The 51290-nt window shown below is 65.0% G+C and carries 70 protein-coding genes, 1 tRNA gene and 1 pseudogene; 35 read left to right on the top strand and 37 right to left on the bottom strand.

What is annotated here, in order from left to right; translation table 11 throughout:
• Positions 1-22: 22 nt before the first annotated feature.
• From AC5P8J_RS14865 to AC5P8J_RS14800, 14 genes are all read right to left on the bottom strand, one after another.
• Positions 23-1990 carry a hypothetical protein gene (locus tag AC5P8J_RS14865; protein WP_495216924.1) on the bottom strand — a complete coding sequence of 656 codons (1968 nt, stop codon included), beginning with the start codon at positions 1988-1990 and terminating at the stop codon, positions 23-25.
• Positions 1991-1992: 2 nt separating this feature from the next.
• On the bottom strand, positions 1993-2229 hold the full coding sequence (locus tag AC5P8J_RS14860; RefSeq protein ID WP_238379404.1) for a hypothetical protein: 237 nt from the start codon (positions 2227-2229) through the stop codon (positions 1993-1995).
• 56 nt (positions 2230-2285) lie between these two features.
• Positions 2286-2660 (bottom strand): hypothetical protein, encoded by a 375-nt coding sequence (locus tag AC5P8J_RS14855; RefSeq protein WP_005408966.1) that lies wholly within the window; start codon positions 2658-2660, stop codon positions 2286-2288.
• Between the two features lie 125 nt (positions 2661-2785).
• Positions 2786-3259 (bottom strand): phage tail tube protein, encoded by a 474-nt coding sequence (locus AC5P8J_RS14850; protein ID WP_021203809.1) that lies wholly within the window; start codon positions 3257-3259, stop codon positions 2786-2788.
• Positions 3260-3337: 78 nt separating this feature from the next.
• Positions 3338-3700, bottom strand: a complete 363-nt coding sequence (gp17, locus tag AC5P8J_RS14845; protein WP_495216923.1) for a tail completion protein gp17 — start codon at positions 3698-3700, stop codon at positions 3338-3340.
• The gene (locus tag AC5P8J_RS14840; protein ID WP_495216922.1) at positions 3697-4200 is read right to left on the bottom strand and encodes an HK97-gp10 family putative phage morphogenesis protein; all 504 of its coding nucleotides are present in this window, start codon (positions 4198-4200) and stop codon (positions 3697-3699) included. Before AC5P8J_RS14840 ends, gp17 begins: the two co-directional genes overlap by 4 nt.
• Positions 4193-4528, bottom strand: a complete 336-nt coding sequence (locus AC5P8J_RS14835; RefSeq protein ID WP_495216921.1) for a phage head completion protein — start codon at positions 4526-4528, stop codon at positions 4193-4195. The genes AC5P8J_RS14840 and AC5P8J_RS14835 overlap by 8 nt, the downstream gene beginning before the upstream one ends.
• The gene (locus AC5P8J_RS14830; protein WP_495216920.1) at positions 4528-4830 is read right to left on the bottom strand and encodes a head-tail connector protein; all 303 of its coding nucleotides are present in this window, start codon (positions 4828-4830) and stop codon (positions 4528-4530) included. Before AC5P8J_RS14830 ends, AC5P8J_RS14835 begins: the two co-directional genes overlap by 1 nt.
• Positions 4830-5315, bottom strand: a complete 486-nt coding sequence (locus AC5P8J_RS14825) for a hypothetical protein (protein ID WP_495216918.1) — start codon at positions 5313-5315, stop codon at positions 4830-4832. The genes AC5P8J_RS14830 and AC5P8J_RS14825 overlap by 1 nt, the downstream gene beginning before the upstream one ends.
• Before the next feature lie 66 nt (positions 5316-5381).
• On the bottom strand, positions 5382-6593 hold the full coding sequence (locus tag AC5P8J_RS14820) for a phage major capsid protein (RefSeq protein WP_495216917.1): 1212 nt from the start codon (positions 6591-6593) through the stop codon (positions 5382-5384).
• On the bottom strand, positions 6590-7237 hold the full coding sequence (locus AC5P8J_RS14815; RefSeq protein WP_134945719.1) for an HK97 family phage prohead protease: 648 nt from the start codon (positions 7235-7237) through the stop codon (positions 6590-6592). The genes AC5P8J_RS14820 and AC5P8J_RS14815 overlap by 4 nt, the downstream gene beginning before the upstream one ends.
• Positions 7230-8489, bottom strand: a complete 1260-nt coding sequence (locus AC5P8J_RS14810; RefSeq protein WP_065179721.1) for a phage portal protein — start codon at positions 8487-8489, stop codon at positions 7230-7232. The genes AC5P8J_RS14815 and AC5P8J_RS14810 overlap by 8 nt, the downstream gene beginning before the upstream one ends.
• Entirely contained in the window at positions 8486-10393 is a 1908-nt protein-coding gene (locus AC5P8J_RS14805) for a terminase large subunit (protein WP_495216916.1), read from the bottom strand. The genes AC5P8J_RS14810 and AC5P8J_RS14805 overlap by 4 nt, the downstream gene beginning before the upstream one ends.
• Positions 10394-11237: 844 nt before the next feature.
• Positions 11238-11447: a hypothetical protein gene (locus AC5P8J_RS14800; RefSeq protein WP_329839180.1), complete on the bottom strand. Its 210-nt coding sequence runs from the start codon at positions 11445-11447 to the stop codon at positions 11238-11240.
• Between the two features lie 153 nt (positions 11448-11600).
• Here AC5P8J_RS14800 and AC5P8J_RS14795 point away from each other — a divergent pair, with 153 nt between their 5' ends.
• The gene (locus AC5P8J_RS14795) at positions 11601-11822 is read left to right on the top strand and encodes a hypothetical protein (RefSeq protein WP_109813945.1); all 222 of its coding nucleotides are present in this window, start codon (positions 11601-11603) and stop codon (positions 11820-11822) included.
• Between the two features lie 46 nt (positions 11823-11868).
• Here the strand turns inward: AC5P8J_RS14795 and AC5P8J_RS14790 are convergent, their stop codons facing one another.
• The 14 genes from AC5P8J_RS14790 to AC5P8J_RS14725 all read right to left on the bottom strand — a co-directional run bounded on the left by AC5P8J_RS14790 (position 11869) and on the right by AC5P8J_RS14725 (position 18590).
• On the bottom strand, positions 11869-12213 hold the full coding sequence (locus tag AC5P8J_RS14790; protein ID WP_495216915.1) for a DUF1064 domain-containing protein: 345 nt from the start codon (positions 12211-12213) through the stop codon (positions 11869-11871).
• A complete protein-coding gene (locus tag AC5P8J_RS14785) occupies positions 12210-12686 on the bottom strand; it encodes a lysis system spanin subunit (protein ID WP_495216914.1) in 477 nt (158 codons plus the stop codon). The genes AC5P8J_RS14790 and AC5P8J_RS14785 overlap by 4 nt, the downstream gene beginning before the upstream one ends.
• Positions 12683-12997 (bottom strand): hypothetical protein, encoded by a 315-nt coding sequence (locus AC5P8J_RS14780; RefSeq protein WP_495216912.1) that lies wholly within the window; start codon positions 12995-12997, stop codon positions 12683-12685. Before AC5P8J_RS14780 ends, AC5P8J_RS14785 begins: the two co-directional genes overlap by 4 nt.
• Positions 12994-13482 carry a glycoside hydrolase family 24 protein gene (locus AC5P8J_RS14775; RefSeq protein WP_495216911.1) on the bottom strand — a complete coding sequence of 163 codons (489 nt, stop codon included), beginning with the start codon at positions 13480-13482 and terminating at the stop codon, positions 12994-12996. The genes AC5P8J_RS14780 and AC5P8J_RS14775 overlap by 4 nt, the downstream gene beginning before the upstream one ends.
• Positions 13483-13563: 81 nt before the next feature.
• Positions 13564-13854 carry a hypothetical protein gene (locus tag AC5P8J_RS14770; protein WP_138969648.1) on the bottom strand — a complete coding sequence of 97 codons (291 nt, stop codon included), beginning with the start codon at positions 13852-13854 and terminating at the stop codon, positions 13564-13566.
• Positions 13855-14066: 212 nt separating this feature from the next.
• A complete protein-coding gene (locus AC5P8J_RS14765; protein WP_495216910.1) occupies positions 14067-14765 on the bottom strand; it encodes a hypothetical protein in 699 nt (232 codons plus the stop codon).
• 76 nt (positions 14766-14841) lie between these two features.
• A complete protein-coding gene (locus AC5P8J_RS14760) occupies positions 14842-15045 on the bottom strand; it encodes a hypothetical protein (RefSeq protein WP_414487138.1) in 204 nt (67 codons plus the stop codon).
• On the bottom strand, positions 15042-15410 hold the full coding sequence (locus AC5P8J_RS14755; protein WP_495216909.1) for a Ref family recombination enhancement nuclease: 369 nt from the start codon (positions 15408-15410) through the stop codon (positions 15042-15044). Before AC5P8J_RS14755 ends, AC5P8J_RS14760 begins: the two co-directional genes overlap by 4 nt.
• A complete protein-coding gene (locus tag AC5P8J_RS14750) occupies positions 15410-15607 on the bottom strand; it encodes a hypothetical protein (RefSeq protein WP_495216908.1) in 198 nt (65 codons plus the stop codon). The genes AC5P8J_RS14755 and AC5P8J_RS14750 overlap by 1 nt, the downstream gene beginning before the upstream one ends.
• On the bottom strand, positions 15604-16266 hold the full coding sequence (locus AC5P8J_RS14745) for a hypothetical protein (RefSeq protein WP_495216907.1): 663 nt from the start codon (positions 16264-16266) through the stop codon (positions 15604-15606). Before AC5P8J_RS14745 ends, AC5P8J_RS14750 begins: the two co-directional genes overlap by 4 nt.
• Entirely contained in the window at positions 16256-17149 is an 894-nt protein-coding gene (locus AC5P8J_RS14740) for a helix-turn-helix domain-containing protein (protein ID WP_495216906.1), read from the bottom strand. Before AC5P8J_RS14740 ends, AC5P8J_RS14745 begins: the two co-directional genes overlap by 11 nt.
• Position 17150: 1 nt before the next feature.
• Positions 17151-17462 (bottom strand): winged helix-turn-helix domain-containing protein, encoded by a 312-nt coding sequence (locus AC5P8J_RS14735; protein WP_495216905.1) that lies wholly within the window; start codon positions 17460-17462, stop codon positions 17151-17153.
• A complete protein-coding gene (locus tag AC5P8J_RS14730) occupies positions 17459-17989 on the bottom strand; it encodes a phage regulatory CII family protein (protein ID WP_495216904.1) in 531 nt (176 codons plus the stop codon). The genes AC5P8J_RS14735 and AC5P8J_RS14730 overlap by 4 nt, the downstream gene beginning before the upstream one ends.
• A 109-nt stretch (positions 17990-18098) precedes the next feature.
• Positions 18099-18590, bottom strand: coding sequence for a transcriptional regulator (locus tag AC5P8J_RS14725; RefSeq protein WP_495216903.1), 492 nt, complete (start codon positions 18588-18590; stop codon positions 18099-18101).
• An 82-nt stretch (positions 18591-18672) separates the two neighbouring features.
• Here AC5P8J_RS14725 and AC5P8J_RS14720 point away from each other — a divergent pair, with 82 nt between their 5' ends.
• From AC5P8J_RS14720 to AC5P8J_RS14640, 17 genes are all read left to right on the top strand, one after another.
• Positions 18673-19335, top strand: a complete 663-nt coding sequence (locus AC5P8J_RS14720) for a LexA family transcriptional regulator (protein WP_279914494.1) — start codon at positions 18673-18675, stop codon at positions 19333-19335.
• Between the two features lie 1041 nt (positions 19336-20376).
• Complete coding sequence (locus tag AC5P8J_RS14715) at positions 20377-20568, top strand: hypothetical protein (RefSeq protein ID WP_227853586.1); 192 nt, start codon at positions 20377-20379, stop codon at positions 20566-20568.
• The gene (locus AC5P8J_RS14710; RefSeq protein ID WP_495216902.1) at positions 20565-20780 is read left to right on the top strand and encodes a hypothetical protein; all 216 of its coding nucleotides are present in this window, start codon (positions 20565-20567) and stop codon (positions 20778-20780) included. The genes AC5P8J_RS14715 and AC5P8J_RS14710 overlap by 4 nt, the downstream gene beginning before the upstream one ends.
• Entirely contained in the window at positions 20777-21490 is a 714-nt protein-coding gene (locus AC5P8J_RS14705; RefSeq protein ID WP_495216901.1) for a hypothetical protein, read from the top strand. The genes AC5P8J_RS14710 and AC5P8J_RS14705 overlap by 4 nt, the downstream gene beginning before the upstream one ends.
• A 109-nt stretch (positions 21491-21599) precedes the next feature.
• Entirely contained in the window at positions 21600-21842 is a 243-nt protein-coding gene (locus tag AC5P8J_RS14700; RefSeq protein ID WP_180832848.1) for a hypothetical protein, read from the top strand.
• Positions 21843-21929: 87 nt separating this feature from the next.
• Positions 21930-22139: a hypothetical protein gene (locus AC5P8J_RS14695; RefSeq protein WP_329839213.1), complete on the top strand. Its 210-nt coding sequence runs from the start codon at positions 21930-21932 to the stop codon at positions 22137-22139.
• Positions 22136-22714, top strand: a complete 579-nt coding sequence (locus AC5P8J_RS14690) for a hypothetical protein (RefSeq protein WP_495216900.1) — start codon at positions 22136-22138, stop codon at positions 22712-22714. The genes AC5P8J_RS14695 and AC5P8J_RS14690 overlap by 4 nt, the downstream gene beginning before the upstream one ends.
• Positions 22711-22962, top strand: coding sequence for a hypothetical protein (locus AC5P8J_RS14685; protein WP_495216899.1), 252 nt, complete (start codon positions 22711-22713; stop codon positions 22960-22962). The genes AC5P8J_RS14690 and AC5P8J_RS14685 overlap by 4 nt, the downstream gene beginning before the upstream one ends.
• Positions 22955-23317 carry a hypothetical protein gene (locus AC5P8J_RS14680; protein WP_495216898.1) on the top strand — a complete coding sequence of 121 codons (363 nt, stop codon included), beginning with the start codon at positions 22955-22957 and terminating at the stop codon, positions 23315-23317. The genes AC5P8J_RS14685 and AC5P8J_RS14680 overlap by 8 nt, the downstream gene beginning before the upstream one ends.
• Positions 23314-23508 carry a hypothetical protein gene (locus AC5P8J_RS14675; RefSeq protein ID WP_495216897.1) on the top strand — a complete coding sequence of 65 codons (195 nt, stop codon included), beginning with the start codon at positions 23314-23316 and terminating at the stop codon, positions 23506-23508. Before AC5P8J_RS14680 ends, AC5P8J_RS14675 begins: the two co-directional genes overlap by 4 nt.
• On the top strand, positions 23501-24004 hold the full coding sequence (locus AC5P8J_RS14670) for a hypothetical protein (protein ID WP_329859404.1): 504 nt from the start codon (positions 23501-23503) through the stop codon (positions 24002-24004). The genes AC5P8J_RS14675 and AC5P8J_RS14670 overlap by 8 nt, the downstream gene beginning before the upstream one ends.
• The gene (locus AC5P8J_RS14665; RefSeq protein ID WP_495216896.1) at positions 24001-24249 is read left to right on the top strand and encodes a hypothetical protein; all 249 of its coding nucleotides are present in this window, start codon (positions 24001-24003) and stop codon (positions 24247-24249) included. The genes AC5P8J_RS14670 and AC5P8J_RS14665 overlap by 4 nt, the downstream gene beginning before the upstream one ends.
• Positions 24246-24830: a hypothetical protein gene (locus AC5P8J_RS14660; protein WP_495216895.1), complete on the top strand. Its 585-nt coding sequence runs from the start codon at positions 24246-24248 to the stop codon at positions 24828-24830. The genes AC5P8J_RS14665 and AC5P8J_RS14660 overlap by 4 nt, the downstream gene beginning before the upstream one ends.
• A complete protein-coding gene (locus tag AC5P8J_RS14655; RefSeq protein ID WP_495216894.1) occupies positions 24827-25144 on the top strand; it encodes a hypothetical protein in 318 nt (105 codons plus the stop codon). The genes AC5P8J_RS14660 and AC5P8J_RS14655 overlap by 4 nt, the downstream gene beginning before the upstream one ends.
• Positions 25131-25466, top strand: a complete 336-nt coding sequence (locus AC5P8J_RS14650; RefSeq protein WP_495216893.1) for a hypothetical protein — start codon at positions 25131-25133, stop codon at positions 25464-25466. Before AC5P8J_RS14655 ends, AC5P8J_RS14650 begins: the two co-directional genes overlap by 14 nt.
• 17 nt (positions 25467-25483) lie before the next feature.
• Positions 25484-26314 (top strand): tyrosine-type recombinase/integrase, encoded by an 831-nt coding sequence (locus tag AC5P8J_RS14645; RefSeq protein WP_495216891.1) that lies wholly within the window; start codon positions 25484-25486, stop codon positions 26312-26314.
• 17 nt (positions 26315-26331) lie between these two features.
• Positions 26332-26967: a DUF8453 domain-containing protein gene (locus AC5P8J_RS14640; protein WP_494533618.1), complete on the top strand. Its 636-nt coding sequence runs from the start codon at positions 26332-26334 to the stop codon at positions 26965-26967.
• A gap of 57 nt (positions 26968-27024) precedes the next feature.
• Here AC5P8J_RS14640 and AC5P8J_RS14635 read toward each other — a convergent pair.
• Positions 27025-27101, bottom strand: a tRNA-Arg gene (locus AC5P8J_RS14635).
• A 116-nt stretch (positions 27102-27217) separates the two neighbouring features.
• On the opposite strand from AC5P8J_RS14635, the gene AC5P8J_RS14630 reads away from it, so the two are divergent.
• The 6 genes from AC5P8J_RS14630 (at position 27218) to AC5P8J_RS14605 (ending at position 33099) form a co-directional block, all read left to right on the top strand.
• Positions 27218-27877: a phosphatase PAP2 family protein gene (locus tag AC5P8J_RS14630; RefSeq protein WP_494540106.1), complete on the top strand. Its 660-nt coding sequence runs from the start codon at positions 27218-27220 to the stop codon at positions 27875-27877.
• A gap of 60 nt (positions 27878-27937) precedes the next feature.
• On the top strand, positions 27938-28288 hold the full coding sequence (locus AC5P8J_RS14625; protein ID WP_167649925.1) for a hypothetical protein: 351 nt from the start codon (positions 27938-27940) through the stop codon (positions 28286-28288).
• An 80-nt stretch (positions 28289-28368) separates the two neighbouring features.
• Positions 28369-29478, top strand: a complete 1110-nt coding sequence (locus AC5P8J_RS14620; protein WP_058982655.1) for a polysaccharide biosynthesis/export family protein — start codon at positions 28369-28371, stop codon at positions 29476-29478.
• Position 29479: 1 nt separating this feature from the next.
• Positions 29480-30154 carry a YjbF family lipoprotein gene (locus AC5P8J_RS14615; protein ID WP_494540107.1) on the top strand — a complete coding sequence of 225 codons (675 nt, stop codon included), beginning with the start codon at positions 29480-29482 and terminating at the stop codon, positions 30152-30154.
• 3 nt (positions 30155-30157) lie between these two features.
• Positions 30158-30910, top strand: coding sequence for a capsule biosynthesis GfcC family protein (locus tag AC5P8J_RS14610; RefSeq protein WP_494540108.1), 753 nt, complete (start codon positions 30158-30160; stop codon positions 30908-30910).
• A complete protein-coding gene (locus AC5P8J_RS14605; protein ID WP_134731492.1) occupies positions 30910-33099 on the top strand; it encodes a YjbH domain-containing protein in 2190 nt (729 codons plus the stop codon). The genes AC5P8J_RS14610 and AC5P8J_RS14605 overlap by 1 nt, the downstream gene beginning before the upstream one ends.
• Positions 33100-33165: 66 nt before the next feature.
• Here AC5P8J_RS14605 and AC5P8J_RS14600 read toward each other — a convergent pair whose 3' ends face one another.
• Together AC5P8J_RS14600 and AC5P8J_RS14595 are read right to left on the bottom strand one after the other, a co-directional pair.
• Entirely contained in the window at positions 33166-33600 is a 435-nt protein-coding gene (locus tag AC5P8J_RS14600) for a low molecular weight protein-tyrosine-phosphatase (protein WP_058982710.1), read from the bottom strand.
• A 107-nt stretch (positions 33601-33707) separates the two neighbouring features.
• Complete coding sequence (locus AC5P8J_RS14595) at positions 33708-35060, bottom strand: undecaprenyl-phosphate glucose phosphotransferase (protein ID WP_227844668.1); 1353 nt, start codon at positions 35058-35060, stop codon at positions 33708-33710.
• A gap of 526 nt (positions 35061-35586) precedes the next feature.
• Here AC5P8J_RS14595 and amaB point away from each other — a divergent pair.
• From amaB to AC5P8J_RS14560, 7 genes are all read left to right on the top strand, one after another.
• Entirely contained in the window at positions 35587-37119 is a 1533-nt protein-coding gene (gene amaB, locus AC5P8J_RS14590; protein ID WP_058982648.1) for an L-piperidine-6-carboxylate dehydrogenase, read from the top strand.
• 40 nt (positions 37120-37159) lie between these two features.
• On the top strand, positions 37160-37969 hold the full coding sequence (locus tag AC5P8J_RS14585; protein WP_494540109.1) for an SDR family NAD(P)-dependent oxidoreductase: 810 nt from the start codon (positions 37160-37162) through the stop codon (positions 37967-37969).
• A 161-nt stretch (positions 37970-38130) separates the two neighbouring features.
• On the top strand, positions 38131-38415 hold the full coding sequence (locus AC5P8J_RS14580) for a DUF4190 domain-containing protein (protein WP_495216890.1): 285 nt from the start codon (positions 38131-38133) through the stop codon (positions 38413-38415).
• 5 nt (positions 38416-38420) lie between these two features.
• Positions 38421-39191, top strand: a complete 771-nt coding sequence (locus AC5P8J_RS14575) for a class I SAM-dependent methyltransferase (protein WP_494540110.1) — start codon at positions 38421-38423, stop codon at positions 39189-39191.
• 8 nt (positions 39192-39199) lie between these two features.
• Entirely contained in the window at positions 39200-40255 is a 1056-nt protein-coding gene (locus tag AC5P8J_RS14570) for a quinone-dependent dihydroorotate dehydrogenase (protein WP_495216888.1), read from the top strand.
• Positions 40256-40263: 8 nt separating this feature from the next.
• Positions 40264-41325 (top strand): UDP-N-acetylmuramate dehydrogenase, encoded by a 1062-nt coding sequence (gene murB, locus AC5P8J_RS14565; RefSeq protein ID WP_419965768.1) that lies wholly within the window; start codon positions 40264-40266, stop codon positions 41323-41325.
• Between the two features lie 32 nt (positions 41326-41357).
• Positions 41358-42245 (top strand): DMT family transporter, encoded by an 888-nt coding sequence (locus AC5P8J_RS14560; RefSeq protein ID WP_459390243.1) that lies wholly within the window; start codon positions 41358-41360, stop codon positions 42243-42245.
• 132 nt (positions 42246-42377) lie between these two features.
• On the opposite strand, the gene AC5P8J_RS14555 is transcribed toward AC5P8J_RS14560, so the two are convergent.
• From AC5P8J_RS14555 to AC5P8J_RS14545, 3 genes are all read right to left on the bottom strand, one after another.
• Positions 42378-43418 carry an aminoglycoside phosphotransferase family protein gene (locus AC5P8J_RS14555; protein WP_207048996.1) on the bottom strand — a complete coding sequence of 347 codons (1041 nt, stop codon included), beginning with the start codon at positions 43416-43418 and terminating at the stop codon, positions 42378-42380.
• A gap of 99 nt (positions 43419-43517) precedes the next feature.
• Positions 43518-44552 (bottom strand): DUF418 domain-containing protein, encoded by a 1035-nt coding sequence (locus AC5P8J_RS14550; RefSeq protein WP_111103731.1) that lies wholly within the window; start codon positions 44550-44552, stop codon positions 43518-43520.
• Positions 44549-45139, bottom strand: coding sequence for a TetR/AcrR family transcriptional regulator (locus AC5P8J_RS14545; protein WP_111103734.1), 591 nt, complete (start codon positions 45137-45139; stop codon positions 44549-44551). Before AC5P8J_RS14545 ends, AC5P8J_RS14550 begins: the two co-directional genes overlap by 4 nt.
• Before the next feature lie 142 nt (positions 45140-45281).
• Between AC5P8J_RS14545 and AC5P8J_RS14540 the strand changes: the two genes are divergently transcribed.
• Positions 45282-45707, top strand: coding sequence for a DoxX family protein (locus AC5P8J_RS14540; protein ID WP_188249773.1), 426 nt, complete (start codon positions 45282-45284; stop codon positions 45705-45707).
• On the opposite strand, the gene AC5P8J_RS14535 is transcribed toward AC5P8J_RS14540, so the two are convergent.
• A complete protein-coding gene (locus AC5P8J_RS14535) occupies positions 45680-46483 on the bottom strand; it encodes an APH(3')-II family aminoglycoside O-phosphotransferase (RefSeq protein WP_495216887.1) in 804 nt (267 codons plus the stop codon). The two genes, AC5P8J_RS14540 and AC5P8J_RS14535, sit on opposite strands and share 28 nt — an antisense overlap.
• A gap of 90 nt (positions 46484-46573) precedes the next feature.
• Between AC5P8J_RS14535 and AC5P8J_RS14530 the strand changes: the two genes are divergently transcribed.
• The gene (locus AC5P8J_RS14530) at positions 46574-47290 is read left to right on the top strand and encodes an SDR family NAD(P)-dependent oxidoreductase (RefSeq protein WP_495216886.1); all 717 of its coding nucleotides are present in this window, start codon (positions 46574-46576) and stop codon (positions 47288-47290) included.
• 91 nt (positions 47291-47381) lie between these two features.
• The gene (locus AC5P8J_RS14525; protein ID WP_495216885.1) at positions 47382-49328 is read left to right on the top strand and encodes an EAL domain-containing protein; all 1947 of its coding nucleotides are present in this window, start codon (positions 47382-47384) and stop codon (positions 49326-49328) included.
• Here AC5P8J_RS14525 and AC5P8J_RS14520 read toward each other — a convergent pair.
• Positions 49325-49936, bottom strand: a complete 612-nt coding sequence (locus AC5P8J_RS14520; protein ID WP_021202877.1) for a TetR/AcrR family transcriptional regulator — start codon at positions 49934-49936, stop codon at positions 49325-49327. The two genes, AC5P8J_RS14525 and AC5P8J_RS14520, sit on opposite strands and share 4 nt — an antisense overlap.
• A gap of 104 nt (positions 49937-50040) precedes the next feature.
• Between AC5P8J_RS14520 and AC5P8J_RS14515 the strand changes: the two genes are divergently transcribed.
• Entirely contained in the window at positions 50041-51117 is a 1077-nt protein-coding gene (locus AC5P8J_RS14515) for an MBL fold metallo-hydrolase (RefSeq protein ID WP_478405778.1), read from the top strand.
• A 61-nt stretch (positions 51118-51178) separates the two neighbouring features.
• On the opposite strand, the pseudogene AC5P8J_RS14510 reads toward AC5P8J_RS14515, so the two are convergent.
• Positions 51179-51290, bottom strand: a pseudogene (locus tag AC5P8J_RS14510) (IS110 family transposase); the annotation flags it as partial.

The following is a 51290-nucleotide window of genomic DNA, read 5'->3' as shown; positions in this document are numbered from 1 at the left end:
GCCATATCCAATCAACACGTCATCATCCCCACACCGTCAGCACCACGTCCCCCGTGGCAGGATTGCGCTCTACACGGCGCACCAGCACCGGCTTGCCGTCGTCGAGACCGTAACGTCCGTAGGTGATCCGGCCGATCTGCCCCGGCAGCGGCGCCAAGTCCTGATCACCACGCACCGCCAGCTGGTAGAAGTGGCGCTGCACCCGGTACAGGCCGAGGACGCGATCAATCTCCTGCTGCGCGTCGGCCGCATGCCAGAACAAGGAGATCACCGGGTCAGCCGCCTCTGCCCGCTGGTAGTGGGCGTGCAGCGGACCAGCGCCATAGACCTGCCCCCGGTAGAGGCCGGTCAGCTCATCGCGCCGGGATTGCGGCACGTCGACAACGTCGGTGACCAGGTCCGATGCGCCCAGCGCCTGGCCGTTGGGACGGTAGGCCATGCGTCGAGTCAGGTTCGGAGCATCATCGGGCACCATGACCAGGTCAGCGTCCAGATCATCCTCCGACAGATCGAAGGCGAACGCGCCGACATAGTTCTCGGGCGCGGTCACGCGGGCGAAGCGCAGCACCCCGGATGGATCCTGGTAGCAGCCGGCGCCGTAGCTGGGTAGGAGCGCATTCAGCGCAGCGCGGCCGGTGATGGCTGTTCCTGCGTAGTAGCCGATGCCCATATACCCCGTGGCTTGGTCGATACTCGCACAGTCGCTGGCTGACCACGCCGCTCGCCCCAACCTGGCCATCACGTCCGCCACCGCCTGCTCCAACCGCGCCGGCAGCATGCCCGCTCCGATGCTGGAGGCGTCCGCCACCACCGGCGTTACCGGCGGCGATTTCATCAGCAGCTGCTGCCCATCCGGCGCTTGGCTGTAGGTTCCTGCCTCCATCAGGTCGCCGCGGTCCATCACGGCATCCACGTAGACCCGCCCGTCAGCAACGAACATCGAGGTCGCATCCGCGTTGGCGCCCATTGCCGGGACGCTGGCCACTGCCCCGATCACTACCGGCTGCGGCTTCCAAGCCAGCGAAGGGACGTTCGGCAGGAACACGCCCCGGTTGATGGTTTCATCCAGGTAGTCGTGCGCGTCACGCAGGTGCAGCGTCTTGGTGCCGTCGTCGTTGATCTCGATCTGCTCGATCGCGCAACGGAAGGCCGGGACCGCGTCGGCCCGCATCCCATTTTCGGGCGCCAGCAGGATCTGCACCGAGCTGCCAGAGGCACCAGTGCCCGCCATCCCGTCCAGCAAACCCTCCGCATCGAGCACGACGCACTCGGCGGCCGCGGCCTGGGACACCGGGTCACCACCCCACGGCCAGAACGCCAGCTCTTGGATCAGGTTGACGCCCTCGGCCACCACCCCCTCGTAGCGAACGTTCGCCGGGCTATCGCCGGGCGCAGACAGCCAGTCCACGTCGGCCAGCCGGGTCGGGCTGACGGATGCAGCGGGCAACCGCCAGCCAGCGGCCGCCGCCTCGCTTCGCGGCCCCCACTGCCCTGCGTTGACCGCGAGGCACAGCCCGCCCGCCTTGGTTGCGGCCAGTGACGCGGCGAAGAACAGCGGCCCAGACAGCTGCAGCTCGCGCACCAGGATCTGCGCGCCGTTGAGGTAGAGCCGCAGCTGGCGAGGGGTCGAGAACACGACCTGCAGCCCGACAATGTCGCCGTGGGTCACCGCCGGCAGGCCAGTGGCGATCGCTCCTCCAGCCTGCAGCAGGCGCCCGCCGGCGAGGTCCCAGCCGATGCTGGCGAGATCCGCACCCAGCGCCTTGTTCAGCGCTGCCGAGCCCGTGGCGAAGCCTACGAGGGCTGCAAGGGCGTCATCACCCCACACCGCAAACTCCACGCCCACCGTCCCGGCATCAAGGCCGAAGTCGGAGCGCGCGTGGCTGGCCAGCGTGGTGGCGCCGGTGGTGGCCAGGGTAAGCCCGCCATCTCGCGCAGCGAGTAACGGGCCAATGGGCGTGGCGGCGAACCGCCCGAAAGTGTCGGTCATGGCTATCCCAGTCGATCGAACCAGTCCTGTGCCTCGTCCTCCTCGGAACGTGGAACAAGCGTGTCCAGGTACTCCTGAAAGGAGCGCTTGGTGCCGCCTTGGCTGTGTGAGGCAGTGATGTATGCGGCGAAGGCAGCGGGCTTGATGTGCAGGCTTACAGGGTCGATGGGGTTCCGCTTGTGGAACTCCCACCATTCCAGGAACTCCCGGCGCGACATGCTCGCCTGCAGCTCCGCCACCGTGCGATGCAGGTGGCCGGCGAGGACCTTCCAGAACCAGTCCTCGCCGCGCTGCCTTAGCCGTTTCCCGCGTCAGCCTGGGCTTGCGCAGCATCCTCGCCGAAGCCGGAATGCTTCATGGCCACGCGCTGCAGCTCAGCGGCAACCAGTGGTTTGAGCTGGGCGGCCTGCTCCACGTTCATTACCGGCTTGCCGTCCTCGTCGCAGATGGTCGCTGCGATCAGCTTGGCGCGGTCGCCTTCACCCCACAGCTTGCGGAACTCCGCATCCGGCAGCTCGCGGACATGGAACTGCGCCTTGGCTCCGTTGGGCAGGGTGATCGTGTCGGCGTGCACGTCCTTGGACGCGAACATGCCCAGGTTGGTGAACGACTGCAGGACGCTCAGGGGCTGCTGCGGCTGGGTTTGGGGGGTGTCGTTGGTCTTGCTCATTGGCCGTTTCCTTGAATGGCGACAGGGCGCGCGGGCCGCGCACGGCTAACACGCGGAGGATCCGCGCGCCCTGTCAGAGAGATGGCCCGCCGGAGCGGGCCTGGGTGGGCGCCGTTGGCGCGGCCTTACGGCGTCGGGCGGTGCGTGGTGACGGCGCCGGAGCCGCGGATGGTGATCGTCGCCTTCCAGACGTCGTTGTCCTGGCTGGTCACCGCGAAGTTCTGCACGAAGCCGTCGAACTGCTTGGACAGCACGGTGTCCGGCGGGGTGATCTTGCCGGCAACGGCGGTCGGCTTGGCCACGCCTTCGGTTTCCGACAGCGGCGCGGTCACCAGCCAGTTCACGACGGCACCGGTCTCATGCAGCTCTTCCAGCTTCTCGTGGTCGACGCTGTCGTAGATGATCTCGATGCTGGTGCTGCCGGTCTGCTTGCGCCCGGCGACGAATTGGTCCCAGTCGTCGTCGTAGTCGGAGATATCGATCTCCGATGCCTGGCCATCGGGGAAGCCGACCGAACGCAGGCGGGTCACCTTGATGACCTCGGCCGCGCCGATGGCGACGAACAGCTGGGAGTGCTTCGACTTGATTACCTGTCCCATAGGGATTTCCTTGTGTTGCGCCCGTCGCCGGGCATGAAAAAGGCCCCTCGCGGGGCCAGTGGGTTGCCGTTGTGTGGATCAGCGCAGTTGCAGGAGCCGCACGTCGAATGAAATGCCTACCGAATCCGTGCCGTCGCTGTCGGGCGTCGGGTTGTACGACTCGATGCTGCCCACGCGCTCCACCACGTCGCGGATAGCGACGCCAACGGCGTTGGCTTGGCTGAGGTCCTCGCCCCATACGGTCATGCGGACCCGCCAGCCGTCAGCCGGCGGCGGTTCGGACAGCATCGCCGTTGGCGATCCGTTAACCACCTCCCACGTCGCGTAAGGGAGCGGCGTATTCTGGGGCGCACTACCCAGGAATAGGCGGACAGGGTCGCCGAGCGCCTGCCGGACGGCCGCATCGTTTTCCAGCAGGGATTGGATCAAAGGAACCATCATCGCCAGCCATCCTTTTTTAGCTGCTTGTCGAGCGCCGCCCAGGTCTCATTGATGATCACCTGTGCCGCTTCCGGTCCTTTCGTCTCACCGGCGGGTGTGAGGAAGGGAGACGCCCGCATGTTCTTGGTCCCGAACTCCAGGAACCGCCAGTAATAAGCCCACCCAGACTCCTCGTAGACCTTCCCAAAGCGGCCACGGCGCCGGTTGCGCTTCGTGTTGGCGTACTTGCGGCGGCGACCCGTCTTAACGCCTACGGTGAAGTACTCGCCGCCTTGGCCTACACCTGCGCGCTGTCGGCTCTTGGAGTTGGCCCGGCGGGTGACGATCTGAGACGCCATGAAGCCCGTTGCTTTCGGCGCCCGGCGTCTGGCATCGTCCCGAATGACATTGCCGCCCTTGCGCATGCCAGCCTGGACCGCCCTGCTCTGGATGGCCTTGGGGACCTCCCGCAGCGAGCGCAACAGGCCATCCAGCCCGTGAATTGACACTTGCTCAGCCATTGCCCAACCCCGCTACGGCGATGATCGCCATCTCACTACCGTCGTTGCTCGGTGCAATGCTCTTGATCGCATAAGGCTTGCCCCGCTCGACAATGCGCCAAGTGGGCTCGACATGTCGCGGGAGCATGTCCCACCGGACCTGCTCGCGGTATCGCTCCGCCCCCGCTGCGACCGCCTCGGCCGTCGCGCTGAGTTGATTCGTCTTCTTTGCCCACGCCTCGGCGACGAACTGCCATTCCTTCTTGCGCGCCCCGCCTAGCGGATCGCGGACGTCGACCACGCGCTCGAAGCGGATCAGGTGACGGCGCTGGCCTGCTGAAGTAGCCATCAGAATCGCTTCCTGTACCAAAGAAGTCGTGACACCCCGAGGGCAATCTCCGAGGTCAGCTCACCCAGGGCACTGCGGTTCTCCGCCCAGCTACCGACCATCAATAGAACTGCCTGGTGCACGTCCGCCGTGAGTGCCATCTCTTCTTCGCTGGACGGCTCACCCTCAACCAGACGGCGATCACAGTGCATCTGCACGTGCACGAGGGCCGCGTCGATGTACGTCTGCAGGAGCGCGTCGCTGACCTCATCGACAATGCGGCACTGTTCGCGCACGAGCGCGAGGTCGAGGGTGATTGCCATTACTCGTGATCCTTGTTCTGGGCTTCGGCCAGCACCGCTGCCAGGCGATCAGCTTTCCATCGGCGGTCGAACTCGACGCCGGCGGCCTCGAGCTGCTGGATCAGGAGCGCCTTCTTGTCGGCGCCGCTCTGGTCGGAATTGGTCGGAGTACCTGCGGCGGACTCGGGAGCGCCTGACGGCGCTGCAGCACCGTCAGGCGCACCAGCACCGGTGACCTGCGCTCCCGCGGTGCCTGTCGCTTCGTCGGTACTCGTGGATCCAACCGCGCCGTCGCCCTCGCCCGCCTTCAGTTCGCTGGGCTTGGCCGGCTTCGTCTCCTGGGGTACGGCACCTTCGTGGACCTGTACCACCAAGCCCTTGCCAACCAGCGCGTGTCCGTATTCCGGATCCACGTCGTCGAACACGTCGCCAGCCTTCACATCGGCGGACTCGGCGTTGAGCTTCGGGGCGTCGCCGCGGAAGCCCCATTGAGCTTTGATCTTCATGTTCCTGCTCCGTATCGAAAGAGAGAGGCCGGCGCGTGGCCGGCCTCGTTAGGGATCAGCTCGCTATCACGCCTGAGGCTTGAAGCGGCCCTTCACGAATGCCTCGACCCGGCGCTTGGCCAGGCCCAGGCGCTCTTCGACCAGCAGCACGCGCTGGTTCTTCACGAAGTCGTCGTTGATCAGGCCGACTTTGAACAGGAAGCTCATGCGGTCGTAGATCGTGGCGCCGCGCTGGAAGTTGGCGACCAGGAACTCGCCACCGGTGGTGGTGCCGTCGCCTTCGTCCATGCTGTCCGAGGCGACCACCGGCCGGCCCCACAGGATCGGGGTCACGAAGCCCTGCAGGTTGGCGAACAGGTAGCGGTTCTGGCTGTCCTTCTCCAGCTCGATGTTCATCCAGTCCAGCTCGGTCATCACCGTGGCGTCGGCCGACAGCTTCGACTGCTTGCGCACCTGGTAGATCGCGCGACGGACAGTGTCGATCGAGGTGTCGCTCGCCTTCGACAGGTCGTCATCGAACACCGTGGCGTCAGTCATCAGGCCGGGCAGGTTGTTGCCCAGGCCGTCGCCCTTCAGGATCTGGGCTTCTTCTTCCAGCTTCAGGTCGTAGCGCAGCAGCTGCTGCAGGTAGCCGTACATCTGCGGCACGTCGTCCAGTGCCTCGTCGGTGACCGGAATCCAGACGGCCAGCTTCTTCACCAGGTCGGTCTTCTGCTCGAAGGTGACGTTGCTCTGCGGCTTGGCCGTGCCTTCGCCGACCGGCCCGGCGCCGCGGGTGTGCAGCTTCTCGCGGAAGTAGGTGTAGCTCTGGCCAGTGACGGAGATCGACGGGATCAGGTCGCGGATGCGCAGCTCCTGGCGGATGCCCGGCTGGATCGTCGGGTCGAAGTTCGGCACGACGATGCCTGCGCTGGTGACCGCCTTGGTCTCCTGCATGGACGCCAGATCGTCCTTCTTGACCTCGATCTCGGCAGCCGACTTCTCACGGCCCTGCAGCGCCTTGTACTCGTCGTTGCCCTTGATGAAGTCGATGAAGCCCTTCTTCGTGCCGGGCTGATTGCCCAGGCCAATGCCCTTCTCTTCCAGCTTCAGCACCTTGTCGACGACCTTCTGGATCTCGTCGGTGGCGGACTGGATCTGCTTCTTCAGGTCAGTGGTGACCTGGTTGCCCTTCTGGATCTCTTCGGAGGCGGCGTCGTACTTCTTCTGCAGGCCGGCGAAGCCGTCCTTCAGCTGCTTTTCCAGACCCTCACGGATATCGCTGATGTTCTCGCTCATTGGTTCATACCTTTGAAAATGGATTCGATGGATGTGCCGAGTTGCTTCAGCTGCTTCACGGTCTCCGTGTCCCCAATGCCACCGTCACGGTGGATCGCGGGAAAGCCGAGCGAGGCGACGGCCGCCGCCTCTTTCTGGGACAGCCCCATGCGTTCGCGCAGGGCCGATTCGAAGGCGCGAACGTCGGACTTGACGCTCATCACCTGTGCTTCGGGGTTCATACCGAACGGGACGACCGACGCCTCCCACAGTTCGGCCTTCTTGATGACGCGCACGCGCCGCCCCTCGCGGTTCTCGATCGCGTCCTCCAACGTGTTGAAGCCGACTGACATTTCGTCCAAGGTGCCGGCCTTCATCAGCTCGTAGGCGTCCTTGGCGTAGCTGACGTTGAGGTTGACCTTGCCCTTCAAGTGCAGGCCGTTGCCGTCCTGTTTGAACTCGGCATCGCCGATCAGCCGTGTCAGGTTGTGGTACAGCGCCAGGCGTAGTCGGCCAGTCCGAGTCGTCTTCACCTTGACGAAGGCACCCGGGAGGATCAGGTCCTCGCCGAGATCCACGTTGTTGAACACCGAGGCATAGCCCTCGAAGTTGCCGGCATCGTCTGCCGCCTTGACCTCGAACGGGCAGGAATACTTGCTAAGCATTGGCGGGATCTCCCGTTGGGTCGTCGTTACTGGAATCGGGCTTGTTGCTGGTCCACCGTGTGACCTGGTTGTATTGCTCGCCTTCCAGCACAGGCAGGTTCTCCTTCACCCGAACCTCATTGATCGTCATCCAGCCAGAGCCGCCGGAGCCGCCAAGCGCCGTCTTGTAGTAGGTAGAACGGGCGCCGCTGTCGGCCCGCAGGAGGCCCTCCACGACAGCCTCCACGAACATGTCGCCATCAGCGAACAACTTGTCGTTGATCTCGCTCTCGATGGCATCGAGGTAAGGCTTCAGGCCGAAGGTGACGAAGCCGCTGGTTTGCTGCTCCAGATTGGAGCCCAGCACCGACGTGGAGCGAGCGCGGTTCGTCAGGTACAGCGGAACGCCCCAGATGCCAGCGAGCGCCTCTTCCTGGAACTGCTGCGATTCGATGAACTGGCTGTCTTTCTGGGTCAGTCCGGCCGGCGTGATCGTCGGCCCGCCCTGCAGGATTGCCATCTTGCCGAGGTCGTCCACATCGCCCTGGCGGATATCCGGCAGCTTCGCCTTGATTTGCGCCTGCTGCTCCTTTGTCAGGAAGCCGGGATAGATGATGTATCCGCCAGTGAAGCCCCCCTTGCGCATGAAGCGCGCTGACCAGTCCTGCGCAGCGCGCGCCAAGCCGATGGTTTCCGCTTGGTACTCGACTGGCGACAAGCCAGCGATGCCGTCTGGACTGAACAGCTTGAAGTGCAGCATGTTCTGTGGCGAGACCGGCGTTTCGCTGCCGTTGATCGTCGCCCAGTAGATCAGGCCGTCGTCGGTGTCGATGCGGACGCTATCCACCGGCACGGGAATCAGGCCGATCCATCCACCATCGTCGTCACGTTGGATGATGGCGAAGGCATTGCCGCGCAGCGCCATGTTCACTACGACCGCCTTGATCAGGTCCAGCCACTTGATGAACGGATTCGGCTTACTCAGCAGGCGAAGCAGACGGCGCCTCTGTGGGCTGCTCCCCCTGACCAACTGGCGGAGGCCGCCCGCGTCCTCATACAGCTTCCAAGGCAGCCCCGCGGCGGACTCGGACAGCACCTTCACGCACGACCAGACGATGCTGACTGTCAGCGCCTTCTTGGGCGTCACCCGAACGCCCGCCTTGGTGCCTCGGCCACCGGTTGATAGGTCGACCTCCACGTAGTTGCCGGTGGCGGGGTCGTCGTATCCAAAGAACCGCCAGCTCAGCGGGTTGTACCAGCGAAAGGTAGTCATCCGATCAGTCCAAAGAAGCCGTTTTCCAGGTAGTCGTCTATGCCGCCGGCATCCGGTGGCATGGCGTGTGCCGCGCCGATGGCCATGCAAAGGGCCACCGCGGCGTCGATCTTGTTTGCCGACCTGACCTTCGACAGCCAGCTGTTGCCCCAGCGGTCCGATTCGATGACGGCGGACATGATTGCGGAGACCAGAACCGGGTTGCGGCGCAGGCGCAGGCGCCCTTCCAGCAGCGCCTCTTCCAGCAGGCGCAGCGATCCGGGCATCCACATGCCTTCAGGTATTGGCTGTCCCGACTGCTCGGCGGCTTCCACCGCCGCTTCCAGTGGCTTGCCCTTCTTGCAGCCACCTTGCGGGTGCTCGGCGAAGGTCACAGACAATCCAATGTCGTTAACCTCTTCCTCGAACCGGCGGAACGCGTAGCGGTCGTACGCGACCAACTGCACGTCATAACGGTTGTCGTACTCGGCCATGACCTGGGCCACGTGCCGGAAGTTAATCGCCTGCCCTTGAGGCGCGTGCAGGTGTCCACCGTTGACCCACGTGCGATAGGGCAGCTTGTCCTGCAATTGCCGCTGATCCAGCGTGTCGCCGGGCGTCCAAGCCTCGATCCAGGCGTCGAACGTCGGCTTCTCGATGATCAGCTTCTCGCCCTCGACCTCGACCTCCACCGGTACAGTGCCGGTCTCCACGACCGCAGCCATCGCGGTGATATCGCGAACCTGCGACAGGTCGAGGCCCAGATAGACCTTGCGCCCCTCATGCATGCGCGGGTCGAAGTCGGCCAGCGCCGGTTCCAGCGTTGGGCGCGTCATCCAGGCGGTCTCCGCATCGGTCCACACGCAGAAGTGCAGACGAAGAATGCCGTTCAGTGACCCAGGGATCGCTTTGGCTTGCGCCACCACGTCCGCCAGGTACTGCTCGGTGATAGTTACCCCCAGCAGGGGATTGGCCTTTGCCCAGCAGCTCGGGTCCTCAAGCGGGTCGTCCCCGTCGTCCAGGCTGCACACGTAGCTGAAGGTGCGGTCATCGATCACGTCGCCGACGAAGGTCGGATCGTTCACCGCCTCGGTATGGCCGGCGGCGACCTTGACGGCATGCTCATGCTCCTCCCAACACACCGAGGTCCGGTCGCTGCCCGAGTTGGTGATCATGAAGAGCAGCGGCTCGCGGCGGAACTTGAAGCCGCGCTCCAGCATTTCGATGATTCGCCGGTCGGGAAGCTCGTGCACCTCATCGACCAGCACGAAGAACGGTCGAGGACCGGAGCCGGTACGGCCGGTATCGCGCGACACCGGCCGGAAGAAGCTCGCGCTGGCGTGGTGCGCCATGCTGAACTCCCGACCCTCACCGCCAGCGAACTCGATGCGCTTGGCCAGGAGCGGCGATTTCTTGACCATCTTCACCGCGTCGGCGAACAGGATGCCGGCCTGGTCCTTCTTCGCCGCCGCCGAGTAGATCTGTGCGCCCGCCTCGCCTGCGGCCGTCATCCCCAGCAGGCCCAGCCCACCGGCCAGCGGGCTCTTTCCGTTGCCCTTTCCCTGCTCGATGTACGCGCGGCGGAACCTGCGAAGCCCGTCGGCGCCCTTCCAGCCGAAGAGCGAGCCGATGATGAACGCCTGCGAGGGGTGCAGTTCGAACTTCCGCCCCTCGAACTGCCCCTCGGAGAGCATCAGGACGTTCTCGAAGTAGCGGAACGCGTACTCGGCAGCCTCGTGGTCAAAGTAAAGGCCCCGTTCGGGGCCTTCGATCAAGTCCTGCAGGTGGCGCCGGCAGGCGTTTCGGACATGGGGGCCGGCAACGATCCGGCCAGCCACCACATCCAGCGCATACGCCTTAGTGCGGTCGGCCGGAGCTGGGGCCACCGAAGAATTCTTCGCCCTGGTCGTCTTCGTCACCTCCATGCGAGACCTTCGATTCATCCACAGGTGTGGCGCCCAGCTTTGAAAGGATCGAGCTGAGCGCCTGGGTTGCTGACACGCCGAATTCGGCTTTCGGGTCATCCATCCGAGCCGTCCAGAGGCAGGCAAGGCGGAGCAGTACTCGGTGGCTCGCGTTGAGCCAGGGCATTTCCGTCGCGAATTCCTTCCATGCCCGTTTCTCCGCCGCAGTCATGGCCTTGTACGGCTCGCCCAAGCTTCGTGTGCCCGCCGGCTTCTTCCGGCCAGCGTGCCGGCCGGGATTCTTGATGGCGGCGCCGCTTGTCGCAGCCTTTGCGACGGGCAATCGGGGCCTTGGCATGAATTCCTCGGGAAAATGCGGGATTTCTTGACTGGGAGTGCCCGTTCGAGGGTCGTCCCGTGAATTGTGGATACGCGTGTTTGGGGTGGCGCTCGGTCTAGGAGCCGGCCATCGCCATAAATTCGCCCCCCACTACCCCGTTGGCGTGGAACGATGGACCGTGGAACCGTCAGTGACCGATCGGCCAACCGTCGGTGTCACACCCACGGACCTGCGCAGCGCCTCGCTCGAGTCGGGCTTGGTCACTGCTATGGCAGTTGGCACATTGGCTGTCGAAGGGGCCTGTCCAGAACATTTCCTCTGTCTCGCCGGCAGGGTGGCCGTTGGTGTGGTTGCACACCGTGGCGACCGTGACGTGGCCTCTGGCCTTGCACCTGCTGCACAGCGGCTCACGCTCCAACTGCGCCTTGCGCGTGCGTTGCCAGCGCGCGGTGCCATACAGGTGTGCGAAGGCGCTGCCGCCTGTCTGCCGGGTCCTGCCGCGTCGCGGGGTCGGGCCTGCCGCCATCAGTAGGGCTTCCCGTCCAAGTCGACTCGCTCGGACTCGGCACCTTCGTCGTGCACCGGTGCGCCGGCCTCCTCGCCCAGCAGCTGCGCGACAGCCTGCACCAGCAGTCCGACGTGCATCGCGAGTTCGGCGATATGCCGTCCCTGCTCCACGATGGCAGCGTGCTGCTGTTCGGCCAGAGCAAGCAGGCGATCAATTCGTCCGTCCATTGCATTACCTCTTAAGAGCTGCGCCCCTTATCGGCCAGGGATATCCCTACGGTCGATTCAGACTTTTCCTATTGCCGGCAACGTTCTTGACTGACAGTTTCTTCATGCTCAGCGTCGCTGAGCATCCATTTGCCATTACCAATAGGAGTGATCATGAAGATCCACAGTGTCCTGTTTGGTTGTATCGCTGCCGCTACCGGGCTTGGCGCGACGATGGGCGTAGTTCCTCAGGCGCAAGCGGCGTCATACAGCACGAGCTGCTATCCGACGGGAGGCGGCTGGTACTCCTGCACGCAGAAGTTCTGCCATGAGGGTCAATGCGTGGTAACCGATAGCTGGAGCGAGTTCAGGAAGGAAGCAATCGTCTTCGACTGACTGTCTGGCGCAGGGGCTTCGGCCCCTGCTCTTTACTGCGCTGCAACTAGAACTCCTCCACTGCCCAGCCGCCGCCATCCCGCTTGGGCTTGGCCTTCACCGCGATGAAGCGGAATGGGTACATGGCCGCGGCAATCTTGATCGTGGCCCTGGCATCGTCCTGCCAGTGCCCTTTCACCTCGTGGCACTCCATGACACCGTCGGCAGCCATGACGGCAAAGTCCGGCGTGTAGAAGGTGTTGTCTGCCAGCCGCAGCTTCAGGCCCTCGAACCGGTGCCATTGGACCTCGCCCGCAGCCTGCAGAGCGCGCAGCCGTTCGGCATACGCAGCCTCGGTCTTGTTCATCTCGCCGGTCTTCAGCCGACCCAGCGCGAGCACTCGGCGGTTCATTGCGTCACCGGTTGCCGGTCAGCCACGATCACTTCTTGGCTGGCGCGGACGTGGTCGTCGGCGTCCCGGCCGATTTGAACAGCAGCTCCCGCAACCTCTGCTCGTAGTTCGGCGTGCGCATCACGTTCGACGGTGCCGGCGACGGCTTGGGACAGGAGGCTGGTGCTACAGGTGGCGAGGTCGTCGCGCAACTGGAGACGACCAGCGCGCAGGTCAGCCACAACAGCAGCGGGGACGGTCTCGGCCGCAGCGCGGTCTTCTTCATGCTTCGCTCCAATGGCGGCCAGTGTCTCGGCCTGGGCATGCTCGGTGGCACGGGCCTGGTTGACCTGCGCGGCGACCGCCTCGGCGTCGGCGGCGCGCTGGGTGGCCTCCCTGCCATCTGCCCGATCACTGCGCCAGGTCCAGCCAACGCCGACCATGGCACCGGACCACAGGATGAAGGCAGCGCCTGCGATGGCTAAGCGGTTCACTCTGATCCTCCTGCCCTGATCGTGTCGCTGTCCGGATCGAACGGCGGTGGCTCCAGCCCCGCCGCACGCATCAGCCCTTCAAGGCGGTAGATGTGGCGAATGAGTCGAAGCTCCCTGGCTTCCATGCGGCCAACCCGTTCGCCCAGCCGGGTCACTTCCTCGCGCATCAGCTGGATCACGTTGACCTCGGCCCCTTCCCTCGCTGTCTCTACGAACTGCTTGCGCCACCACAGCGCTACGCCGCCGGCACCCAACATCAGGCCGCCAACTGCCGTGCCAATGGCCTGCCAGTCCACGTCGACCCCGATCATGGCGCCACCGTCCCGCCGGCCTTGCGGTACACAGCCAGCAAGTCGGCAAGCTCCTGTTCGTGCTGGTCGTAGCCTGCGCCGGGCAGGCTCGCCCAGATGTTGCTGACCGCCTTGATTGCCTCCGGGATCTTGCCCGCCTGGATCAGCGGCAGCGCGCGACGCTCCCGGATCTGCTGCAGCGCGATCAGGTCCTGGCTCAGGGGAGTGAAGTCCTTCAGGCCAAGCGTCTTCTTATAGGCGTCGTAGTAGCGGCGCAGCAGCTGGTAGCGGCCTGCCGCAGTGGACTGGATCTTGAGCTTCGGAAGGTCCACCAGCACGCGCGGATGGTCGGCGTAGCTCTTGAACAATTGCCCGCCGACGATCACGTCGTAGCCACGGTCTTTGGTCGGCTGCTTGCCGTTGTCAGTCCCTTCGGACCACGCCAGCATGTCGAGGAAGGCAACAACGTTCTTGCCACCCCCTTGCAGTGCGCTGATCTGAGCCATGGAATTCCCCCAATAAAAAGCCCCGGCAATGCCGGGGCGGAGATAGGTCTACGGGCTTGGCAATTAGCCAGGCTGAAGCAACTACTCTTCTTCTTCCGCGAAGGCCTTTGGATCCAACTTCCGCGCAACCGCATACAGCTGCTGCTTCGGGAAGTTGCCAACCGAAGGCACCTGATTTTCGCGAAGGGTCTCTTCGACACCCGTCACGTCGTGCTCTGCATGGTCGGCGGCGGCGAAGCGCTCAGCCGCCACGCTCAATGCATCCCCCTGGAACCCGCCAAGCTTCATGGCTGCGGCATGCAGAGCAATCTGCTGCCGGTTGCTTCTCTCTACCTTTGCCGCCTCGCGCGCAAGGTGAACATCGCTACCCATTCCGAACTCCCTCTTCTGAAGACGGCGAAATGCCGTCCCTCACAGATTGGGGCGTACGGTGGGACAACAAGGGCGTTTCAGAAGAGAATCAATCGCCTTACCGGCGCAAATCAAGCACTTACGACTTGGCGCCCCAAGCCCCGGCTGGGCCGGGGCTTGCGATTGGATGTTGGCAAGATTGCCGTCTTTTTCGATGACCTAGGAAGTCATCGCTATGCCGCCTGCGTGAGTGCCTTGCTGAACTGCCTTGCAGCGCGCGCCTCGGCAGCGCGGAAGTTGAAGAGCATCCACTCATAGACCGGTCGCCAGAACCGGCTGTAGGCGGACCAGTCGGCACCGATGGCGGCCGCACGCTTCCGCCCGCTGAGCGGATCGAAACCACTCCCACTGCAGCTGTCGCAGTTCACGATTCCCGCAATCACCGGGTCCAAGAGGACCTTCTTACCTCCGCAGCGGGAACACTCGTACGCCCCGGCCATCTCTTCGATCACCGCCCCGGCCAGTACTCCAAGTTGCTCCATGGTGTTGTTCGGCCAAGCTGCCGCCCGTGCAACTTCCAGCGCCTGCTCGGCACGCCGCAGTTCACGTCGCTGCACATCCGTCACCGTGCCCCCTCCCCAGCCCATGCTGGCCTTGGCGATGCCAAACTCCGTGCGGGCATCGGCAAGCTCGTGCATCTGGCGGGTGAACTCCGGCGCGACCAAGCCAACGACGGCTTGGCGCAACTGCTCACGTCGACGCTGGCCGCTCTCGGGCCACCACAGGGCCTGCAGCAGCTCATGCCCCAATCCGTGGGGAACATATGCCAACGCTGCGACGATCTCCTGGGTGGAGGGGCCACCGGCGGTCCCGTCAAAGCTCATTGTTTTTGGGCCAGTCCGGCTGGACAGCAGTTCGCGGGCATTGTTCATTTGCATGTGCCTTCCCCTTGTTGGTTTGCTCGTGCAGCGCGCGATCGCGCCTGGTGGTCGTTCGGTGCAGCACCGGTCACGCCGCGCGGTCCCAGCTGGCCGTGAGGCGCTGCACCTGGCCTCCACGTGCCTTGAACTCCTCCACCGTCTCGGCTGGGCCACGGAAGACGGTTCCTGCCTTCACCCGCTTGGGTCGGGAAACCGTGTTGTGGTCCATCCGCCGCTCGCGGGGCGCACGCTGGGGGTTGATCCTCGGCGCCATGGCCTTCGTCTTCTTCATCCTGTCGCCCTCAGTTCGTTGATGTAGGTCTGATTTGCAATCAGCTCGTCGTCGGAGCCGTACGTCTCGTGGAACGTCCGCGAGCCATCCATCAGGCTCGGGCCGTAGATCTGGCGCATCGTCGCGAAGGTGTTCCCCTCCATCGGGTAGCGCATGTGGTGCCACTTGCAGAGCGCGTAGCCGAACATGTGACCGCGCCGCAGGTTTCCGCTCTTGGCGTGGTTGTAGTCGCAGCCGTACACCACCAGCTCCGGCTCCAGCAGGTCCTGCATCTGCAGCGCCAGGCAGGCCATACATGGACCGGTCTTCGCCAATTCGATGCGCGCTGCCTCGGCTCTCGTCGGCGGCGGTGCGTTCGACCACATCAGCGCAGCTCCGGGATCGGACCGGCATAGCGGGTGATCGGGATCTGGCGCATGCCATCGCGCCACACCGTCATTCCGCGCGACGCGTACATCACCAGCGGCTTCACCCCGTAGCCGTAGGCGAGATAACAGCCAGCCTCCGCCACCGGCTCACTGACCAGGCGCACTTCAACGTCGAAGTGATCGGGGCCTCTCATGCCGCTTTGCCTCCCAGCAGTTCCGCGATCTCTGCCAGGTGTGCGCGGGTCCGGGCGTCGGCGGTCGGCGATGCCTCCACCGTGCCGGCCAGCAGCGCCACCGGATTGAATGCCGGCGTGGGCGGCGGCAACGCGAGGTGTTCCGCGACGTGCTCGTGCGTCAACTGCCCGGCAGCCACGGCCTGCTGCAGCACGCCATCCCGGCCAGACAGGTCAGCGCCGAGGGACAGCTGGTAAGAGGCCATGCGGTGTGCAGCGCGCGCTTCCTTCACCAACCGGGCGTAAACCTCTAGGAACGCAGATCGGGCCGCGATCTTGTCGCCCGCCTGCACCAGCGGCAGCGCCGCCGCCCACGCATCGCGGGTCTGCTCAGTCCACACCACGGTCGCGCCTTCGTCGGCGGCGCGGATCGCGTTGGCCCATGCCTCGTTCGGTGCCGGGTGGCCGTCCTCGATGCGTTCAAGGATCGCGGCCAACGACAGCCGCGCCTTCAGCTCCCGGCGGCACGTCGCCAGCGCGCGCTCCAGCATCGGCAGCGGGTACTGCGCCAAGTCCGAGACCATGAACACGGCGGCGCCGGGGCTAATCCGGTCGCCGATTACCTCGGCCGTTGCCACCAGCAGCTCGACAAGACGCTCCTGGTCGAAGTCACTGAGCATGGCCGCTCCCCTTGATCTTCCGCAGCAGCTCCTTAGCCTCTTCCGCCGCGTTAGCGTTCGACTGCGTCTGGTCCTGCTGCTGGGCGCTGGCCTGCGTCATCTGGCGGCCGGTGGCCCACTGCGTGCGGTATGCCTCGCACTTCGCCAGCAGCGCGCCCAGGTCGTGCATGTTCTGCACCACGTAGCGCTCGTTGACGGTCAGGAACCACGCGGCCACCAGCGGCGCCTCGCTGTGGCCGAGCCGCTGCACGATCTGCCGGACGTTGCTGTTCACCTTTGCGTTGCGGACCGGTGCCACACCGTGGCGGGTGCGGTAAGCGGTGGCGTATGCCGCCCAGGTCGCGCGGCACGCGGCCTGCAGGTCGGTTTCGGAATCCAACGCCAGCGGCGCGGCCGGCAGGCCCGCCGGAAATGACGGTTCTCCTGACGGTTCATTGAGGGTTATATGACGGTTAGGCGGCACGGGGCGCACCCCTAGACCTGCGCCCGGTGCATCCCCCCCTGCACGGGGCGCATCCCCTCCTGCAGCGGGCGCACCCCCTGCATGGGGCGCAGCCCCTGCGCCCGGTGCAGTACCTGCTTTTCCAGACTTGCGGCCAGCCTTCGACGGCGCGGCGGCCTTGTCGAAGTTGGCGGGGTTTACCTTGTAAACCGTGCTGCTGTTGAAACGGCGGTCACGGGTGAGCAGGCCAACGGCCTCCAGATGATCCATTGCCGTGCGCACAGCGCGCGCCGACATGCAGCAGCGCGCGGCGATGGTGCCCACCGCCGGCCAGCACACGCCTTCGTCGTTCGCCTGATCAGCCAGCGAGATCAGCACAGCCTTCTGCGTGACGCTCAGGCCCTGCAGCGGCCAGCACTGCGACATGATGATGGTCGACATGTCAGAGCCCCAGCGTCATGTTTTCGCCCGGCGCTACCGGCCACCAGGTGCAGGCGCTGCGACCCGACACGGAACAGGGCTTCTTCGGGCCGCGCCAAACTCGTCCGGTTTCTGCCAGCTCGGGGAGACGACGCGCCAGCACATAGCGGCACAAGCTGGTTGCCTGGGCCAGCTCAAGGCTGGTCAGGCCAGGATGGCGCTTCACTGCAGACGCCGCTGCGGCCTGCTGGTCACCCTGCAAGCCGGATTGAACGACGTACCGGGCGGCCTCGTGACTGGTGCTGAGGTCGGTTGCGCGGGCCGGATGGTTCATCGACGCGCCCTCCCCTTTGCTGCAGCGCGCGACACGTTGCGGATCAGCCGGTGCGCCATCGTGATCAGCGAATTGGCCTCTTCCACCATCAGCTTGGCCTCGTCGCTGTCGATGTGGTGATCGGCCATCGCCTCCACAGCCGTGCCGGACAAGCGCCCGACCCGCGTAGTGATTTCCAGCAGCTTGGTCTGGATGGCCCCGATCTCGTCCGACCAGCCGCCCTCCGGCGGCGGTGGGACGGTGGCCACCGCCATGCCGAACTGCCCGGCCAGCGCCTGCATCCAGTCCAGGGCGTAATCGCTGCCCCCTGCCTTCTCCTGCATCCACTCGGTCAGCAGTTCGGCAATCTCCATCGTTACAGACTCACCCTCCAGCCCGCGCAGCTTCGCGCGCAGCGTTTCCGGATGCATGGATTTGCCGCGGCGGTCGGCCAGGAAAGCGGCCGCGTCCACGACACCCCCCGGCGTCTTGCGCACGGAGTTGTAGAGAACGTCGAGCCAGTTGAGAGCGGATGTGCGGCAGGTCATGGGTCACCTTGGGGAAGGCTGTGTTTCAAGGTTTCGGGTTGGGCCCGGGTGGCGCACGATGGGCGCCATGGAGATCAACAAGTCAGGGACGACTGCCAGGGACGGCCTTTCAAGCGGTGTCGACCGGGGCGATGCGATTCGCGTCGGGATCCTCGTTCGCGGGCTCAGCAGCGGCCCGTGCCTCAACACCGAGCAGGCGCTGGATCTGCGGCAGCGCGGGCAGGACGCCCTCTTCCGGCCACGCCTCTACCTCTTCCACGGGCAGCTGCAGCAGGATGGCCAGGTGCTTGTCGCTATCCATACCGAGCTTGGCACGCAGCGCGCGCTTGCTCATCCGGCTGTCCACCTCGCTGCCGATCTGCTCGGCCACGGTCGGCCGGTGCTCGGCCCTCTCAGAAGCTGCGTCCGGCCCGAACACGTCGGGGCGAAGCTCGTGGCGGGAAACGCCGGTGGCCTTCTCGATAGCAAGAACGTGCCGTGGGGGAACCGGCCTGTTGCCGTTGACCCACTGGTTCACCGCCTGGGGCGATACCCCAAGAAGGCGTGCCAATCCGGCTTGGCCGGTTCCCGCTTTCTCTACGGCAGCAGCGATATGGTTCATGCGGCCATCTTAAGCGTCGCTTTAGTTAAAGGTCAAGCGATGCTTTCTTACAAAGCGGGGTGCCTCGTTGGACAATCAAGCGATGCTTGACAACTCCGCCATGGCGGCCGCCATTCGCTCGGCCATCGAAGAGTCCAAACTCACTCAGAAGGGGATTGCAGATTCCTTTGGGGTGACCGAGCAGGCGGTGTCAGGATGGCTGAGAACCGGCAAGGTCGATAAACGGAAGTTGCCTAAGCTGGCCCAGTTGACTGGCAAGCCTCTATCCCACTTCGGGATGGGCGAAGCGGCCGCACCCGTCTCCGGTCCTGCGACCGTGCATAGCTATGTTCGCGTCCAGCAGCTGGATGGAGATGCCGACATGGGGGACGGGGCAGTAAACGAGGATTTTCCCGACATCGTTCGCGCAATGGACTTTGCGCCCACATACATACGGTCCGTAGTTGGCTTCGTACCACCGCCCGGACGGTTGGTTCTGGTGACCGGTCGCGGCGATTCGATGATCCCTGTGATCAACCCGGGCGAATCCTTGATGGTAGACACAGGCGTCACGGCATTCGACGGCGACGGAATCTACTTGCTGAACACCGGCAACGGCCAGCAGGTTAAAGCCCTACAGGATCGAGGTGACGCTGTGTATGTAGTTAGCGCAAATGCGGGGTTGTATCCCGCGTTTCCAATGCCACCGAACACTGTCATTGGCGGCAAGGTGTACCTGCGCAATCGGATTGATCGTTTCAACTGACGGATCAGAACAGGGGGATATTGTGGCGCTTATCGCGTGCGAGGAGTGTGGGCGGCAGATCAGTGATCAAGCCGAGGCGTGTCCCAACTGCGGCCACCCAAACAGGCCCAAAGCGGTGGCCACTGCGGCTCCAACAGCCAATCTGTCAAGCAGTCGATGGGCCACCGGATGGGCCATAGCTGTGTTCATTGGTGCACTAGTAGTTCTGGTCGCCATGTGTTCGCCGCGTGTCGATCACACGGCCAGCAGTCCCGGGCAACCATCAGGGACCGCTCCCGCCGAGACCGATGAGCAGAGGAGAGCGCGCCTATTTTCGGAAATGAACGACGCTAGCCGTTACGCCGAAGCCCGCCTTCTAACGGCAAGGGAACTTGTAGCCTCATTCCCGGACTCGTCTGAGGGTGTAGCAGCTTCGCAGGCGATTCCGCAGCTGGAAGAAGACGTGCGGAAGGCAAATCTGGGAAAACAATGGGCCTATCGCTCCTCTGAGGATCCCATGACCGGCAAGCCATGGACCACGGCGGAAGTGACGAGCAGCAACACCCACGAGTTCGATCGACCATATTCCCAGCCGCAACATGCGACGCTCACCATTCGAAAGCACCCCCAACATGGGAGTGACGTGATCCTGAGTATCGAGCGCGGTCAGCTGCTATGCAGAAGCTATTCCGGATGCAGGGTTCTGGTCCGGTTTGACAATGAGAAGCCGCGGACCTACCAGGCTACCGGTCCGAGCGACAACTCGACAACGCTCCTGTTCATCCTCGGGTACGCTGACTTCGTCCGGAGAATGGGGTCTGCAGACCTTGTAAGGATTCAAGCTGAGGTCTACCAAGAAGGTTCACCCGCTTGGGAATTCGACGTGTCGGGATACGATCCCTCCAAACTCAAGTGACCTTTCCGAAAAGAGCCCGGCCCTCGCCCAGGGCTCTTTTTTTACCGCCAACCTAAAGCGTCGCTTGACTTGGACTAAAGCATCGCTTTACTATCTCCGAGCCGCCCATGAAGCCCCACCCCGGGGCCGGCGCAGGAGATCAAGCAATGGCAACCCTGTCCCTCGGCGTCAGCAAGGCGCCACCTACCGTAGTCGCTATGCCCGCTGTAGGCATGGTCGCCATCAAGGTCGGCGCTGCCAGCCTTTACATTGAACTGGAAGAGGCCGATCACCTCTCGGTGGAGATCCAGCACGCCGCACATCAGCTGCGCGGCGAAAGCCAGGACGCCGCCCCATGAGCGTCGCCCTCGTCAACCACTCCAACGCTCAGCGCGCGGCTGCCGCCGCCGGCATCGTCGCCCGCGCCGGGCGCCGCTGGGGCCTCCTCCCCTACCAGGTAGTCATCGCCGCCAGCATCGCCGCCAATGCCGTCCTGCGGCACGGGCAGAGCGCTGCAGGTGCCGTGGCCGCCGTGCGTAGTGCAGCGCGCGCACAGGCAGGTGCTGCATGAGGGCCAAGGTGGACAACCAATCCAAGGCGCTCGCGCGCTTCCGTGTGGACACCGCCCAGCACCAGATGGAGGTGCTACAGAACAACGGGCTGCACCGGCACCTGAAGTTCAGCAATGCCGGGAGCAGCGTGTATCGCTTCGACATCGTCACCTGGCCGGGATACCTGACCATCAGCGGCGACATGGGCACGTCGGTGTTCAGGCGCATGCCCGACATGCTGGAGTTCTTCCGCAATGACCAGCGCAGAGAAGATGCTCCGGACGTTCTCCGCATCAATCCCGGCTACTGGGCAGAGAAGTGCGTGGCCAACGATGGCGAGGGGAAGAAGTTCGATGAAAACCTGTTCGAGCAGGTCGTACGGGAGCACTTCGACCACTACATGGCCGAGCAGGACGACGAGGCGGTGGGCTTCGCTGCGGCGCGTGACGCGCTCTGGGATCACCTGAAAGCTGAGGTGGTGGACGGAGCCGATGACACAGCCAGTGCTCTGGAGCGCTGGGCCGGTTTCAAGGTCGGTGAAGACAACACCAGCTACTGCACCGACATGGTGGATCCCGATAGGTACGCGGGTTGGTTCGAGGACTTCCGGGTTCAGGACGCCTGGGAATGGTCCAGCTCCGTCGAGGATTACACCTTCCACTTCTACTGGCGCCTCTACGCGATTGCTTACGCCGTCCGGGCGTACGACAGCCGGAGCATGCCGGCATGACCGACCGCGACTTCTTCAACGCCATGGCCGTCGGCATCCCGCCCATCACCCCGCCCGTCAGCCCGGCGCCGGCGCCGGCCGAGCCCACTGCCGAACAGGAGACCGAGTAATGCGCCACCTGGCCCTGCCCTTCTTCTGCGCCGTCGCCGTCGGCCTGCTCCTCGCCCTGCTCGCTTGGGCCCTGCGCAACCAGCTCGACGCCGTCGCCCTCGCCTGCGCCATCGGCGCCGTGTTCTTCGCATGGCGCTGCTGGGAAGACCTCCACACCAGCTGGCCGGCGTTCAAGGCCGAAATGCAGCGCCGCAGCGATGAACGACAGCGCGCCCCGCTCGCCGCTGACGACACCCACTGACCCCCTGCCCTGCGCTCTCCCCCTGTAGCGCAGGGAACCCGCGCCGGCCGGGTTCCACCAGCCGGCAACCCATTCCAGGAGTCCAGCGTGCGTAACCAGCTCGACATCTTCGATCACGACCCGGCCCGTATGGCAGCGGCCAACCGCGCCGCCGCCGAACGCGCACTGCACGACGTGCAGTTCACCGCCACCGTCCGGCAAGAACGCCACGAGTACTACGTTGGCGAGGCCGAACGCTGGGAACACCTCGCCGCGCACAGCGCGCGCTCCACCAACAGCAAGGACATGCAGGCATGAGCAACGACAACAAGACCCTGGCCGACGTGCAGCCCGGTGGGAGGGTGAGGCTGGCGACTGTGCCGTATGACCGCGCACGCGACCTGATTGGTGACGCGTACAACGCGGGAACTCACGGCATCGGCTACAGCCAGCAGGCCATGGAGCTTCACGACGCGATCATTCCCGTCCAGTCCTCCCCGGGCGGTCAGGGTGGATTGAACTACGAGCGCATGTTCGTGGACGCCTGCGCCGCGCTGGCCGAGGTTTCACGAGAGCTGGGCTGCGATCCAGAGCAGGGCGGCGCTGAGCCGATCCTTGCGGCCATCGCAGAGCTGCGAGAAGCACTCGCCGCCCGCCAGCCGGTGGGGCAGGAGCCGGTGGATGCAATCGAGCGCATCGCGCGTCTGCTGTATCTGCGTAGCTGCAATCGCCGAGCGGATGGCGCGCCCATGCACGACTGGGAGCCGATGGACGAGCATCTGAAGGACTACTACCGGAAGGATGCTCGCAACTACGAAGCGCTGCGAAATACAGCGCTCTGGCCCGCTGGCCGCGAGAACTACACCACTACTTCCGAGCAGGTGAGCCAATGACGTGTAACCACGAATGGAGCGGCGTTGTCATCCCCGGCCGGGTCAACCGCATCGTCATCGACCAGTGCGAGAGCTGCGGGGAACTGCGACTGCCTGACGCCGCCCCGCCCGCGCAGGCCGTGGACCTGGGGGCGGTTCGCGAGGCCGTCCGCAAAGCCTGGCAAAAATGCGCCGCTGGCGAGAGTGTCGACCTTCAGTTCGGCACGCTGTTGGCCCTGATCGACAGCCAGGCGGTGGGCAATGGCTGACCAGACGACCGCCGGCGCTCTGCCGGATGCCGAGCTGCAGATCCTTCGCCACGCACTGGGTGTTGGCGAGGGCGGCTTGGAGCGCAGCTACCGCAGTCACTTCGTCACCGGCCCAGGCGGCACCGACTACAAGCACTGCATGGTGTTGGTCGAGCGTGGATTCATGGTCCGGCGCGCGGGCAATGCGATCACCGGCGGCAGCGACGTGTTCAACGTCACGCAGGCCGGCCGTGCCGCGGTGCAGGAGCACACCCCGCCGCCACCGAAACTGACGAGGTCGCAGCAGCGATACCAGCAGTTCCTGCGCTACGACGGTGGCGTGACGTTCGGCGAGTACCTGCGGGGCTGGCGATGAAGGCGATCACCACCAACACGTCGGCGCCCATGGCTGGTCAGCTGCTGCTGTTTCCGATCATGACGTTCAATGTTGAGGACCCCATCCAGAAGATCCTCACTCTGCGCCGTAAGTACTGCTGTAGCGGGCATGACGGCGAAGACATTGAGCTGATCCGGGCCGCACTGATGAAGGAGCACGCCAATGGCTGACCAGCTGCTCACCGCTGCAATCGACCACCGCGAGGTCGGCCGGCAGCTGGCCAGCATGTCCGGGGTCGAGCTCGACTTAATCGCACCCCAGGATGCTCGTCTGTGGGAGGCTCGCGGCCACGCGCTGCAGGCGCTCGCTGCCGGCGACATGGACGCCGCGCTGCGCACCATGGGCATGGTGTCCTCGCGGATCATGGACCGAGACGAGGCATGGGAGATCGCATCGAACGCGGTAGCCGTCCGCATTGCCGCCGGCTGGACGCGCGACATGCTGGACAGCAGCACCGAGGCCGGCCGCGCGCCGTGTGGTCGCGGCTACTACCTGTTCTGCTCCGGTGCGATCGCGGTCTGCTACTTCCCGATGGTCTGCATCACCGACATGAACGGTCGCGGCTACCACTTCCATATCGCCCTGGACCTGCTCAACGAACGAGATCCCAGCCCCTACGCAATCCGTCGTCCGGCCGTTCCGCAGCAGTTGGAGATGTTCCGATGATCGCCGCTGGGTTCCCGCTCGCCCGCCACAGGTTGCTGATCTTCATGCGGCAGCACTTGGCGCTCGCGCGGCGCGTACGTCTTCAGGGCCCAGGCAATGGCGGCCTGATGGATCCGCCGTTCTGGCGCTGCATGGACCTGGCCGCCGCGAATCGCGCGCGCCTGCTGCATCTGATCGCCGTTGAACGATCAGCAGTGCCTGCCCCACCTCCGGCACTGCCGGCCCAACTGGAACTGTTCGCATGACCGCACCACTTCCCGTTTCCCCGGCCACCGTTGTCGAGGCCACCAAGGCATCGTCGCCCGTCGCCGCGGTCGTCTCTGCCATGCGGCGTGTCGATCCGGCCACCGCTGTTGACGGTCGCGAGGTGCGCGCTTGGGCTGACACCCTGCTGAAAGCGCTCTACACCGCGCAGCCAGTGCGCTGGGAGTACCGCAACAAGGACGATCACCGGCCTGGCTGCTGGATGCAGGCCGACGCGGGGCACGTCTACGCTGCGCACCAGCGTGGGCTCGTTGTCCGCGCACTGTTCGAGACACCGCGCGTAATCCAGCCCGAGAAGGTCCACGACTTCCAGCGGCGCGTCTGCACGCGCTGCGGCATGAGCGAGGACTGGGCAGGGCCGGATTGCTTCCCACCCGACAACAAGCCCGACCCGCGCAAGCTGCTGCCTGTCGAACCGAGCTGGTTCCTCGAACCCCTGAAGTGGATCCGGGACGCCGGCCCAGCGCCGGTTAGCACGCACGAGCGCCGCCGCAGGGCCACCGAAGCCACCTTCCTGATTGAAAAGCTCGAAGCCCACATCGAGGAGTGCAACAAGCCATGACCCAGGTACATATCAGCCACCCGGAAGGGGTGCCGAACTGCGCCGCCGGCCACCGCGCGCGCCACATCCACGACAAGCGCTGCGCCTCCGCCGGCGGTGGCCACCTGGTCGAGTGCGCCTGCAGGTCGACCAGCAAGCATGCCGACCCCGACAAGGCCATCGCAGCGTGGCGCCGGCTAAACCGGCCAGCACGCGGCGCGCGGGCGACAGTCCTACCGGCCGTCGCCGACAACGTCGTGCAGTTCAACCTCAGCCTCGCCGAGCAGGCGCCGGCCAGGAGGAAGGCCGCAGGAGGCGCCAATGGGCGCCGCTGAACGGCTCGATCTATCAGGGAAGGATTGGCTGACCGTTGAGGAGGCCGCCCACTACTGCGGCGTCTCAAACAGCCAGTTCAGGAAGAACGCCATGGGCTACGGGCTTACCCCCCGCCGCTTCATGGGAAAGCAGTTGTACGAAAAGGCGGCGCTCTATGCCGCGATCGAAGGTGCAGAGGAATGGCAAAAGTTCGACTCTACTGGCGCGGCAGCAAGGCCTACCTCGACTGGGCGGAAGGCGGCGAACGCTTTCGCCGGTCCATTGGGCAACCTGACGCCCGTGAGGCGGAGAGAGTTCGTGCCGCGAAAGAAGCAGAACTGACCCATGGGGTCCGGATCTTGGCGCGCCTGCCTAAGGTCCGCGACTACCTGGAGTGGTATCTGGACTGGTACGAGGCCGAGCACCCGACCACAATCTCGAAAGCCAGGAGCGAAGTAAAGCGCTTCATCGAGCGTTTCGGCCACCGGCCGATCGACAGCATCCGAGCGGTCGAGGTGGAGCAGTACAAGCGCGCCAGGTTGCTGGACGACAAGGCGGCAAAGGAGACTGTCGGGAAGGAGATTCGACGGCTGAAGGCGGCGTTCAATCGCGGCGTCGAATGGAAAGAGCTGGACGTGAACCCGCTCGCCTCAGTGAAGGCGCCTCGCGGCGTGCGAAGCGTGGCAGTCAAGTTCTATGACCGGGCGGCGATGCGCCGGCTGTATCGGGCGAACCCTCGACGGGCGCCCCTGTGGCTCTTCATGGCCCACACGGGGCTGCGTCGGGGCGAGATCATCGGCTTGGAGAAAAGCTCTGTCGTGGCCGGCCGTTTGCTCGTGGAAAGCGACCCAGACGAGAGCGGCGAAGGCAGGACAAAGTCAGGGAAGTGGCGTGAGGTGCCGCTAAACCGTTATGCAAGGTGGGCACTACGCCACCTACCCGACCCAATCGTTACGGTGCATAAGGACACAGTGTCCGATTGGTTCAAGAAAGATTCGGATCTAGCAGGCATTGGTGGACACCTTCATCGGCTCAGGCATACATTTTGCGCGCACATGGTAATGGCAGGCGTTCCGCTTCGTCGGGTCCAGGCTTTGGCAGGTCATGCGGACTACGCCACTACTGAAAAGTACTACGCTCATCTCTCTCCTGACGGCGATGAGACTGCGGTCTCCAAACTCCAATTCTAGGTGGCGTCGACTAAGACATGGATATCTACTTCACCAGCTCCCCTACCCTCACCACTTCCAGCACGCTCGGCCTGTCTTCCACGGATTGGATTGCGCTCAGCAGTGCCTTCATTGCGCTGATTGCCTTGGTGTACTCCGTCTATCAAGGGAGGCTCCAGCGAAGGCACCAGATCCTGTCCGCAAAGCCCATACTTGAATTTCACGTCTCAAATGGCGACACGCTTCTCCTCATACGGAATGAAGGGTTCGGACCTGCTTCTATTGTTTCATTCAGCGCAGCAAAAGAAGGGCAAGTCATTGATATGACTACCGGAGCCGGTATAAAGCAGTTCGTTGCATTGGCCACGGGCGGCATCGAGGAGGATTTCAGATATGAACGGACCAGATTCGACAGTGGCACGGTCTTCGGCGTAGGCAAGGAGGTTTCTGTCGTCACCTCAAGAGATCATCTGTCTGACGCCAGCCGCGTGAAGATCACCGAGGGTCTATCAAGACTAAAGCTCTCGATCAGCTACAAATGCATCTATGGCGAGACCTACTCGACGGAGGCCACTTTCGAACAGGTGGTCGAAGCGGACAACGCCATCTGCGCTGAAGGCCATCCTCAGCAGTCAGCTACCGGCACTGTGCCAAGTGTGCCAAAAGGCCGCTAAGCAAAGGCGCTATAGAGCACCTACTACTAAGCTGAATTGACGTAAGTCATTGATAAATGGTGACCCCGGCCCGATTCGAACGGGCGACCTTCCCCTTAGGAGGGGGACGCTCTATCCAGCTGAGCTACGGGGCCATTGGCAGCGGAGAAGGATACCTCGTCTGGCTGAATGGACCAAGCGCCGGGCGTTCTGCAGTACGCCCACCGTCAGTAATCTGTGCGCTTCTCCCCGCTGCACTTGCCGTCGCCGCATGATGACCTTCTGGCAGAGCCTGTCTGCACTCGGCGACAGCCGCGCCTTGTTTCCGTTTGCCGCTGTACTCGCCTTGTTTCTGCCGCCTTCTCACCGACACCTGCTATGGCGCTGGGCAGCGGCAATGATTGTAGTTGCCGCAACCACGCTAGCGAGCAAGATTGCCTTCATGGGTTGGGGTTTCGGCTTGAAGCATCTGGATTTCACCGGCGTCTCCGGGCACGCTGCCATGTCCAGCACCCTCTATCCCGTGGCCTTCTGGCTGCTGGCCAGCGGACGCAGCCTACAGCTGCGGGCCTGGGCCGTCGTGGGCGCAGGCCTAGCGCTCGCGATCGGCTACTCTCGACTGCCATTGCGAGCCCACTCCCCATCCGAAATCGTCATGGGACTCAGCTTCGGCCTGGCCGCGTCGGCATGGGTGCTGCGTGGCGGACATACTCTGGGCAACACGCTGGTCGTGCGTGGCCGCGCCGCGCTGCTGGCCATTGCCGCCGGCGTGACCTCCCCGATACTGCTTGCAGACTTGCACACCCATGACCTCGTGAAGGCCGCGGCGAAGACACTGTCCGGCCGCGCGCAAGCGTTCGAGCGCCACGGCCTACGCGGCCGTTCGGTCCCAGTCAGCGGCCATCATGGCGATAGCAATCACAAACCTTGACAGCAAGGATTCATCCGAAGAACATGTGAAAGGAATTTTCCCTGACGGAGCAGGCCTCCCATGTTCAAGAAGACGATCGCAGTTGTGGCACTGGCGGCCCTGTCCGCCTCCCCGATGATGAGTTTCGCGCAGGAAGCGCAGGCTACGGCCGGCACGGAGGCCACTGCGGCGGAAGTTGCCGGAGCGGAAGCTGCAGGCGTCTCGACCGCTGCTGTCGTGGGCACCACCGTAATCGGCGTGGCCGCCGCGGCCGTTGCGTACAGCATCGGCGGCGACAGCACCAGCGGCAGCAATGACGGCGGCGGCGGCACTGATCCGGGCGGCCCGGGTCCGGGCGGCCCTGGTACGGGTGGCACCGGCGGTACGGGCGGTACGGGCGGCACCGGTGGTACAGGCGGCACCGGCGGCTGATCAGCGCACTGCGTACCACTCAGGCCCTCGCCGGGCGCGGCCCGGCGGGGGTTTTTTATGCCTGCCAGACTCTCATCCCCATGAATAACATCACCCCTCGCCTCCTTGCCGCTGCGTTGACCGCACTGGCACTGTCCAGCTGTGCGCTTGCGCCGGGACAGCACCTGCGCCGCAGCGACGTTGCCGTCGACCGCAAGAGCGGCGATGGTCAGCTGGAAATCGTCAGCATCACGCCGAAGCTGATCGCCCAGGAAAACGCCGCGCGGACGCAGAATTCACTGCCAGCTGCGTTGTTCGATTACCAGCCGGCACCGTACACGGTCGGGGCCGGCGACATTCTCTATGTCACCGTATGGGATCACCCCGAATTGACCGTGCCAGCCGGTCCCCAGCAGCAGGGTGCTCTGGCAGGGCGCCTTGTGCAGAGTGACGGCACGATGTTCTACCCATACATCGGCAAGGTCACAGCCTCGGGAAAGACGCCGATGCAGCTCCGTGAGGAAATCAGCACCCGCTTGGCCAAGTACGTGGAATCGCCCCAGGTGGACGTATCCGTCCTCACCTATGGCAGCCAGCGGGTCTGGGTAACAGGCGCTGCCCAGCGATCCTCGCCGATTGCTCTGGGCACCTCGCCGCTGACGCTGGCAGATGCTATCAGCCAATCCGGACTGGACAACCAGCAGGCCGACTTGTCGGGCATCCAGCTCAGCCGGGAAGGCATCACTTACACGATCAACCTGGAAACCCTGGCTCGCGAGTTTGGCGGCCGCCAATTACTCCTCAAGGATGGCGACTCCATCTTCGTGCCCTACCTTGATCGCAAAGAGATCTTCGTGGTGGGCGAAGTGAATCAGCCCGGCGCCTACAGCTTCCGAACCGGTGATGTCTCGCTGAACCAGGCACTCGGCCGTGCTCGCGGCCTGCTTCAACAGACCGCAAACGGCAATGCCGTGTATGTCATCCGCGGCAGCACGGACCTGCAACAGGAGCCCTCGATGGTCTATCAGCTGGAGGCGCGCTCTCCGACCGCTTTTGCCGCCGGCAGTCAGTTCCATCTGCAGCCGGGCGACGTCGTATTTGTCGGCGCAGCCGGCGTCAGCCGTTGGAACCGCTTCGTGAATCAGCTGCTGCCCTTCACCAATATCCTGTACAACGCGGCGCGTACCGGAACCGAAATCAAGGACAACTGACATGGCTCGCATGGATGCGGCCTGCCACCATCGCGCCCATGGCGCGCTGTTGCTGGTCGCCGTCGCCGCCCTGCTGTTCTCCGGGTGCACCACCGGCAGCCGCTCCACACTGGATACCTTCCGGCTGATCACCCATCGCCCGGCACAAGCGACCGCAGAAGGCGTGGCCAGCAACCGCTTCCCGCAGATGCAGGTGGAAACTCCCGACCTCACCGCAGTGGCTGTTCTGGGCTACGTCGATGGAGGCCGCCAGCAGTGGTTCGCGGGTTCACATGCGGTGTTCGAAATGGACGCCCACGGCCTGCTGCTGGGTGGCAGCGGCCTCGGGCAGCAATGGCACGCGCGTATCGATGGACCCTCGCCGTTCGATGACCTGCGTACAGTGACCACGCCCGTTGCGGTGCAGCGCCGGTATGACTGGATTCCCGCCTACCAGGTCGACGTAGCCGTGACCGGGATCCTGAGAAGGGGCGAACTGGAGCAGGTGGACATACTGGGTTCGCGCCGGACCCTGCAGCGGTTCGACGAGCAGCTGCAAGGCGGTGGCATGAGTGGCCGCAATGTCTACTGGGCCGATCCTGCCACAGGCTTCATCTGGAAGAGCCGCCAGCATCTGGCGCCCGGTCGTGTTGCTGAGCTGACCCAGCTCAAACCCTATCGCCCGGCCAAGGACTGAGCCATGACGTTCAGATTTATCAACCTGGTAGTGCTTGCCGCGCTGTTCGCTGCCACTGACGTCCAAGCCGCGCAGGTACATATCGAAGGTGCCGTTGAAGCAGCAGGGCAGTACGAGCTGCGTACCGGCGCCCGTCTGGCCGACGGCCTGCTGCTGGCCCGTCCCAAGGCCGACGCCTACCTGCTGGGGGCAAGTCTCGAACGCCCGCAGGCCCTGCCGGCCCAGGTGCGGCTGCGCGCGGGGCTGCAGTATGGCGCCGGGCAGCTGGCACAGTCTGCCGACGCACAGGTCGTGACGCTCGCACAGGCATTGCAGACCTGGCTGGAGACACATCCGGCCACCGGCCGGACGCCCATATCCGGGCCCGCGCGACTGATCCAGGTCCAGCCTGCGAACAACCCGGTGCTAGCCACAGGTGACAGGCTGCGGTTTCCGCTACGGCCACGCACCGTCACTGTCATGGGCGCAGTGGAGCAGGAGTGCGAGCTGCCACACGGTCCGCATCGCGATGCACGTGACTATCTGCGTGACTGTCATCCCAGCCCCCTTGCCGACCGCAACGACATCTACGTGATCCAGCCCGACGGGCGAATCCAGCAGTTGGGCATCGGCCTGTGGAACCGCGCAGATTCCCAGGCTGTCGCGCCCGGGGGTACGGTTTTCGTGCCCGTGCGCGCCTCCCTGATCAAGCGCATCGACCCGCTGTTCAACAGCGATTTCGCCGCGTTCATCGCCACCCAGCCCGTCAACCCGTGATGATCCAGTCCTGCCTGCGCGCGCACCCAGTGCGCCCCGCCCGTTTTGCACTGAGCGCGCTTGCGTTGTCGCTGTCCTGCGCACTGCATGCCCAGGAGGCACCGCCTCCCACTGCCAACGAATGGGGTGGGATCGGTCTTCTGCAGACACCTACCGCGCGCATGGCAAGCGACGGAGACCTGAGCTTCACTGCGTCGTACAACGCCCCCTACGCTCGCTACAACCTGACACTTCAGCCATTCCCGTGGCTGGAGGCCTCATTCCGCTACATCAACGTCAACAATTTGCTGTACGGGCCTAGCATTGCCGGCGATCAGCATTACAAGGACAAGTCGATCGACTTCAAACTGCGCCTGTGGCAGGAATCACGCCTGCTCCCGCAGCTTGCCTTTGGTGTGCGCGATCTGGGCGGCACCGGATTCTTCTCCAGCGAATACCTGGTTGCTAACAAGAATTTCGGCCCGATCGATGCCTCGATCGGACTTGCCACCGGGTACATCGGCAATCGCGGCGATTTCTCGAACCCACTGGGCGCCATCGATGATCGTTTCAAAGACCGGCGCTCCATTGCCAACAGCGACATCACGCAGTCCGGAAAGTTCGGCCTGAGCAACATGTTCAAGGGGCCGGTCGGTATCTTCGGCGGCATCACCTACCAGACGCCGATGGATGAGCTGCTGCTCAAAGTGGAATACGACGGCAACGACTACCGGCGTGAACCGCGAAACAACAACCTCCGCCAGCGCACGCCATTCAACGTGGGGCTGGTCTATGTGCCGAACCGCAATGTCGAACTGACTGCAGCCTGGGAGCGCGGCGACGCGGCGATGTTCTCGCTCACCCTGCGTGGCAATCCCGGCAACGCGCCAGCTGCGCCGAAGCCGTTCGACCCGCCACCGCAGCGGCTGTTGCCTGCGACAACCGCCGCCGATCAGCGCGCATCAGTCGCCAGCAGCGACGCTTCTGGCGCCGCTCCTGGCACCAGTACCGACTGGGCAGCAATCAGCACCGAACTGCAGCGCAATGCCGGGTTCCGTGTCGAACGCATTTCGCGCCGCGGCGACGAACTCTATGTCGACGGTTACCAGACCCGCTACCTGCATCCTGCCAAGGGCCTTGGACGCGCGACGCGCATTCTTGCCAACGCGACCGGCGATGACTACGACTGGTTCACCCTGCGCACCACCCGCGTGGGCATGCCGATCGCCGATCTGTCAATCAACCGCGAAGCGTTCGCGGGATACCTAGATGGCACCGTCAGCGAAGACGTACTGCGGCGGAGCACGGAACTGCAGGCGCCCGACGCGCTCGCGCGCGAAACGCTGTACACGCCCAAGCGCAACCCATTCGGCGGCGGCTTCAACATCGGCTACCGGCAGAATCTTGGCGGCCCTGATGGCTTCATCCTGTACCAGATCGCAGCCAATTACTCGGGCAGCCTGTTCCTGCGCGACAACATCTGGCTGACCGGCACCGTCAGTGCTGATGTCACCAACAACTACCACAAGTTCAAGTACAACGCCCCAAGCCGCCTGCCACGCGTGCGGACGGACATCCGCCAGTACCTGACCACCTCCGACATCATGCTGCCCAATCTGCAGGCCAACATCGCCGGACGGCTGGCACCGGACCTGTATGGCATCGCCTACGCAGGCTACCTGGAGTGGATGTATGCCGGCGTCGGCGGCGAACTGCTGTATCGCCCAAGCGGCGAGCGCTGGGCGGTTGGCGCGAATCTCAACCGGGTGCAGCAGCGCGACTACGATCAGCACTGGGGCCTCCGCGACTATAGGGTCACCACCGGCCACGCCACGCTCTACTATGCCTTCGACGCCCGTGAACGCATCATCGGCTCGCTGTCGGTGGGCCAGTACCTGGCCGGCGACAAGGGTGCCACTCTGGACCTGGCCCGCGTGTTCGACAACGGCGTAACCATGGGCGCTTATGCAACCAAGACCAACGTATCGGCACGCGATTTCGGCGAAGGCAGCTTCGACAAGGGCATCTACTTCAGTATTCCGCTCGATGGATTCCTGCCACGCTCCACGCGCGGCCGTGCGGCCTTCAATTGGAACCCGCTGATCCGCGATGGCGGCGCCATGCTCGGCCGCAAGTATGGCCTGTACGGCATGACGGGTGACCGCGATGAACGCTTCTTCTATGACAATCTGCGTAACGTCGGGGAATGAGAAAGGCCGGGCGCCTGACAGCCCCCGGCCTTTCATCCGCAGCGCAATTTCCAAGGGCTTGTGCAATCAGAGGTAACGCACCCAGCTCTTCACCCCCTCATCCATCAGAGTGTAAACGTGCTCGAATGCAGCACGTTGCTGGCGATAAGGATCGGGAATCTCGCGATCGGACTGCCACTTGCCCAGCAGGAAGGTCTTGCCCGACGCCTCCGGCGCGATTTCGATGATGCGATGGACATGCTTGCGCTCCATCACCAGTACCAGATCCGAAGCTGCAAGGATGCTCCGGTCGATCTGCCGCGCACGATGGCTGCTGCCATCCAGGCCATGCTCGGTCAACAGTGCTTGCGCGGTAGCATCCACACCGTGGTTAACCAGGGCCCCCAGGCCGGCCGAGGACACTGTGATGCCCTTGCCGCTCACAGCCTCACGCAGCATCACTTCCGCCGACGGGCTACGGCAGATGTTGCCGACACACACAACCAGAATATTCTTGAACACGGACAACGGTTTCCATCAGTTCTTCAATACACGAGAAATGCAGCGCGCTGCTGCCACCCAGATGCATCCACACGAGCCTACCGACGCATCCCGGCGCAAACCTTGCACTAATACGCCGATTTCTGCCCCAGCACCTTCAGCGCGGTCAGCACAATGATCCGCACGTCAAGCGTCGGGCTCCAGCGCCGGATGTAATCGATGTCGTACTGCACGCGTTTCTTCATCGAGCGCAGCTCCGGCGTCTCGCCACGCAGGCCGTGCACCTGCGCCCAGCCGGTAATCCCAGGCTTGACGTAGTGACGATGCATGTAGCGCTCGATCACGCGCTCGTAGTGGTTGTTGTGCTGGATCGCGTGCGGGCGCGGCCCGACCACCGACATGTTTCCACCCAGCACGTTGAAGAACTGCGGCAGTTCGTCCAGGCTGCTGCGGCGCAGGAAGGCGCCGAACCGGGTGACTCGCGGATCACCGCGCCTAGCCTGGGTAATCTGCCCCTCTCCCTCTGCATGCACGCGCATGGAGCGGAACTTGAGCATCCAGAACTCCTTGCCACCCAGCCCGTGACGCTTCTGGCGGAACAGCACTGGCCCGGGCGAACTCAGCTTCACGCCAATGGCGAGCACGACAAACAACGGCGCCAGCAGGACCACCGCGACACCAGCCACGAGGATGTCCTCGATCCGCTTGAACAGGCGAAACCGGTGGTCTGCCAAGCCCTGCCGCACACCGATCATCGGCACATCACCCACTTGGTGCAGACCGGGGTTGAGCGCCCCCAGGCCCGTGGTATCAGGGATCAGACGCACAGGCACCGGAAATCGCTCGATCTGCTTGAGCATGTCCCTGACCGCGGCGGCATCCCCCATCGGCATCGACACCCAGACCTGATCGAATTCTCCGCGGTGCTGATCCATGTACTGCGGGACCTCAGCCAGCAAGCCCAGTCGGCGCGGCGCATCACCGCCACGGCGGGTGGCGATATCGCCTGCACCGGCGAAGTAGCCAATGACTTCCTTGCCCAGCTCCGGCTTGCCACGCAGCAGGCGGTGCAGTTTCAGGGCCGGGGCGCGAAGTCCGACCAGCAGGACCCGTTCGCGGTCCATCCCACGCGAGCGCAGCCGATGCAACTGCACCCTCAGCAGCACACGCAGCGCCGCCATCGATCCCAGGCCAAAGGCATACCAGCCAATCAGCCACGTCGACGGCACCACATCGGCAAGCCCGACCAGGACGACGTAGAGCGAGAACAGCGCAAAAGTGGCAGACCACGCCAACAGCAGCAGCCAGAGATCAGCGAGAAGCCCTCGCATCCGCCAGTTCCGATACAACGGCGCGACCGAGAAGCAAACGACAGCGCTGAGAACCACCGCACCAAATACGATTCGCTGGGAAGAATCCGGCGCACCTGTTCCGTACAAAAGAAAGTGAGAAAGCACTGCCATCCCCGGCAGCAACAACATGTCGCCCAAGCGCAACCCCAACTCCAGGGCAGCGCGCGCTTCAACACGGCGGCGGCCCGCCCGGGCCCGCTCTGCGGGAAGGTCTTCTACTGATCCATGTAGCAATGCACTTCTCCATATCTCGGCTCGAGGGGGCGCGGAACCAGTGCCCACGTGCATGGACTCCCCAGCCAGCACGGAATCATCGAGGTTGTTTCAATCAAATGTGGAGGAATTGTGGATGAAATTTTGACCAAAAGATAGGAATTCCGTTAAGACACAGACCTGGAAAGGCGTCATCAGTTGAACCTAAGCCATTGAAAAAAATGAAAATCCCAACTGTGTCAATTTGAATCAATATGCGTCATTTCGCGTCAATAAAGGAACGCGATTGCGCGCCTCATGTCGGTCCGCTGGCGCCGGGGGGCCACCCCGCACCGCACCAAAGCCCAACCACCACCCTCTGCTACCATCGGCGGTTCTGTTCATCGCATCCCCCACCTGCCCGCGATGGCGCCAAACAACGTAACGAAACACAGGAGTCTGCATGTCTTCCGAGCTGCTCAAGTCCCTTGGCCTGGACGCGATCAACGCTGGCACGTACCTGGGCAACGGGGAGTGGTCGAGCGCGACCAGTGGTGAGCTGATCACCCCGGTCAACCCGACCACCGGCGAGCCGATCGCACAGGTCCGCGCGACCACCGAGGCCGAGTACGAGACCGTCGTCGCCCGCGCGCAGGAAGCCTTCAAGGTCTGGCGCACCACGCCTGCCCCGCGCCGCGGTGAGGCCGTGCGCCTGTGCGGCGAAGCGCTGCGCAGGCACAAGGATGCGCTGGGTTCGCTGGTCGCCCTGGAAATGGGCAAGAGCAAGCCGGAAGGCGACGGCGAAGTGCAGGAGATGATCGACATCGCCGATTTCGCCGTGGGCCAGAGCCGCATGCTGTACGGCTACACCATGCATTCCGAGCGCCCCGGCCACCGCATGTACGAGCAGTACCACCCGCTGGGCCTGGTCGGCATCATCTCGGCCTTCAACTTCCCGGTCGCGGTGTGGAGCTGGAACTCGTTCCTGGCCGCCATCTGTGGCGACGTGTGCATCTGGAAGCCGTCCAACAAGACCCCGCTGACCGCCATCGCCTCGCTGAAGATCTGCAACGAGGCCCTGCGCGAGGCCGGCTTCCCGGACATTTTCTTCCTGATCAACGATGCCGGCACCGCGCTGTCGGAGAAGATGGTCGATGACCGCCGCGTGCCGCTGATCAGCTTCACCGGCTCGACCCAGGTCGGCCGCACCGTCAACGAGAAGGTCGCGCGCCGTCTTGGCCGCTGCCTGCTGGAGCTGGGCGGCAACAACGCCATCATCCTGGACGAAACCGCCGACCTGAAGCTGGCCGTGCCGGGCATCGTGTTCGGTGCGGTCGGCACCGCCGGCCAGCGCTGCACCACCACCCGCCGCCTGATCGTGCACCGCTCGATCTACGCCGACGTACTGGCCACCCTGGTCAAGGCCTACAAGCAGGTGGAAGGCAAGATCGGCGACCCGACCGATGCCGCCAACCTGATGGGCCCGCTGAACAGCGAAGGCGCCGTGCAGCAGTTCCTCGATGCCATCGCCCAGGCCAAGGCCGCCGGCGGCACCATCGAAACCGGCGGCACCCGCATCGATCGACCGGGTAACTTCGTACTGCCCGCCATTGTCTCTGGCCTGAAGAACAGCGACGCCGTGGTCCAGCACGAGACCTTCGCGCCGATCCTGTACGTGATGCCGTACGACAGCATCGACGAAGCCATCGACATGCAGAACGGCGTGCCGCAGGGCCTGTCGTCCTCGATCTTCACCCAGAACCTGAAGACCGCCGAGAAGTTCCTGTCGGCCGCCGGCAGCGACTGCGGCATCGCCAACGTCAACATCGGCACGTCCGGTGCGGAGATCGGCGGCGCCTTCGGTGGCGAGAAGGACACCGGCGGTGGCCGCGAGTCCGGCTCGGATGCGTGGAAGGTCTACATGCGCCGCCAGACCAACACCATCAACTATTCGGACTCGCTGCCGCTGGCCCAGGGCATCAAGTTCGACCTGTAACGCAATCTGTAGTGCCGGGCCATGCCCGGCAGGATGCGCCATGAACACCGCAGGAAATGCAGCCGAGCATGGCTCGGCGCTACAGGGTGGCAAGCCGGTGATTGATTTCACCGGCCGCCGCGTGCTCATCGCCGGCGGCAGCAAGGGCATTGGCCGTGAGATGGCGCTGGCATTTGCCGGCGCCGGTGCGCGGGTCTCGGTCTGCGCCCGCGGCCAGGCCGGCCTGGATGCCCTGCGTGCCGATGCAAAGGTACAGGGCGTCGAGTTGCACACGTTTCCTGCCGATCTGGGCGAGGCCAACCAGATCCAGGCCTGGCTGCAGGCCGCCGCCGATGCCCTCGGCGGTATCGATGTGCTGGTCAACAATGCCACGGGCTACGGCATGGTCGACGACGAGGACGGCTGGGCCGCCAGCCTGCAGATCGACCTGATGGCGGCCGTGCGTGCCTCGCGCCTGGCACTGCCATGGCTGCGTGCCTCCAGCGACGCCTGCATCCTCAATCTGTCGTCGATTGCCGCGCAGCAGCCGCGCCCCGGTGGCGCGCCGTACGCCGCGGCCAAAGCCGCGCTTTCGCACTACACCACGTCACAGGCGCTGGCGCTGGCCAAGGACCGGATCCGGGTCAATGCCATCGCACCGGGCTCGATCGAGTTCGATGACGGCCTGTGGGACCGCCGCCGCACCGAAGACCCCGCCCTGTACCACGGCACCTTGGCGAAGATCCCGTTCGGCCGCTTCGGCCACCCGCGTGAGATCGCCGACGCCGCCCTGTTCCTGTGCTCGCCGCTGGCGCGCTGGGTCACCGGCCATGTGCTCAACGTGGATGGCGGCCAGGTGTTGATGGGCTGAATCTGTAGAGACGAGCCCATGCTCGGCTTGCACGCAAGACGCGGTCGATCCCGCATCAGCCCAAGGGGGCAACCGAGCATGGGCTTGGCTCTACAGGGCACTGCCCATGGGATTGCCCGGGCAGAGGCACTATCATGTGCACACTGCCAAGGAGGACCCCGATGAGCGTGGCACCCCGACAGACAAGCGCCCTGGCCGTGGTCAGCCTGGTCATGGGCATCGCCAGCTGGACCGTCCTGCCCTTCGTGGCCAGCATCGTGGCCATCATCACCGGCCGCATGGCCCGCGCCGAGATCCGCCGCCGCCCGCATGAACTGGAAGGCGATGGCCTCGCCGTCACCGGCCTGGTGCTGGGCTGGGTGATGGTCGGCGCCGTGATCGCCGCCATCCTGGTCTTCATCCTGTTCTTCGGCGGCCTGGCCTGGCTCGCCGCGATGTCGAACTGATCATCATGACCACTTCCGACAGCACTGAACGCTTCAGCAGCCGCGTTGCCGACTACGTCCGCTACCGGCCCGGTTACCCGCCCGCACTGTTGGAGTGGCTGCATGGCCCGATGGGCGTCAGCCACGAGGCCGTGGTCGCCGACATCGGCGCCGGCACCGGTATTTCCAGTCGCCTGTTCCTGGCCAGCGGCCATCCAGTAGTCGCGGTTGAACCCAACGCCGCCATGCGGGGCGCGGCCGAGGAATGGCTGGCACCGCAGTACCCGCAGTTCCGTGCGGTGGACGGCCGCGCCGAGGCCACCACACTGGACGATGCCAGCATCGATCTGGTCAGCGTCGCGCAGGCCTTCCACTGGTTCGACACCGTGGCGGTGCGCGCCGAGTGGCAGCGCATCCTGCGCCCGGGTGGCCTGGCACTGATCTACTGGAACTCGCGCCTGCTCGATGCCAGCCCGTTCCTGATCGGCTACGAGCAGCTGCTGCTGGACTACGGCACCGACTACACCGCCGTTGCCGAGCGCTACCAGGACGACGCCACCATGCAGGCGTGGTTCGGCCCCGGCCTGCGCGGCATGGTGGAGCTGCCGAACGTGCGATATCTGGATTTCGACGCCCTGCGCGGGCGCCTGCTGTCCTCCTCCTACGCACCCCAAGCCGGTCATCCGCGCCATGCGCCGATGATCGCCGCCCTGCAGGACCTGTTCGCCGCCCACGCGGTCGACGGCCAGGTTGCTTTTGAATATCGAACCCGAGCCTTCCTCGGCACGCTGGACTGAACCGACGCATGTATTCGCTTGCCCGCCCCTTCCTGTTCTCGCTCGACGCCGAGCGCGCCCACGGCCTCGGCCTGTCCGCACTGGACCTGGCCTATCGCACCGGCACCACGCCGCTGCTGGCCGCACGCATCGCGCCGATGCCGAGCACCGTGTTCGGGCTGACCTTCCCCAATCCGGTCGGCCTGGCCGCCGGCCTGGACAAGAATGGCGAGCACATCGATGCATTGTTCGCGCTGGGTTTCGGCTTCGTCGAAATCGGCACCATCACCCCGCGTCCGCAGGCCGGCAACCCGCAGCCGCGCCTGTTCCGGCTGCCAGCGCACAATGCGATCATCAACCGCATGGGCTTCAACAATGCGGGCGTGGACGCGCTGGTGCGCAACGTCGAACGCGCGCGCAACCGTCGCGGCCTGCTCGGCATCAACATCGGCAAAAACAAGGACACCCCCAACGAACAGGCGGTGGACGATTACATTGGCTGCCTGGACAAGGTCTATCCGCTGGCCGACTACATCACGGTCAACATCTCCTCGCCCAACACCGCCGGCCTGCGTGAGCTGCAGGAAGAAACCGCGCTGCGACAGCTGGTCAGCCAGTTGCGTGACCGCCAGGAAGCCCTGGCTGCGCAGCATGGTCGCCGCGTGCCGATGCTGGTAAAGGTGGCGCCGGACCTGAGCGAGCGCGACATCGATGCCGCCGCCCGCGTGCTCGGCGAGCTGCAGGTGGACGGCGTGATCGCCACCAACACCACCATCGACCACAGCAAGGTGGCAGGCGATCCACTGGCCAACGAGGCCGGCGGCCTGTCCGGTGCGCCGGTGCTGGAGCAGTCCACGCTGGTGCTGCGCCGCCTGCGTTCGCGCCTGCCCGAATCGGTACCGCTGATCGGTGTCGGCGGCATCCTGTCCGGTGCCGATGCGGTGGCCAAGATGGCCGCCGGCGCGGCGCTGGTGCAGTGCTACAGCGGCCTGATCTTCCGTGGCCCGGCGCTGGTCTCCGAATGCGTGGAGGCGATCCGTCGCCGCCGCGAAGCACCGAGCCGCGGCGCGGTGGCCCCACTGTGAGCGCGCCCATGGATACCGTCGACGGCAACGCGCCGCTGCGCTGGACGCTCACCCGCAATGCGCCGCTGCAGGCGCTGAACACCTTCCATGTGCAGGCCAGCGCCGCGCAGCTGCTGGAACTGCACGATGCCGCACTGCTGCCGGACGTGCTCGCGCTGCCCGAGGTAGCCAACGGCCCGCTGTTGGTGCTGGGCAGCGGCAGCAACGTACTGATCGCCGAGGACCTGCCTGGCACGGTACTGGTGTTCGGCAACCGTGACATCAGTTTTCTTGAACACCGCGCCGACCATGCGGTGATCCGCGCCGGTGCCGGCGTGCCCTGGCACGGGCTGGTGATGTGGTCCCTGCAGGAGGGCCTGTCCGGCCTGGAGAACCTGGCGCTGATTCCCGGCACCGCCGGTGCCGCGCCGATCCAGAACATCGGTGCCTATGGCGCGCAGGTCGGCGAGTTCATCCAGGCCGTTGAAGCCTGGGACTGCCAGGAGCAGGCCTGGGTGCGGCTGGACAACGAACAGTGTGGCTTCGCCTACCGCGACAGCGTGTTCAAGCAGCAACCCGATCGCTACCTGATCACCGCCATCGAGCTCAGGCTGCCGCTGCTGCACGACCTGCGCATGGACTACGCCGGCATCCGTGAGGAACTGCAGGCACAGGGCGTGGAGCTGCCCAGTGCCGTGGACGTGGCCAATGCGGTGATCGCGATCCGCCGCCGCAAGCTGCCCGATCCGGATGTGCTGGGCAACGCCGGCAGCTTCTTCAAGAACCCGGTGCTGCCACTGGAACAGGTGGACGTACTGCTGCAGCACTTCCCCGAGCTGCCGGTGTTCCCGGCCGAACAGGACGACAAGCGCAAGGTCTCTGCGGCCTGGATGATCGAGTCCTGCGGCTGGAAGGGCTTCCGCGAAGGCGATGCCGGCGTTGCGCCGAGCCACGCGCTGGTGCTGGTCAATTACGGCAACGCCACCGGTGCTGAGCTGCTGGCGCTGGCGCGACGCATCTCGGCCTCGGTGCTGGAAAAGTTCGGCGTGCCGATCGAACCGGAGCCCCGCCTGCTCGGCGCACAGTGGTGAACACCCCCGCCCTCTCCCCCAGCGCCACCCCGATGCGGGCGGCGCTGCTGATGCTCGGCAGCACGATGGCATTCGGTCTGATGGCCGTCGCCATCCGCTACGCCACCCGGTACGTACCAACCCAGGAAGTGGCGTTCTTTCGCAATGCCTTTGGCCTGCTCGCGTTGCTGCCGATGCTGCTGCGCCCCGGCCATGCACCACTGAAAACGCAGCAGCTGCCGCGTTATTTCGTGCGCAGTGCGATTGGCCTGGGTTCGATGCTGTGCGCATTCTGGGCACTGGGCCATCTGCCACTGGCGCAGGCGGTTTCCCTCTCGTACTCCACGCCGTTGTTCGTCACCATCGCCGCCATGCTGTGGCTGGGCGAGACCGTGCGTGTACGCCGCTGGGCTGCGGTGGTGGTTGGATTCATCGGTGTGCTGGTGATCGTGCGCCCCGGTACCGCCGGCTTCACCGCGGGCAGCCTGGTAGCGGTGGCAGCCGCCGTGCTCAGCTCATTGGTGGCGATCCAGATCAAGCAGCTGACCCGTGTCGACAGCGCTGACACCGTGGTGCTCTACACCTACGTGTTCTGGGTGCCGCTGTCGCTGGTCCCGGCACTGTTCGTCTGGGTCTGGCCCTCCGGCATGGCGTGGCTGTGGCTGCTGGCCACCGGCGTGCTCGGCACCGTCGGCCAGCTGTTGTGGACCCGCGCGCTACGGCTGGGCGAAGTCTCCGCCCTGACCCCGATCAGCTTCCTGCAGCTGCCACTGGTAACGCTGTTCGGCTGGCTGCTGTTCAACGAAACGGTGGACCGCTGGACGATCATCGGTGCCGGCATCATCCTCGCCGCCAACGCCTACATCGCCCACCGCGAAGCCGTGCTGTCACGCCGCGCTGCAAGCGCGGCGGCCTCTGCAGCGGCCAAGCCCGCCGAATAAGAACCACCTGCATGGACAAGCCAATGGACCGTGCATGGAAAGGCCCTGGGTAGAGTCGACTGTTAGTCGACTCTTGCGCGCAGCGCGGGCTTCGCCTGTTCCAATCGACGAGCAGTCGACCAACAGTCGACTCTACCCGGGGCGATCCTGGCAGCGGCCCAGAACCTGATCCAGCGCGCGATACACCCGCTCCGCCGCATCGAACACATTGCCCGGCGCGAACTGCTCGCCCAGATAGTGCAACGACTGCCGGCGCAACTGCGGCGAACGCTCCTCGCCATCGCTGCCCAACAGCACCTGCTGGAACTCGATCAGGTCCTGCAGGATGCGCCAATGCCGGTACCAGGCGATCCAGCGCGGATCGCCGCGGTCGCTGCCGTAGCCCTCCTCGAAGCCCAGCGGATTCTCGCGCCCCCAGCGCCCACCAACCGCCGCACCAATGAACATCAGGTCGCGCTCGCGCGGGGCCAGCGAAAGGCCGTCCCAATCGATCAGGTGCAGGCCCCCGTCACTGCCCATCAGCAGGTTGCCGGCATGCAGGTCGGTGTGACACAGATACAGATCTACCGGTACGTCCTGCAATGCCACGAGCAGCTCCCGTGCCTGCGCATGCAGCGCCGCGATGCGCGCATGCTGCTGGTCCCATACCGAAACAAATGCGCGGCCCAGCCCGTCCTTCGCGGCCGCCAGGCCTTCGCCGGCCAGCCATTGACCGACCGTCTCCAGCGCCGCGGTTTCCAGCCGTACGATCGGCAGCGCCTGCTGCAGTTGCGCTGGCAGTTGCGCGCCGTGCAGGCGCCGCAGTACCTCGCCCAACCGCTTCCACTGCGTGCGGCTCAACGCCGCCTCGAATCCGGACTGCCCTTCCACATAAGGGAACAGGGTGAACTGCAGCCCCCACCGCTGTACCGATGCGCCGCCGGTCAATGCTGGCCACGGCGCAACGATCTCATCGATACCCAGCGTGCCGCGCAGCCAATGCAGGCTGTCCCACACCGCTGGGGCGACCTGGTAGGTGCGGCATTTCAACCACCACTGCCCGTGCCGCGCATCGACGCGATACACGCTGGCATTGGCGTCGGCACCCACCGGGCGTGGCACCACGGCGGTGGCAGTGATGCCATAGGATTGTTGCAGGACTTCGCCGAGATGCTGCGCCGAAGCGAATGACATGGATGCAAGCGGAAAGTATTGCCTGCTGCCACTATCGCAGATGCATCCGCCGCGACACAGACATGTCCGTCACAACATCAGCTCGCCGCGACCAGAGAACTAGCCTGCGATGCGTCGCATCACCATCTCCAGCGGGCCGCGTGCGAACTGCCACGACCACAGCCAGGCCGCGCCGGTCGCCAGCATCAGGAACAGCATCGCCCACAGCAGCACCGATGCGAGCGACGCGCTGCCATCGAGCAGGCCCAGGCTTTCCAGCGTGCCCATGCCCAGCAGGATGTGGCCCACGTACAGGGTCAGGGTCATGCGTCCGGCCGCGATGAACGGCTCCAGCCAGTCCCCGGGTTGCACACGCGTCAGCCACAGGCAGGCGGCAATGACACTGCAGGCCGCACCCGCACCCGTGAGCACATAAGCCGGTCCCGGCGGCATCGGCTGCGTTCCCAGCCACACCTGCCAAGGCGTTCCCTGCGCAAGCTGCTGCACGCCATGGCCGGCCGCGATCAGCAGCAGCCCCAGCACCAGCAATGCTCGCTGCACCCGCGGTTGCGACAGCTGAAGGCGTGCCAGCAGCATCCCCAGCAGGAAGAAGCACAGCCACGGCAGCAGCGGATGGAAGCCGTTGAACAACAGGTTGCGGGCCGCGCCCGGCCATTGCCACAGGTCGGCGTATTCCAGCGTCTGCCAGTTCCATCCCTGGCTGTAGTCCCAGCGCAGCAACGCCCAGAACGAACACGCCGCCAGGCCCACGATGCTGGCCAGCAACACCCGCGGCGACGCACGCAGCCACACCACCGCCAACGCGAAATACACCGCGTAGTAGTGCAGGATATCGGCCGGGAACAGAGTCAGGTTGAGCAGGCCCAGCACCATCAGGAACAGCGCGCGCCTCCAGGTCTGCACGCTGGCCGGCCACCACCCCTGCCGCTGCGTGGCCAGCACCAGGCCAAGACCGGCCAGAGTGACGAACGTCGCCGAGGCTTTGCCTTCCAGCAGATGGAAGAACCCTGCCAACCAACTCTCACCCTCTGCCGGCACGGCCATCGCCAGGCGGAAGTTGACCAGCACCATGCCGGCCAGGGCCAGGTAGCGCGCCAGATCAAGGCCGTGCAATCGCCGGTCAACGGCACTCATGCGCGTGCCCCGAGCAGCAGCGCGAGCAGGCCAAGATCCAGCGAGGCCTCATCGATGCCATCGGCTTCGCCCAGCCCCCGACGCAGCGCATCGCTTTCAATGGCATCCAGCAGCACCTGCGCCTGCAATGCCGGGGCCAGCACGGGACGCCGACGTTCGCGCCGTGCCACCTGCTGCAGGGCTTCGGCCAGGGTCGCCTGCAATTGCCTGCGATTGGCCGCAAATGCCTCGGCCACGGCCGGATTGCGTGCGCTCTCGGCCAGCACTTCGACGGCAAGCGTCGCCCATTCCGGCTGGCGGCACAGTGCGTGGAAGTCCTGAAGGAAACCCAGTACCTGTGCGCGCTCGCCTTCGGACGCGGCCAGTCGACGCAGCAACGGTGCCAGTTCTTCGCTCTCGGCCACTGCCACTGCAAGGATGATCGCTTCCTTGCCCGGGAAGTGGTTGTAGAGGTTGCCCAGGCTGACGCCAGCCGCCTGCGCGATGTCACGCATGCTGGTCTGGTGGAATCCCTTGGCGAGGAAGCACCGCAGGGCCGCCTGCAGGATCAGGGTCACGCGCTGCTCGTTGCGGTCGATTCGGCTCATGCCACAATCATGCACGAACGTTCGTCCATTTTGTAGATGTCGACCTGGCCACCATCGGACTCCGTTCAGCCGGCCTTGACCTCAACTGCGGTTGAGGCCCGATGCTGCGCGACCTGTTCCATGCCCAACCCGGAGTTCCTGCATGCCACGGATGATCACCACCCTGCTCGACAGCCGCGTGCTGTGGTTCCTCGCCCGGCTGCTGCTGGCCGTGGTGTTCCTGTCCTCGGGCCTGGCCAAGCTGCTGGCGTGGGACAACAGCGTGGCCGAAATGCAGGCCGCCGGGCTGCAGCCGCCTGTGCTGTTCAACCTCGCCAGCGCGGTGGTGCTGCTGGGCGGCGTACTGTGCCTGCTGCTAGATCGCCTGCTCTGGCTGGGCAGCGGCGCGCTGGCAGTGTTCATGCTGCTGACCATCGCCGTCGTGCATACCTTCTGGACCAAGCACGGCGCGGAACAGCAGCTGGCCCTGTTCTTCGCGCTGGAACACTTGAGCGTGGTCGGTGGCCTGATCTGCGCGGCCATCGCCAGCCATGCGCGGGCTCAAAAGAACTCGTCGAGCAACCGGTAGAACGCCAGCCGCCGCTCGTCGGCCACCGCGCCATAGCGCTGGAACAACGGCGCCACCCAACGCGTGTCGCCGAAGTTGTGGACAAGGCTGCGCGCGGCCAGCGCCAGGTCCTGGTAGCGGTCGGCAACACCCAGTCGCCCACAGTCGATGAAACCGCTGAAACGCCCCTCGACCGCCATCAGGTTCGGCAGGCACGCATCGCCATGGCTGACCACCAGATCTTCATGGTCGGGCCGGGTGCTGCACAGTTCGGCGAACACCTGCTGTGCGCTCTGGCCCAGGCGCTCATCATCGAAATCATCGGCATCCACCAGGCTCGCTTCGACGCGGGCCTGCGCGGCCTCCAGGCGCGAGGCCAGCCGCTGGTCGAACGGGCAGGCTGCCACCGGCAACGCATGCAGCCCGCGCAGCGCGTCGGCCAGCAGTTCCACCAACTGCTGCGGCGCGAGTTCCGGCGACGAAGCCAGGTCGCGGCCGGGCAGCGCGCTCATCAGCAACCAGCGCCGGCCCGCTTCTTCGGCGGTGGCAATTACCGTTGGCGCCGGTTGTCCCTGTTCCTGCAGCCAGCGCAGGCGCGCGATCTCATCGCCCAGCTCACTGAAGGCGTCGATCACTTCCGACTTCACGAAGGCATCGGGCTGGCCTGGCTGCTGCACACGAGCAACATCCGCACGCGACACGCCGATCGACTGCCGCTCGATGCGCGCATCGGCAAACGCTTTCTGCCACGCCAACGGCAGCGGCATGCCTTCAGTGAAGGGATCGGGTGCTCCCATGTCGGGATGCTCCTGTTGCTGGGGACCCTACGGATTCTCGCCGATCCCGAAGCACACCGCCCAGCAGAGCGCGCAATGGAAGGAAGCAACATGAAATTGATGGTCATCGGCGCCAGCAGGGGCCTGGGTCGGGCGTTCGTGGAAGGCCTGTGCAGTGCGGGCAACACCGTCATCGGCGTTTCGCGCAGCCGTCCGCGCGATCTTGAATGCCCCGAGGGCGTCACCCTGCAGTGGATCGAGGCCGATCTGTCCCAACCCACCCTGGCTGCCAATCACATCGCAGCGCAGGCACCGGCCGATCTGGATGTGCTGATCCACAACCTGGGCATCTGGGAAGAGACCGCCTTCAGCGACGAGTACGCCTTCCTCGACGAGAGCGATGCCGCGCTCACCCAACTGGTCGACGTCAACATCACCGCCACCCTGGTGCTGCTGCAGCGCCTGCTGCCGCGGGTACTGGGCGCACCACGCCCGCAGCTGGTGCTGACCGGCTCGACCTCGGCGCTGCCACGCAGCGGCCGCCCGGAAGTGGCGTTCGGCGCATCCAAGTTCGCGCTCAACGGCATCGCCGATGCACTGCGCGAGGGCTTCCGCGATCGCCGGCTGGCGGTGACCAGCCTGCAGCTGGGCTACCTCAACACCGACGACGTACTGTCGGTTCCCGTGGCGGAGGCCGCAGCACGCGGCGATGGCGAACTTGTGCCGGTACACGACGTGGTGACCATGGTGCGTGCGCTGCTGCAGCTGTCGCCGTCCGGCTTCGTGCGCGAACTGGTGCTGCCGGCCATCGCCGACCGGCGCTACTGACTGCAGAGACCTTGGTCGGGCCCTTGGTGGCCGCGTAGGCGCCTGTGGTTTACCCTGCTCGCACTGGCCGTCGGTCACAGGCGGGAATGCTATGGATGCGCTGTCACGGGTCTCGGCCCAGGTCCTGGACGGTTCCCTGCCCAGCCTGCCGCTGTACCTGCTGCAGGCCACCGCAGTGATCGGCATGATCGGGGTGCTGCTGATCGCCACCCGCCGTGCCGGCCATGCCATTGAAGGCCGCCGCCTGTATGTGGGCGTGGCACTGGGCCTGATCTACCTGTTCAATTCCTGGTTCGTGGCCCGTTACGCCCAGGGCGTGGTCAAGCTGCACCTCGGCTTCGACATTCTGCTGGTCAGCGGCCTGCTCGGCGGCTGGCGCGGTGGCCTGGTGTGCCTGGGCGCCAGCCTGCTGGCCCGCTACCAGTTCGCCGGCACCCAGTACTTCCTGCCTGCCGGCCTCGAGGCCACGCTGCAGATGCTGGCCGGCGTCTGGCTGCGCAGGCGCCTGCACCCGCACATGCTCAATGAACTCTCGCTGCGCATGATCCTGCAGGCCTGGGGCGTTCGTGTCGTCGTCACTGCGTTGGGCTTGGCACTGGGCGTAGCAATCATTGGTGCCAACCAGCTACCCGTGGAGGAGCTGGCAATCCAGCGGCTGCTGGCACTACCACTATCGCTGCTGATGCTCGGCGCGGTGTTCGCACTGGTCTACAACGATGCGCAGATCGATGCCCAACGCCAGCGCGAACAGGCCTGGCTGCGCATCGATCCGATCAGCGGCCTGCCCAACATGCGTGCGCTGGGCGAACGTCTGCAGCAGTACTGGCGAGACAACGACGGCCTCGGCAAGGCCTGCCTGATCGTGGCCGAGATGGGCAACCTGCGCGATCTGCGCCTGCGCTACGGTCCGCTGCAGGACAGCGGCCTGTGGCAGCGCGACAGCACCGAAGAAGTACATCGGCTGCTGCCCTCGCTGCCGGCCGGGCAACTGGAGATCTACCAGTTCGGCGATGCCGCGCTGGCGATCCTGGTGCCCGACCTGTCCTTGTCCGAACTACGTACGCAACCGCAGATCACCGAGCTGGCCAGCAACCTGGCCGAACGGGTGGGCCGCGATTGGCCGGGTTTCCGCCCGTTGTTCCGTTGCGCGGTAGTCGAACTCAAGCCCCCCACCGATACACACGACGGTCACCTGCCGTTCCGGGCGATCACCCTGACGATGAGTGCGATCGAATCGGGCGTCGTGTTCTTCGACGACCCGATCCAGCGCGACAGCGAGATCGACGCCCTGATCGAAGTCGCTCTCGAACGCTGGCTGCAGCAGGGCGATGCACCGCTGTGCTACCAGCCCAAGCATCGCCTGCAGGACCGCCAGTTGGTCGGCGCCGAAGCGCTGCTGCGCATGCGCGATGGCGAAGGCCGGCCGATTGCACCGATGCGGGTGATCTCGCTGCTGCGCCGGCAGGGCCGGCTGGCAGACCTGGAATGGGCCACACTGCAGTCGGCGGTGCACTTCCTGCAGCACTGCCGGCAGGACGGCGCGGCGCTGACCATCGCAGTCAATGTGTCAGCCGAATCCCTGCGCCTGCCCGACTTCGGCCTGCGCCTGCAGGAGCTGCTACAACTGCGTGACATCCCCGGTGCGATGCTGCGCCTGGAGATCGTCGAATGGACCGAAATCGTCGAGCGCGACGTGGTCGATGCCAACATCACGCAGCTGCTGGCAGCCGGGGTCACCCTGTCGCTGGATGATTTCGGCGCCGGCTATTCAACCCTGATCCTGCTTTCGCAGCTGGCCATCGCCGAGGTCAAGATCGAGCAGGCACTGATCGCCACGCTGTCCGACGCCAAGTCACAGTCGATCGTGCGCTTCATCGTCGAGGTCGCGCACCGCTGCGGCGCGATCGTGGTGGCCGAAGGTACCGAAACCCTGGCGCAGGAGCAGAAGCTGCGAGCCCTGGGCGTGGATGTCGGCCAGGGCTATCTGTACTCGGCGGCGCTGCCGGCCGACGAGTTCCGTCGCTTCGCCGCCAGCTAGACCGCGTAGAAGCCCAGGAACATCGCAACCGCCGATTCGGCCACGCGCGCACGTTCCTGCGCGGTCAGCGGTGGCTGCCCCATCGTGACCTGCGGCCAGAACGCAAAGCTCTTCACCAGGCCGTGCAACTGGTGGCCGGCAAAGTCCGGATCCACCTCGCGCAGGCGGCCATCGGCAATTGCTGCGCGGATCCAGGCACTCTCGCCACTTTCCTTCTCGCCCATGCGGCAGACGATGGCCTGCGCCCGCTCCGGTGAGTGGATGACCTCGGCCATCGCCACCCGTGCCAGGTCGATGAAGTTGGCATCGCTGAGAAGTTCCAGCTTCTGGCCCAGCAACTGCAGCAGCTGCGCCTGCAACGGCTGGTCCGCGCGATACGGCAGTGCGTCGCTGGCCACGCTGCGTTCCCACAGCTCCTCCAGGATCATCGAGAACAGCGCTTCCTTGCTCGGGAAGTGGTTGTAGACGGTGCGCTTGGAGACCCCGGCCACCTCGGCGATGCGGTCCATGCTGGTCGCCTCGTAGCCCGATGCACGGAACTCCTCCACCGCCGCGCGCACGATAGCCTCGCGTTTGCGGTCGGTCAGGCGTTGCGGGGCACGGGGCATGGCAGAAACCGGATAACTGAACGGATGCGCACATTTTACACCGGACAGTGTACTTTTGAAAAACACGAAACTACACTGTTCAGTGTACCCAGCGGACGTCACCCATGAAGCGCCTGCTCCTTGTCCTCCTGCTTGGAATCCTCGCTGTGACCGCCTACACCTTCTGCAAGTCCTGGTCCCTCCCCGACTTCCCCGATTCGCCGCAGTACCGTGATGGCAAGTTCCGCAATGCCCTGCCCCGTCCGGCGATGGGCCTGCGCGACGGTGCGGAGATCTGGTGGACGTTCCTGTTCAACAAGCCCAAGGGCACCGTCCCGGCCCACCCCATTCCGGTGCAGCCGCTGGACCGCGCCACGCTGGACGCCGCGCCGGACCGCAGCCTGTTCCGGCTTGGGCACTCCACGATCCTGCTGAAGCTGCGCGGCCAGTACTGGCTGACCGACCCGGTCTTCTCCGAGCGCGCCTCGCCGGTGCAGTGGATGGGCCCGGCCCGCTTCCACGCACCGCCGATCAGCATCGAAGAGCTGCCGCCGATCGCTGGCGTGATCCTCTCGCACAACCACTACGACCACCTGGACCATGCCGCCGTGATGCAGCTGGCCGGCAAGACCGCGCGCTTCATCGCCCCGCTCGGCGTCGGCGATCAGCTGATTGCCTGGGGTGTGGACGCCAGCAAGGTCGAACAGCTGGACTGGTGGCAATCGACCGAGGCCAGCGGCCTGCGCCTGACCGCCACCCCGGGCCAGCACTTCTCCGGCCGCGGCCTGGGCGACAGCGACCGCAGCCTGTGGGCGTCGTGGGTGATCCAGGACGGTGACTTCCGCATCTTCTTCAGCGGCGACACCGGCTACTTCGACGGCTTCAAGGCCATCGGCGAAAAGTATGGCCCGTTCGACCTGACCATGATCGAGACCGGTGCCTATGATCCGCGCTGGGCGTTCGTGCACATGCAGCCGGAACAGACGCTCCAGGCGCACCTGGACCTGCGCGGCAAGTGGCTGCTGCCGATCCACAACGGCACCTTCGATCTGGCCCTGCACGCATGGCAGCAGCCGTTCGAGCGGATCACCGCCTTGGCCGCGGCGAAGAACGTGCCGGTGGCCACGCCGATGATGGGCGAAGCGCTGGACATGCAGGCGCCGCAGGCGGGTACGCGCTGGTGGGAGACGGTGGAGTTGTAACCGGCGTGACGGGGCGTCATGTATCCCAAGGCCCTGTAGAGCCGAGATCCTATGTTCGTGGTCAAGCCTGCTGGAAGCAGGCTTGACCCACTTTCAGCATGGCCGGGTCAAAGTCCCGGCCGCTCTTGAAGACGCCCCAAGCGATCCTGGCCAGCTTTCTGGCCAGGATGTTG

It is taken from the genome of Stenotrophomonas sp. YJH_SMC_37 (assembly GCF_059370035.1).
This window is presented reverse-complemented; position numbering and strand designations above follow the sequence as displayed.

What these genes read in the sequence shown, in the direction of transcription:
- AC5P8J_RS14520 (WP_021202877.1), bottom strand. Translation starts at nt 49,936, where the DNA reads ATGCCCCGTGCCCCGCAACGCCTGACCGACCGCAAACGCGAGGCTATC.
- AC5P8J_RS14825 (WP_495216918.1), bottom strand. Translation starts at nt 5,315, where the DNA reads ATGAAGATCAAAGCTCAATGGGGCTTCCGCGGCGACGCCCCGAAGCTC.
- AC5P8J_RS14865 (WP_495216924.1), bottom strand. Translation starts at nt 1,990, where the DNA reads ATGACCGACACTTTCGGGCGGTTCGCCGCCACGCCCATTGGCCCGTTA.
- AC5P8J_RS14630 (WP_494540106.1), top strand. Translation starts at nt 27,218, where the DNA reads ATGATGACCTTCTGGCAGAGCCTGTCTGCACTCGGCGACAGCCGCGCC.
- AC5P8J_RS14680 (WP_495216898.1), top strand. Translation starts at nt 22,955, where the DNA reads ATGGCTGACCAGACGACCGCCGGCGCTCTGCCGGATGCCGAGCTGCAG.
- AC5P8J_RS14670 (WP_329859404.1), top strand. Translation starts at nt 23,501, where the DNA reads ATGGCTGACCAGCTGCTCACCGCTGCAATCGACCACCGCGAGGTCGGC.
- AC5P8J_RS14780 (WP_495216912.1), bottom strand. Translation starts at nt 12,997, where the DNA reads ATGATCGGGGTCGACGTGGACTGGCAGGCCATTGGCACGGCAGTTGGC.
- AC5P8J_RS14530 (WP_495216886.1), top strand. Translation starts at nt 46,574, where the DNA reads ATGAAATTGATGGTCATCGGCGCCAGCAGGGGCCTGGGTCGGGCGTTC.
- AC5P8J_RS14675 (WP_495216897.1), top strand. Translation starts at nt 23,314, where the DNA reads ATGAAGGCGATCACCACCAACACGTCGGCGCCCATGGCTGGTCAGCTG.
- AC5P8J_RS14840 (WP_495216922.1), bottom strand. Translation starts at nt 4,200, where the DNA reads ATGGCTGAGCAAGTGTCAATTCACGGGCTGGATGGCCTGTTGCGCTCG.
- AC5P8J_RS14755 (WP_495216909.1), bottom strand. Translation starts at nt 15,410, where the DNA reads ATGTGGTCGAACGCACCGCCGCCGACGAGAGCCGAGGCAGCGCGCATC.
- AC5P8J_RS14700 (WP_180832848.1), top strand. Translation starts at nt 21,600, where the DNA reads ATGCGCCACCTGGCCCTGCCCTTCTTCTGCGCCGTCGCCGTCGGCCTG.
- AC5P8J_RS14685 (WP_495216899.1), top strand. Translation starts at nt 22,711, where the DNA reads ATGACGTGTAACCACGAATGGAGCGGCGTTGTCATCCCCGGCCGGGTC.
- AC5P8J_RS14585 (WP_494540109.1), top strand. Translation starts at nt 37,160, where the DNA reads ATGAACACCGCAGGAAATGCAGCCGAGCATGGCTCGGCGCTACAGGGT.
- AC5P8J_RS14690 (WP_495216900.1), top strand. Translation starts at nt 22,136, where the DNA reads ATGAGCAACGACAACAAGACCCTGGCCGACGTGCAGCCCGGTGGGAGG.
- AC5P8J_RS14640 (WP_494533618.1), top strand. Translation starts at nt 26,332, where the DNA reads ATGGATATCTACTTCACCAGCTCCCCTACCCTCACCACTTCCAGCACG.
- AC5P8J_RS14765 (WP_495216910.1), bottom strand. Translation starts at nt 14,765, where the DNA reads ATGAACAATGCCCGCGAACTGCTGTCCAGCCGGACTGGCCCAAAAACA.
- AC5P8J_RS14560 (WP_459390243.1), top strand. Translation starts at nt 41,358, where the DNA reads ATGCGGGCGGCGCTGCTGATGCTCGGCAGCACGATGGCATTCGGTCTG.
- AC5P8J_RS14595 (WP_227844668.1), bottom strand. Translation starts at nt 35,060, where the DNA reads ATGTTGTTGCTGCCGGGGATGGCAGTGCTTTCTCACTTTCTTTTGTAC.
- AC5P8J_RS14770 (WP_138969648.1), bottom strand. Translation starts at nt 13,854, where the DNA reads ATGGGTAGCGATGTTCACCTTGCGCGCGAGGCGGCAAAGGTAGAGAGA.
- AC5P8J_RS14805 (WP_495216916.1), bottom strand. Translation starts at nt 10,393, where the DNA reads ATGGAGGTGACGAAGACGACCAGGGCGAAGAATTCTTCGGTGGCCCCA.
- AC5P8J_RS14715 (WP_227853586.1), top strand. Translation starts at nt 20,377, where the DNA reads ATGGCAACCCTGTCCCTCGGCGTCAGCAAGGCGCCACCTACCGTAGTC.
- AC5P8J_RS14855 (WP_005408966.1), bottom strand. Translation starts at nt 2,660, where the DNA reads ATGAGCAAGACCAACGACACCCCCCAAACCCAGCCGCAGCAGCCCCTG.
- AC5P8J_RS14625 (WP_167649925.1), top strand. Translation starts at nt 27,938, where the DNA reads ATGTTCAAGAAGACGATCGCAGTTGTGGCACTGGCGGCCCTGTCCGCC.
- AC5P8J_RS14740 (WP_495216906.1), bottom strand. Translation starts at nt 17,149, where the DNA reads ATGTCGACCATCATCATGTCGCAGTGCTGGCCGCTGCAGGGCCTGAGC.
- AC5P8J_RS14705 (WP_495216901.1), top strand. Translation starts at nt 20,777, where the DNA reads ATGAGGGCCAAGGTGGACAACCAATCCAAGGCGCTCGCGCGCTTCCGT.
- AC5P8J_RS14850 (WP_021203809.1), bottom strand. Translation starts at nt 3,259, where the DNA reads ATGGGACAGGTAATCAAGTCGAAGCACTCCCAGCTGTTCGTCGCCATC.
- AC5P8J_RS14775 (WP_495216911.1), bottom strand. Translation starts at nt 13,482, where the DNA reads ATGGCTCAGATCAGCGCACTGCAAGGGGGTGGCAAGAACGTTGTTGCC.
- AC5P8J_RS14810 (WP_065179721.1), bottom strand. Translation starts at nt 8,489, where the DNA reads ATGACTACCTTTCGCTGGTACAACCCGCTGAGCTGGCGGTTCTTTGGA.
- AC5P8J_RS14610 (WP_494540108.1), top strand. Translation starts at nt 30,158, where the DNA reads ATGACGTTCAGATTTATCAACCTGGTAGTGCTTGCCGCGCTGTTCGCT.
- AC5P8J_RS14615 (WP_494540107.1), top strand. Translation starts at nt 29,480, where the DNA reads ATGGCTCGCATGGATGCGGCCTGCCACCATCGCGCCCATGGCGCGCTG.
- AC5P8J_RS14650 (WP_495216893.1), top strand. Translation starts at nt 25,131, where the DNA reads ATGGGCGCCGCTGAACGGCTCGATCTATCAGGGAAGGATTGGCTGACC.
- AC5P8J_RS14575 (WP_494540110.1), top strand. Translation starts at nt 38,421, where the DNA reads ATGACCACTTCCGACAGCACTGAACGCTTCAGCAGCCGCGTTGCCGAC.
- AC5P8J_RS14795 (WP_109813945.1), top strand. Translation starts at nt 11,601, where the DNA reads ATGAAGATCCACAGTGTCCTGTTTGGTTGTATCGCTGCCGCTACCGGG.
- AC5P8J_RS14655 (WP_495216894.1), top strand. Translation starts at nt 24,827, where the DNA reads ATGACCCAGGTACATATCAGCCACCCGGAAGGGGTGCCGAACTGCGCC.
- AC5P8J_RS14730 (WP_495216904.1), bottom strand. Translation starts at nt 17,989, where the DNA reads ATGACCTGCCGCACATCCGCTCTCAACTGGCTCGACGTTCTCTACAAC.
- AC5P8J_RS14570 (WP_495216888.1), top strand. Translation starts at nt 39,200, where the DNA reads ATGTATTCGCTTGCCCGCCCCTTCCTGTTCTCGCTCGACGCCGAGCGC.
- AC5P8J_RS14760 (WP_414487138.1), bottom strand. Translation starts at nt 15,045, where the DNA reads ATGAAGAAGACGAAGGCCATGGCGCCGAGGATCAACCCCCAGCGTGCG.
- AC5P8J_RS14555 (WP_207048996.1), bottom strand. Translation starts at nt 43,418, where the DNA reads ATGTCATTCGCTTCGGCGCAGCATCTCGGCGAAGTCCTGCAACAATCC.
- AC5P8J_RS14750 (WP_495216908.1), bottom strand. Translation starts at nt 15,607, where the DNA reads ATGAGAGGCCCCGATCACTTCGACGTTGAAGTGCGCCTGGTCAGTGAG.
- AC5P8J_RS14790 (WP_495216915.1), bottom strand. Translation starts at nt 12,213, where the DNA reads ATGAACCGCCGAGTGCTCGCGCTGGGTCGGCTGAAGACCGGCGAGATG.
- AC5P8J_RS14835 (WP_495216921.1), bottom strand. Translation starts at nt 4,528, where the DNA reads ATGGCTACTTCAGCAGGCCAGCGCCGTCACCTGATCCGCTTCGAGCGC.
- AC5P8J_RS14540 (WP_188249773.1), top strand. Translation starts at nt 45,282, where the DNA reads ATGCCACGGATGATCACCACCCTGCTCGACAGCCGCGTGCTGTGGTTC.
- AC5P8J_RS14515 (WP_478405778.1), top strand. Translation starts at nt 50,041, where the DNA reads ATGAAGCGCCTGCTCCTTGTCCTCCTGCTTGGAATCCTCGCTGTGACC.
- AC5P8J_RS14725 (WP_495216903.1), bottom strand. Translation starts at nt 18,590, where the DNA reads ATGAACCATATCGCTGCTGCCGTAGAGAAAGCGGGAACCGGCCAAGCC.
- AC5P8J_RS14830 (WP_495216920.1), bottom strand. Translation starts at nt 4,830, where the DNA reads ATGGCAATCACCCTCGACCTCGCGCTCGTGCGCGAACAGTGCCGCATT.
- AC5P8J_RS14620 (WP_058982655.1), top strand. Translation starts at nt 28,369, where the DNA reads ATGAATAACATCACCCCTCGCCTCCTTGCCGCTGCGTTGACCGCACTG.
- AC5P8J_RS14820 (WP_495216917.1), bottom strand. Translation starts at nt 6,593, where the DNA reads ATGAGCGAGAACATCAGCGATATCCGTGAGGGTCTGGAAAAGCAGCTG.
- AC5P8J_RS14665 (WP_495216896.1), top strand. Translation starts at nt 24,001, where the DNA reads ATGATCGCCGCTGGGTTCCCGCTCGCCCGCCACAGGTTGCTGATCTTC.
- AC5P8J_RS14580 (WP_495216890.1), top strand. Translation starts at nt 38,131, where the DNA reads ATGAGCGTGGCACCCCGACAGACAAGCGCCCTGGCCGTGGTCAGCCTG.
- AC5P8J_RS14745 (WP_495216907.1), bottom strand. Translation starts at nt 16,266, where the DNA reads ATGCTCAGTGACTTCGACCAGGAGCGTCTTGTCGAGCTGCTGGTGGCA.
- AC5P8J_RS14800 (WP_329839180.1), bottom strand. Translation starts at nt 11,447, where the DNA reads ATGGACGGACGAATTGATCGCCTGCTTGCTCTGGCCGAACAGCAGCAC.
- gp17 (WP_495216923.1), bottom strand. Translation starts at nt 3,700, where the DNA reads ATGATGGTTCCTTTGATCCAATCCCTGCTGGAAAACGATGCGGCCGTC.
- AC5P8J_RS14815 (WP_134945719.1), bottom strand. Translation starts at nt 7,237, where the DNA reads ATGCTTAGCAAGTATTCCTGCCCGTTCGAGGTCAAGGCGGCAGACGAT.
- AC5P8J_RS14710 (WP_495216902.1), top strand. Translation starts at nt 20,565, where the DNA reads ATGAGCGTCGCCCTCGTCAACCACTCCAACGCTCAGCGCGCGGCTGCC.
- AC5P8J_RS14720 (WP_279914494.1), top strand. Translation starts at nt 18,673, where the DNA reads ATGCTTGACAACTCCGCCATGGCGGCCGCCATTCGCTCGGCCATCGAA.
- AC5P8J_RS14735 (WP_495216905.1), bottom strand. Translation starts at nt 17,462, where the DNA reads ATGAACCATCCGGCCCGCGCAACCGACCTCAGCACCAGTCACGAGGCC.
- AC5P8J_RS14605 (WP_134731492.1), top strand. Translation starts at nt 30,910, where the DNA reads ATGATCCAGTCCTGCCTGCGCGCGCACCCAGTGCGCCCCGCCCGTTTT.
- murB (WP_419965768.1), top strand. Translation starts at nt 40,264, where the DNA reads ATGGATACCGTCGACGGCAACGCGCCGCTGCGCTGGACGCTCACCCGC.
- AC5P8J_RS14525 (WP_495216885.1), top strand. Translation starts at nt 47,382, where the DNA reads ATGGATGCGCTGTCACGGGTCTCGGCCCAGGTCCTGGACGGTTCCCTG.
- AC5P8J_RS14535 (WP_495216887.1), bottom strand. Translation starts at nt 46,483, where the DNA reads ATGGGAGCACCCGATCCCTTCACTGAAGGCATGCCGCTGCCGTTGGCG.
- AC5P8J_RS14545 (WP_111103734.1), bottom strand. Translation starts at nt 45,139, where the DNA reads ATGAGCCGAATCGACCGCAACGAGCAGCGCGTGACCCTGATCCTGCAG.
- amaB (WP_058982648.1), top strand. Translation starts at nt 35,587, where the DNA reads ATGTCTTCCGAGCTGCTCAAGTCCCTTGGCCTGGACGCGATCAACGCT.
- AC5P8J_RS14550 (WP_111103731.1), bottom strand. Translation starts at nt 44,552, where the DNA reads ATGAGTGCCGTTGACCGGCGATTGCACGGCCTTGATCTGGCGCGCTAC.
- AC5P8J_RS14660 (WP_495216895.1), top strand. Translation starts at nt 24,246, where the DNA reads ATGACCGCACCACTTCCCGTTTCCCCGGCCACCGTTGTCGAGGCCACC.